41 protein-coding genes (2 of these 41 only partly in view) are annotated in these 57671 nt (G+C 71.7%); 24 read left to right on the plus strand and 17 right to left on the minus strand.

What is annotated here, in order from left to right; all coding sequences use genetic code 11:
• On the plus strand, positions 1 to 305 hold the 3' portion of the coding sequence (locus ACSRUE_RS44755) for a PAS domain S-box protein (RefSeq protein ID WP_441288905.1). 85 nt of this gene lie to the left of the window's left edge; the window shows 305 of its 390 coding nt (coding positions 86–390); its start codon lies beyond the left edge, outside the window; its stop codon occupies positions 303 to 305.
• Positions 259 to 951 carry an STAS domain-containing protein gene (locus ACSRUE_RS44760; RefSeq protein WP_441288906.1) on the plus strand — a complete coding sequence of 231 codons (693 nt, stop codon included), beginning with the start codon at positions 259 to 261 and terminating at the stop codon, positions 949 to 951. The genes ACSRUE_RS44755 and ACSRUE_RS44760 overlap by 47 nt, the downstream gene beginning before the upstream one ends.
• Positions 952 to 988: 37 nt before the next feature.
• Here ACSRUE_RS44760 and ACSRUE_RS44765 read toward each other — a convergent pair whose 3' ends face one another.
• Positions 989 to 1621: a MarC family protein gene (locus ACSRUE_RS44765; protein WP_441293195.1), complete on the minus strand. Its 633-nt coding sequence runs from the start codon at positions 1619 to 1621 to the stop codon at positions 989 to 991.
• 238 nt (positions 1622 to 1859) lie between these two features.
• Positions 1860 to 3419, minus strand: coding sequence for a dipeptidase (locus tag ACSRUE_RS44770; protein WP_441288907.1), 1560 nt, complete (start codon positions 3417 to 3419; stop codon positions 1860 to 1862).
• A gap of 294 nt (positions 3420 to 3713) precedes the next feature.
• On the opposite strand from ACSRUE_RS44770, the gene ACSRUE_RS44775 reads away from it, so the two are divergent.
• Both ACSRUE_RS44775 and ACSRUE_RS44780 read left to right on the plus strand, forming a co-directional pair.
• Entirely contained in the window at positions 3714 to 4160 is a 447-nt protein-coding gene (locus ACSRUE_RS44775; RefSeq protein WP_441288908.1) for a hypothetical protein, read from the plus strand.
• Positions 4161 to 4239: 79 nt separating this feature from the next.
• Positions 4240 to 6159, plus strand: coding sequence for a DEAD/DEAH box helicase (locus ACSRUE_RS44780; protein WP_441288909.1), 1920 nt, complete (start codon positions 4240 to 4242; stop codon positions 6157 to 6159).
• Between the two features lie 351 nt (positions 6160 to 6510).
• On the opposite strand, the gene ACSRUE_RS44785 is transcribed toward ACSRUE_RS44780, so the two are convergent.
• Together ACSRUE_RS44785 and ACSRUE_RS44790 are read right to left on the minus strand one after the other, a co-directional pair.
• Entirely contained in the window at positions 6511 to 7143 is a 633-nt protein-coding gene (locus ACSRUE_RS44785; protein WP_437755427.1) for a HupE/UreJ family protein, read from the minus strand.
• Positions 7144 to 7159: 16 nt separating this feature from the next.
• Positions 7160 to 7798 (minus strand): DUF6640 family protein, encoded by a 639-nt coding sequence (locus tag ACSRUE_RS44790; RefSeq protein ID WP_441288910.1) that lies wholly within the window; start codon positions 7796 to 7798, stop codon positions 7160 to 7162.
• Between the two features lie 84 nt (positions 7799 to 7882).
• Here ACSRUE_RS44790 and ACSRUE_RS44795 point away from each other — a divergent pair, with 84 nt between their 5' ends.
• The 3 genes from ACSRUE_RS44795 (at position 7883) to ACSRUE_RS44805 (ending at position 10968) form a co-directional block, all read left to right on the plus strand.
• Complete coding sequence (locus ACSRUE_RS44795) at positions 7883 to 8788, plus strand: LysR substrate-binding domain-containing protein (RefSeq protein ID WP_441288911.1); 906 nt, start codon at positions 7883 to 7885, stop codon at positions 8786 to 8788.
• A gap of 277 nt (positions 8789 to 9065) precedes the next feature.
• On the plus strand, positions 9066 to 10349 hold the full coding sequence (gene bioA, locus ACSRUE_RS44800) for an adenosylmethionine--8-amino-7-oxononanoate transaminase (RefSeq protein WP_441288912.1): 1284 nt from the start codon (positions 9066 to 9068) through the stop codon (positions 10347 to 10349).
• A gap of 139 nt (positions 10350 to 10488) precedes the next feature.
• Positions 10489 to 10968, plus strand: coding sequence for a GFA family protein (locus tag ACSRUE_RS44805; RefSeq protein ID WP_441288913.1), 480 nt, complete (start codon positions 10489 to 10491; stop codon positions 10966 to 10968).
• Positions 10969 to 11024: 56 nt separating this feature from the next.
• On the opposite strand, the gene ACSRUE_RS44810 is transcribed toward ACSRUE_RS44805, so the two are convergent.
• The 3 genes from ACSRUE_RS44810 to ACSRUE_RS44820 are packed head-to-tail and all read right to left on the minus strand — an operon-like array spanning position 11025 to position 13809.
• Entirely contained in the window at positions 11025 to 11450 is a 426-nt protein-coding gene (locus tag ACSRUE_RS44810) for an STAS/SEC14 domain-containing protein (protein WP_437761613.1), read from the minus strand.
• Positions 11451 to 11460: 10 nt separating this feature from the next.
• Positions 11461 to 12297 carry an acyl-CoA desaturase gene (locus ACSRUE_RS44815; RefSeq protein ID WP_441288914.1) on the minus strand — a complete coding sequence of 279 codons (837 nt, stop codon included), beginning with the start codon at positions 12295 to 12297 and terminating at the stop codon, positions 11461 to 11463.
• Between the two features lie 18 nt (positions 12298 to 12315).
• The gene (locus ACSRUE_RS44820; protein WP_441288915.1) at positions 12316 to 13809 is read right to left on the minus strand and encodes a B12-binding domain-containing radical SAM protein; all 1494 of its coding nucleotides are present in this window, start codon (positions 13807 to 13809) and stop codon (positions 12316 to 12318) included.
• A 531-nt stretch (positions 13810 to 14340) separates the two neighbouring features.
• Between ACSRUE_RS44820 and ACSRUE_RS44825 the strand changes: the two genes are divergently transcribed.
• On the plus strand, positions 14341 to 17805 hold the full coding sequence (locus ACSRUE_RS44825) for a DNRLRE domain-containing protein (RefSeq protein ID WP_441288916.1): 3465 nt from the start codon (positions 14341 to 14343) through the stop codon (positions 17803 to 17805).
• A gap of 183 nt (positions 17806 to 17988) precedes the next feature.
• On the opposite strand, the gene ACSRUE_RS44830 is transcribed toward ACSRUE_RS44825, so the two are convergent.
• A complete protein-coding gene (locus ACSRUE_RS44830) occupies positions 17989 to 18456 on the minus strand; it encodes a hypothetical protein (RefSeq protein ID WP_441293196.1) in 468 nt (155 codons plus the stop codon).
• Between the two features lie 73 nt (positions 18457 to 18529).
• On the opposite strand from ACSRUE_RS44830, the gene ACSRUE_RS44835 reads away from it, so the two are divergent.
• The 3 genes from ACSRUE_RS44835 to ACSRUE_RS44845 all read left to right on the plus strand — a co-directional run bounded on the left by ACSRUE_RS44835 (position 18530) and on the right by ACSRUE_RS44845 (position 24472).
• Positions 18530 to 22501, plus strand: a complete 3972-nt coding sequence (locus ACSRUE_RS44835; RefSeq protein WP_441288917.1) for a protein kinase domain-containing protein — start codon at positions 18530 to 18532, stop codon at positions 22499 to 22501.
• Positions 22502 to 22539: 38 nt separating this feature from the next.
• Positions 22540 to 24003, plus strand: coding sequence for a sigma 54-interacting transcriptional regulator (locus ACSRUE_RS44840; protein WP_441288918.1), 1464 nt, complete (start codon positions 22540 to 22542; stop codon positions 24001 to 24003).
• 217 nt (positions 24004 to 24220) lie between these two features.
• Complete coding sequence (locus ACSRUE_RS44845) at positions 24221 to 24472, plus strand: hypothetical protein (RefSeq protein WP_437761620.1); 252 nt, start codon at positions 24221 to 24223, stop codon at positions 24470 to 24472.
• A gap of 45 nt (positions 24473 to 24517) precedes the next feature.
• Here ACSRUE_RS44845 and ACSRUE_RS44850 read toward each other — a convergent pair whose 3' ends face one another.
• Complete coding sequence (locus ACSRUE_RS44850; RefSeq protein ID WP_441288919.1) at positions 24518 to 24817, minus strand: hypothetical protein; 300 nt, start codon at positions 24815 to 24817, stop codon at positions 24518 to 24520.
• A gap of 598 nt (positions 24818 to 25415) precedes the next feature.
• Here ACSRUE_RS44850 and ACSRUE_RS44855 point away from each other — a divergent pair.
• Entirely contained in the window at positions 25416 to 26144 is a 729-nt protein-coding gene (locus tag ACSRUE_RS44855) for a hypothetical protein (protein ID WP_441288920.1), read from the plus strand.
• Positions 26145 to 26260: 116 nt separating this feature from the next.
• Complete coding sequence (locus ACSRUE_RS44860) at positions 26261 to 26920, plus strand: hypothetical protein (RefSeq protein ID WP_441288921.1); 660 nt, start codon at positions 26261 to 26263, stop codon at positions 26918 to 26920.
• A gap of 84 nt (positions 26921 to 27004) precedes the next feature.
• Here the strand turns inward: ACSRUE_RS44860 and ACSRUE_RS44865 are convergent, their stop codons facing one another.
• Complete coding sequence (locus tag ACSRUE_RS44865) at positions 27005 to 29590, minus strand: SUMF1/EgtB/PvdO family nonheme iron enzyme (protein WP_441288922.1); 2586 nt, start codon at positions 29588 to 29590, stop codon at positions 27005 to 27007.
• 124 nt (positions 29591 to 29714) lie between these two features.
• A complete protein-coding gene (locus ACSRUE_RS44870; protein WP_441288923.1) occupies positions 29715 to 31265 on the minus strand; it encodes a hypothetical protein in 1551 nt (516 codons plus the stop codon).
• A 546-nt stretch (positions 31266 to 31811) separates the two neighbouring features.
• On the opposite strand from ACSRUE_RS44870, the gene astD reads away from it, so the two are divergent.
• Complete coding sequence (gene astD / locus ACSRUE_RS44875) at positions 31812 to 33281, plus strand: succinylglutamate-semialdehyde dehydrogenase (protein WP_441288924.1); 1470 nt, start codon at positions 31812 to 31814, stop codon at positions 33279 to 33281.
• 257 nt (positions 33282 to 33538) lie between these two features.
• Here astD and ACSRUE_RS44880 read toward each other — a convergent pair whose 3' ends face one another.
• The 4 genes from ACSRUE_RS44880 to ACSRUE_RS44895 all read right to left on the minus strand — a co-directional run bounded on the left by ACSRUE_RS44880 (position 33539) and on the right by ACSRUE_RS44895 (position 37816).
• Positions 33539 to 34828, minus strand: a complete 1290-nt coding sequence (locus ACSRUE_RS44880) for a cytochrome P450 (RefSeq protein ID WP_441288925.1) — start codon at positions 34826 to 34828, stop codon at positions 33539 to 33541.
• A 275-nt stretch (positions 34829 to 35103) separates the two neighbouring features.
• Positions 35104 to 35796 (minus strand): ROK family protein, encoded by a 693-nt coding sequence (locus ACSRUE_RS44885; RefSeq protein WP_437864695.1) that lies wholly within the window; start codon positions 35794 to 35796, stop codon positions 35104 to 35106.
• A 242-nt stretch (positions 35797 to 36038) separates the two neighbouring features.
• Entirely contained in the window at positions 36039 to 37136 is a 1098-nt protein-coding gene (locus ACSRUE_RS44890; RefSeq protein ID WP_437761629.1) for a pectin acetylesterase-family hydrolase, read from the minus strand.
• 74 nt (positions 37137 to 37210) lie between these two features.
• Positions 37211 to 37816: a hypothetical protein gene (locus tag ACSRUE_RS44895; RefSeq protein ID WP_441288926.1), complete on the minus strand. Its 606-nt coding sequence runs from the start codon at positions 37814 to 37816 to the stop codon at positions 37211 to 37213.
• Between the two features lie 357 nt (positions 37817 to 38173).
• On the opposite strand from ACSRUE_RS44895, the gene ACSRUE_RS44900 reads away from it, so the two are divergent.
• The 6 genes from ACSRUE_RS44900 (at position 38174) to ACSRUE_RS44925 (ending at position 46253) form a co-directional block, all read left to right on the plus strand.
• Entirely contained in the window at positions 38174 to 39115 is a 942-nt protein-coding gene (locus ACSRUE_RS44900; protein WP_441288927.1) for an aldo/keto reductase, read from the plus strand.
• 5 nt (positions 39116 to 39120) lie between these two features.
• Complete coding sequence (locus tag ACSRUE_RS44905) at positions 39121 to 39954, plus strand: 3'(2'),5'-bisphosphate nucleotidase CysQ family protein (protein ID WP_437761632.1); 834 nt, start codon at positions 39121 to 39123, stop codon at positions 39952 to 39954.
• A gap of 6 nt (positions 39955 to 39960) precedes the next feature.
• Positions 39961 to 41109, plus strand: coding sequence for an NAD(P)/FAD-dependent oxidoreductase (locus tag ACSRUE_RS44910; RefSeq protein ID WP_441288928.1), 1149 nt, complete (start codon positions 39961 to 39963; stop codon positions 41107 to 41109).
• A gap of 116 nt (positions 41110 to 41225) precedes the next feature.
• Positions 41226 to 42068, plus strand: a complete 843-nt coding sequence (locus ACSRUE_RS44915) for an SDR family oxidoreductase (RefSeq protein ID WP_437549504.1) — start codon at positions 41226 to 41228, stop codon at positions 42066 to 42068.
• A 220-nt stretch (positions 42069 to 42288) separates the two neighbouring features.
• Positions 42289 to 44043, plus strand: coding sequence for a hypothetical protein (locus tag ACSRUE_RS44920; protein ID WP_441288929.1), 1755 nt, complete (start codon positions 42289 to 42291; stop codon positions 44041 to 44043).
• 263 nt (positions 44044 to 44306) lie between these two features.
• Positions 44307 to 46253, plus strand: coding sequence for a sigma 54-interacting transcriptional regulator (locus tag ACSRUE_RS44925; RefSeq protein WP_437761636.1), 1947 nt, complete (start codon positions 44307 to 44309; stop codon positions 46251 to 46253).
• A gap of 371 nt (positions 46254 to 46624) precedes the next feature.
• On the opposite strand, the gene rsgA is transcribed toward ACSRUE_RS44925, so the two are convergent.
• Positions 46625 to 47617, minus strand: coding sequence for a ribosome small subunit-dependent GTPase A (gene rsgA, locus ACSRUE_RS44930; protein ID WP_441288930.1), 993 nt, complete (start codon positions 47615 to 47617; stop codon positions 46625 to 46627).
• Positions 47618 to 48290: 673 nt separating this feature from the next.
• Between rsgA and uvrB the strand changes: the two genes are divergently transcribed.
• From uvrB to ACSRUE_RS44950, 4 genes are all read left to right on the plus strand, one after another.
• Entirely contained in the window at positions 48291 to 50450 is a 2160-nt protein-coding gene (uvrB, locus tag ACSRUE_RS44935; protein ID WP_441288931.1) for an excinuclease ABC subunit UvrB, read from the plus strand.
• Between the two features lie 424 nt (positions 50451 to 50874).
• Positions 50875 to 52059: a phosphoserine phosphatase SerB gene (gene serB, locus ACSRUE_RS44940; protein ID WP_441288932.1), complete on the plus strand. Its 1185-nt coding sequence runs from the start codon at positions 50875 to 50877 to the stop codon at positions 52057 to 52059.
• Positions 52060 to 52333: 274 nt separating this feature from the next.
• Positions 52334 to 53353, plus strand: coding sequence for a LacI family DNA-binding transcriptional regulator (locus ACSRUE_RS44945; protein ID WP_441288933.1), 1020 nt, complete (start codon positions 52334 to 52336; stop codon positions 53351 to 53353).
• Positions 53354 to 53541: 188 nt separating this feature from the next.
• Positions 53542 to 55479, plus strand: coding sequence for a glycoside hydrolase 5 family protein (locus tag ACSRUE_RS44950; protein ID WP_441288934.1), 1938 nt, complete (start codon positions 53542 to 53544; stop codon positions 55477 to 55479).
• Between the two features lie 82 nt (positions 55480 to 55561).
• Here the strand turns inward: ACSRUE_RS44950 and ACSRUE_RS44955 are convergent, their stop codons facing one another.
• Positions 55562 to 57671, minus strand: partial view of an ABC transporter permease subunit/CPBP intramembrane protease gene (locus ACSRUE_RS44955; RefSeq protein WP_441288935.1) — the 3' portion only. The gene runs 86 nt beyond the window's last position; the window shows 2110 of its 2196 coding nt (coding positions 87–2196); its start codon lies off the right edge, out of view; the stop codon is at positions 55562 to 55564.

The raw sequence follows: 57671 nt of genomic DNA on the forward strand, positions 1-57671 counted from the left end.
AGCTCGAGCTCGAGCTCCTCGGTTATACGCGCGAGAAGTACATCGATCGACACGTCACCGACTTCCACATCGACAAGGACGTGATAGACCAGATCCTCTGCTCGCTCGCGGGCACCGGCGAGCTGGCCTCCTACCCGGCCCGCCTCCGCGCCAAGGACGGCAGCATGAAGCACGTGCGGATCAACTCCAACGTCTTCAAGCGGGACGGCCAGTTCGTCCGCACGCGCTGCTTCACGAGCTGGTTCTCGGAGACCGTCTATGAGCAGCTCAAGAGCGAGATGCTCCGGGGGCGTCGTGCCGGGTGAGCGGGCGCAGGCGATCCTACGCTACATCGAGCAGCTCAAGGAGGGAGACGCGGACGCAGCGCTCGCCGAGGGATCGGACCCTGGCGACGATCTCGGCGTGATCGCGGAGGCGCTGGGGGTGCTCGGGGATGCGCTGAGGGAGCGGGAGGAGCTCGTCCAGATCGCCCAGGCGGTCGCGGCGAGCAACCTGAGGCGGCTTGACGACCTCGCCCAGGAGCTCTCGCGCACGAGGGCCCTCAACGCGGAGCAGCAGGCGACGATCCGCGCGCTGTCGACGCCGATCATCCAGGTCTGGGAGGGCGTGCTGATGATGCCGGTGCTCGGCGCGGTCGATCGGTGCCGGGCGGATCAGATGATGCAGGGGCTCCTCGGCGCGGTGTCGAACACCCATTGCAGGGTGGTGCTCATCGATCTGACCGGCGTCGACTCCATCGACGCCTCGCTCGGGAACATCCTTCTGTCGCTGGTCCACGCGGTGGAGCTCCTCGGGGCGAAAGGGATCATCGTGGGCATGCGGCCCGACGTGGCGCGCGGCCTCCTCGTGGACGGCGTGGACATGTCGGGGGTATCCACCTTCGCGCGGCTCCGCGACGCGCTCGTCCTCTGCATGAAGCAGGCGCCGCAGCGGGCGGGCCAGCTCAACTGACGCGCCGGGCGACGCGCCGGGCGACGCCGGACGCGCGTCACCCGTGCCAGAGCTCCTTCACCCCGTCGGCCATGAACTGCACGGCGATGGCGGCCAGGATGAGGCCCATGACGCGCTCGAGCACGGCCATGCCGGACGCCTTGAGCGCCCGCTGTACGAGCCCCGCGCCGCGCAGCACGAAGTAGGAGGCCACGAAGGTGATGGCGACGCCGGCGAGCACAAGCCCCATGGCCACGGGGTCGTTGCCCTCGCGCGCCATCAGCACCATCACCGTGGCGAGGGCGCCCGGCCCGGCGAGGAGCGGCATGGCCAGGGGCACGAGGGCCACGTCCTCCTTCGTGATGCCCTCCTGCTCCTCGGACGGGGTGGTGCGCGTCGCCGAGGAGCGGGCGCGCAGCATGTCGAGCGCCGTGACGAGCAAGAGCAGCCCGCCCGCGACGCGGAACGCGGCCAGCGAGACGCCGAAGACCTTGAAGACGACGCCGCCGAAGAGGGCGAAGAACAGCATGAGCCCGCCGGCGACGGCGCACGCCCGCCGCGCCGTGCGCCGCACCTTCTCCGGCGGGTCGCCCGCGGTCATCGTCAGGAACAGCGGCACGATGCCGAGCGGATCCACGACGAAGAAGATCGCCGACAGCGAGACGAGGAAGACCGAGACGTAATGGGCCATGCTCATCGGATGCGTCGCGGCCCCCGCGGGCCAGGCCCATCTCCCACATCCCGGGCGGCCGCGCCAGAAATGCCAATAGCGAGGGATTTGTCAGCGTCTTCTCCTGATCTCCGCGCAGCTCAGTCGAGCGGCACAGACGAGGACGCCGAGGCGACCAGGTAATCGTGCGCGAAGGCCCCGCGCTCCTTCGCGAGGGCGAGCGGGAAACCCGGCGCGACCGCCTGTCGACGGCGAGAGGCTACCGCGTCAGCCGGAGCTCCGAATACGGAGACTCCGGCGCTCCGGCCTTCGAGGGCTGCGCTACCGGTCGTTGCGGCGACGGCGAGGGCGGCGGGACAACCCCCCGCGACATCGACCCCCACGACGGCGGGGGCGCCGGCGGCGGGGGCGCCGGCAGCAGGGGCTGCCCCGCCGGATCACCCAGCTCGGCCGCGCTGAGCTGCTGCGTGCTGCCATCCCCGGACAGCGTCGTCTCCGTCGCGGCCGCGTAGGCCTCGGCTTGCTCGAGGACCCGCACGAAGTTCCCGCCCAGCAGGCGGAGGATGTCCGCATCCGAGTAGCCGCGACGGATGAGCTCCAGCGTGATGTTCGGGGCCCCGGCGCTGCCTGCGAGCCCCTCCTTGAGCGCCTCGCTCCCCTCGAAGACGGAGCCGAGGGCGACATGCTCGATCCCCGCGATCTTCACCACGTGGTCGATATGGTCGACGATCCGCCACAGCGGCGGCGTCTTCTCCCCTTCCCGGGTCCGGAGCTTCTCGATCTCCGCGCGGAGCGCCTTCGTGTCGCCCGGGTACCTCTCGCCGAGCTCCTTGAGGTGCGCCCCGTACTTCTGCGCGAAGCGCGCCGACTGCTCGGCATACGCCTCGTCCAGGAAGAGCGCCCAGGAGTTCACCATGACGAGGCCGCCGTTCTCCGCGATCCCGCGCAGCATGTAATCGTCGAGGTTGCGGCGGCGGTGGCCGGCGGCGGGCATCGTGGAAGAGGTGATGATCGGCGCCCTGGCCACCTTCATGACGCCCTGGAACGTGCTGTCCGATGCATGCGAGACGTCGACGAGCATGCCGATCCGTTGCATCTCGCGGACCACGGCCTCGCCGAAGGGGGAGAGGCCGCGGTCGCGGACGTACCCGGGATCGAGCGCTCCTCCCGCGGAGCCCGCCCAGTCGTTCGTGGTCATGTGCGTGAGCGCCATGGTGCGGACGCCGAGGCGGTAGAACGAGCGCAGCGCGGGCAGGGAGTTCTCGATGGCGTGCCCGCCCTCGATGCCCATGAGCACGGCGATCCTGCCTTCGCGCTCGGCGCGGCGCATGTCTTTCGCGTCGCGCACGAGCAACAGCGTCTCGCGGTGGCGCTCGATCTGCCGGTGGGTCGCCTCGATGAGATCGAGCGCGCGGCGCGCGGCGCTGCCGCCGAGCCGCGAGGACGAAGGCGGCGCGGGCGCGCCGACCTGGATCGGGAAGAACGCGCCGGTGACGCCGGCCGCCTTGATCCTGGCGACCTCCTCGGCCATCAGCTCGTCGTCCGAGCTCACCTGAGCGAACGAGCCGCCGAGGAGCAGCGAGGGCACGCCGCTGTGGCCATCCACGAGGATCGCCCTGGCTTGCAGCCGCGCGGCCCGCTGCTCCGGCGCCTCGAGCCCCGGGGGGATCGCCGTGAGATCGGGCGCCGACGTGTACCAGGGCCCGACGTCGGCGGCGGACGGCGCGAAGGCATCGGGCGCCGCCGCGGGCGCAGGGGAACGAACGCAGGCCGCGAGCGACGCGGCGGCGAGCAGCGCGAGCATTGGCGAAGTGCGCATGACCGGATCGTACCATGCGAGCTCGGCGGGAAAGCCAGCCATGAAGGCGGCAGGATCGTGCGCCGGAGAGGCGAGGCAGCGCCGCCGCCGGGCGCCGACATATCGGCACAGGTGGTGGCCCGTAGGCCTCGATGGCCCCCGTCGTGAGCCACCGTGGCGCAGGGCTGGCACCGCCGGCGCGCGCCGCGGAGCCGCGATAAGAGAGTGTTCTGTTCTTGGCGTCCTTGGCGCCTCGGCGGCTCATTTCTCGCTCGATCAACGTGCTCGGCGCTCTAGACTCGAACGAAAGACCCGATGTCGCTCAGACAGCGCGATTACATCCTCCGCATGATCGAGCAGCTCGCCGAGGCCGTCGGCCGGATCGCCGGGCTCCGGCGCGCCGGCGAGCTCGACGAGGCGGAGCTGCTCGTCCGCACCACCGCCGACGGGCTCTTCGGGCCGATGCGGGACATGCTCGACCGGCTCGACGCCGCGGGCGCGGCCACCCTGCTCGGCGACCACGAGAAGATCGGCGCGTACGCGGCGCTCTGCGCCGAGCAGGCCGAGATCCTCGAGCTCCGGGGCCGGGCCGCGCAGGCGCTCGCGGAGCGCAGGCGCGCGCTCGAGCTCTACCTCGAGGCGGTGAGCCGCGCGCCCGAGGGCAGCCCCCGCGCGCAGGAGGCCGCGCGCGCGCTCCTCGGCCGGCTGGACGCCGCGCGCCTGCCGGAGCGGTACCGTGCCCTCGCCGCGAAGCTCGGCTGAGCGGGGCAGCGGGGCTCGCCTGCCGCGCGCGCCGCGCCCCGCGCTGAATGTCGGGTTGCAGCGGCGCTGGCGCGCGACCATGACATGGGGAACCCCTGTGGAGACGACCCCCTCGTCCGCCAGCTTCGCCGCGCTCGGCATCGCACCTGCTCTCCTCGCCGTGCTCGCCGAGCTCGGTTACGAGGAGCCCACGCCGATCCAGCGCGAGGCGATCCCGCACCTCCTGACCGGGCGCGACCTGCTGGGGCAGGCCGCCACCGGGACCGGGAAGACGGCCGCGTTCGCGCTGCCGCTGCTCCAGCGCCTCCAGATCGGCGGCGAGCCGCCCGGCCCCCCCCAGGCGCTCGTCCTCGTGCCGACCCGCGAGCTGGCGATGCAGGTGGCCGAGGCGATGCACCGCTACGGCCGCCGGCTCGGCGTGCAGGTGCTGTCCGTGTACGGCGGCCAGCCCTTCGGCCAGCAGCTGCGCGCGCTCCGCCGCGGGGTCCACGTCGTCGTGGCCACGCCGGGCCGGACGCTCGACCACATCGGGCGCGGCACGCTCGCGCTCGACGGCATCCGCACCGTCGTGCTCGACGAGGCCGACGAGATGCTCGACATGGGCTTCGCCGAGGCGCTGGAGGAGATCCTCTCGGCCACGCCGGCCGCGCGGCAGACCGTGCTCTTCTCCGCGACGCTGCCCCCGCGGATCGCCGCGATCGCCGGCCGGCACCTGCGCGAGCCGGTGCGGGTCAAGATCGCGGGCGAGAAGGCGGCCCCCGGCGAGCTCCCCCGCGTCCGCCAGACGGCGTACATCGTGCCGCGGGCGCACAAGTCCGCCGCGCTGACCCGGGTGCTCGACATGGAGGACCCGTCGTCGGCCATCCTCTTCTGCCGCACCCGCAACGAGGTCGACGAGCTGACCGAGGCGCTGCGCGCCCGCGGCTACGATGCCCAGGCGCTCCACGGCGGGTTCTCGCAGGAGCACCGCGATCGCGTGATGGCCCGCTTCCGCGCCGGCACGGCCGAGCTGCTCGTCGCCACCGACGTGGCGGCGCGGGGGCTCGACATCGAGCATGTCTCGCACGTCATCAACTACGACGTCCCCTGCTCCCCCGAGGTGTACGTCCACCGCATCGGCCGCACGGGGCGCGCCGGCCGCGAGGGCGCGGCGATCACGCTGGTCGAGCCGCGCGAGCACTACCTGATCCGCAACGTCGAGCGGCTCACCGGGCAGCGCATCGAGGCCGCCACCCTCCCGACCGTGGCCGACCTGCGCGCGCGGCGCCTGGAGCTGACGCGCGCCTCGCTGCGGGAGGCGCTGATCGAGGGCGGCGCCGAGCGCTTCCGGGTCGTGGTCGAGGGGCTCGCCGACGAGTTCGACGTGATGGACATCGCGGCGGCGGCGGTGAAGCTCGCCCACGACGCGACGGAGGGGGACCGGGAGGAGGACGAGGCGGAGATCCCGTCGTTCCGGCCGCCTCCGCGCGGGCCGGATCGCGCCCGCGACGACCGCGCGCCGCGCGGGCCCGCGGGGCCGCGAGGGCGCCCGGGCGAGGCGCAGGCGCGGCCGCGGCGCGAGGGGCGGGAAGCGCGGGAGACCGACGGCAACGTCGCCCGGCTGTACGTCAGCGCGGGGCGCAACGCGGGCATCCGGCCGGCCGATCTGGTCGGCGCCATCGCGAACGAGGCGTCGCTGAGCTCCCGCGACATCGGCGCCATCGAGATCGCCGACGGCTTCTCCACGGTGGAGGTCCCGGCCGACGCGGCCGACGCCGTCATCGAGGCGCTGCGCGCCACGCGGCTGAAGGGCCGCAAGGTCCAGGTCCGCCGGGACGACGCGGGGTCCCGCGAGGCGCGAGGCGGGGCGGCCGAGGCCCGCGGCGGCGTGCCTGGGGCCCGCGGCGGCGTGGCTGAGGCTCGCGGCGAGGCGGCCGAGGCCGCGCCGCGCGCCGGCTCGGCCGAGACCCGGAACGGCGCGGCGGGCATGGCGCCCCCGCGGCGTCGCCCTCGGGCCTGAGCTCCACGGAGGCGTCGGCCACGATCCCTGTGGGATCCCCCCACACGCACGCTCGGCGTGCCGTGGGAACCGCCAGGGACAGGCCAAGGCGCGCCGGGGTGCCCCTCGGCCTTCCCCTCGTGTCCTTGGAGGCGGCTTCAGAGTCCCTGAGGAGACGACCCCTGTCCCCGTCATCCGGCGCCGTGTCCCTGGCGGCAATTCCGCAGTCGCCCTCGATGATTTCAAGAGCACCTCCGGGCTCTGCTCCGTCGAGGGAGAGAAGGAGCTCGACGCCTTGCTCGGAGAGACGCCGGCGCACGTCGGCGACGCGGAGTCGCGCGCCGTCAATCCGTCGCGGCGAGCCGCTTCCAGTCAGATGCCGGCCCCGCGCACCAGAAGGACCATCCCCGTCCCCATCACGGCGGCGCCGGCATAGCGCAGCCCCCGCGACAGGGACTCTCGACCGGCGGCGAGCTCGCCGAGGACGAGACCGCAGAGATGAAGCACGGTCGTGCTCAGCAGAAAGCCCATGGCATACAGCGCCGGGCTGACCGCATGAGGCATCTCCAGGCCGTGGGCATGTCCATGAAAGACACCGAACATCGCCACGCATCCGGAGAGCAGGAACGGTGAGGAGCCACGGGTCGTGGTGACGATGCCGAGACCGAGCGCCGCGACCGACGCCGCGATGCAAAGCTCGCCCAGGGGCATGGGCCATTGCGCCATTCCCAGGAGGCCGCCGACCAGCATCGCGGCGACGAACGTGGCGGGGATCCGGAGGAGGTGCTTTCCGCCGAGCTGCGAGCTGACGACACCGACGCTCACCATCGCGAGCAGGTGGTCCGCGCCGAACACCGGATGGAAGAGGCCCTTCAGAAATCCCGCATCGGCCCCGCCCGGGTGCGCCCAGCTCACGGAGGGCCACGAGACGAGCGTGGCGACGAGCAGGGCGCGCGCGCCGGGACATGAAGCCCATCCCATCGTCTTTTGGATCGTGGATTTCATGAGGCGCCTCTCCTCGTCAGGCGTTCGCCACGCGCGCTGCCGTCGATGCAGGATCGCTGTGGAAGAGCTTGTAGGCGAGCGCCGCGAGCAAGAGCTCGGTACCTGCGATGAGCACGTTCGGGTAGAGCGGGACGCCCGCGACGACCGGGAGCGGCACGTCGGGTCCCGCGAGCAGGCTGGTCCCCGGGATGAGCCACGTAATGTAGAAGAAGGGCGTCCAGATGATGACGACGATCCAGGCCGCCACGTTGAACCCGACCTGCGGCTCCATGGACCGCCGCCACATCATCCACAATCCGACGATCGTCACGCCACACAGGATGAGCAGCATGAGGGCGTCATGAAAGCGCGCATGCTCATGCCATGCAGGGTTGAACAGGTGGGTTTTATTCCAGTCCACGCCGACAGCGACGATGGCGCCGCTCGCCAGAACGAACGTGAGAACGACTCTTCCCAGGGTACTTCGGTTCATGGTGATAGGCTCCTGACTCTCGCTGGTTGAATAGCCCGCTTCCCTCATCAGCGCGGCCACCTTGCGCCGAAATTCATCGTAGCGGCGGAACGCGGCCGCGGCGCTGGCCGGGACAGTATCGAGAATTGCTGCGCCAGGCTCTCCCGCGGGGCCCGTGTCGTCTCGGCGACGTAGACGAGACATAGCCGCTCATTCACAAAAATAAAAATATATTGATCCAATCGATCGATTGGATCTTCTGATTGATCCATGGTACGGTCAAATGTCGTGGACCTACGACACCTTCGCTATTTCCTGGCCGTCGCCGAGGAACGCCATTTTGGCCGCGCCGCGCAGCGACTGCACATCGTTCAGCCGGCGCTGAGCATGCAGATTCGGGCGCTCGAAAACGAGATCGGCGGCGCGCTGTTCGTGCGGACGAGTCGGCGCGTGGAGCTGACCGAAGCCGGCGCATTGCTGGTCGTCGAGGCGCAGCGGGCGGTCGCGCAGGCGGAGCGGGCCAAGGCGATCGTCCAGCAATCGCTGCGCGGCGACATCGGCAAAGTTCGCATCGGTTACGCGGGCAACGCGATTCTCACTGGCAAGATGACGGACCACCTGCGAGCGTTCCGCAAAGCCCATCCTGCCGCGGAGATCGAGCTGCGCGAGATGCCACCTTCGAGGCAGACGGAAGCCGTGTTGACCGGCGAGGTTGACGTCGGCTACTGCCCGGCGTTCGCGCTCAAGGTAGATCCGCGGTTGAGCGTCCAACCGATCGGCGCTTGGCCGCTGGTGGTCGCGATGGCAGAGGAGCACACGCTCGCGGCGCACAGGCGCGTGACGCCGAAGATGCTCGCCGGAGAGCCGCTCATCATGTTCCCATCGGAAGAGGCCGGTGGCGACGAGCTGAAGAGATTGATTCTCGTGCTAGGACGCGAGCCGCGCCGGGTCCACCGCGCCGACACCACCTTGAGCATGCTGTCGTTGGCCGGCGCAGGCCTGGGCGTGGCGCTGGCTCCAAGACCGCTGATTCAGGTGAAGGTTCCCCGCATCGTCTATCGTCCGTTCGTCGCGCCGAAGAACGTCTTCGCCGAGCTGCTCCTGATCGGCCGCGCGGACGAGACCGCCGGCGCTGTACGCGCCTTCGTGAAGCTAGCATCCGGCTGCTCGGATCGGGCCACCTCACGGTCGTAAGCTCCCTTTCGTCGATGTCGTCATGCACGCACAGAATGGATTCGATATCCAGCATATCCCGCGAGCGATGGGCCACCGCCAACCTACGGCGACGGCGCGGACCTCGCGAGGATGGGGTCTACCGTACGGATACGAATCGTCCGGAGGGGGCCGGGGCCGCGTCCCGCCGACGGGACGGCGCGGGGCGCGGAGGCGCGGCGACCACCAGCGCGCCCGGCGGGCCTGGTGGCGATGGGCGTTCTGGGCTAGACGCGTCGCCATGCCATCGGAGAGCGCCATGCCTGGCGGAGACGATCTCGTCGCGCGCGACCGCCGCTGCGTGATGCACCCTTACGCCGCGCCCATCTCGAGCGCGCCGCTCTTCGCGGTCGAGCGCGCCGAGGGCGTTCGCCTCACCCTGACCGACGGCCGCGAGCTCATCGACGGCATGTCGTCCTGGTGGGCCGCCATCCACGGCTACGCGCACCCGGCGCTGACGGCGGCGATCAGCGCCCAGCTCGGGCGGATGAGCCACGTGATGTTCGGGGGGCTCACCCACGCGCCCGCGGTCGAGCTGTGCGAGGCGCTGGTGGCGCTCACGCCCGAGCCGCTGACGCGCGTCTTCCTCGCCGACTCCGGATCCGTGTCGGTCGAGGTGGCCATCAAGCTCGCTCTCCAGTTCTTCATTGCGCAGGGGCAGCCCGAGAAGCGCCGCCTGATCAGCGCGCTCGCCGGCTACCACGGCGACACGTTCGGCGCGATGGCGGTCACCGATCCCGTCAATGGCATGCACCACCTCTTCCGCGGCGCGCTCGCGCAGCACCTGTTCGCGGAAGCGCCCGGGCCCGCGTTCGACGCGCCCTGGTCGCCGGACGCCCTGAGCAGCATGGCCGCGCTGCTCGAGCGGCACGCGCACGAGGTGGCCGCCGTGATCCTCGAGCCGATCGCGCAGAACGCCGGCGGGATGCGCTTCTACCACCCGCAGTACCTGCGCGAGCTGCGCGCGCTCTGCGACCGCCACGGCGTGCTGCTCATCTTCGACGAGATCGCGACCAACTTCGGCCGCACCGGGGAGCTGTTCGCGTGCCACCATGCGGGCGTCGCACCGGACATCATGTGCCTCGGCAAGGCCCTCACCGGCGGCACGATGACCCTGGCCGCCGCGCTCTGCACGGAGCGCGTGGCCGCGACGATCGCCGGCAACGAGCCGCGCGTGTTCATGCACGGCCCGACGTACATGGGCAATCCGCTCGCCTGCAGCGCCGCGCTGGCCAGCATCCGGCTCCTGCTCGGCTCGCCGTGGCGCGCGCGCGTCTCGGCCATCGAGGCGCAGCTCCGCCGCGAGCTCGCCCCTTGCCGCGCGCTCGACGCGGTGGCCGACGTGCGCGTGCTCGGCGCCATCGGCGTGGTCGAGCTCAAGCAGCCCGTCGACACGGCGCGCGTGCAGCCGGCGTTCGTGGAGCGCGGCGTCTGGTTACGGCCTTTCGGGAAGCTGGTCTATACCATGCCTCCTTACGTCATCGAGCCAGCCGACCTATCGCGTGTCAGCGAGGCGATCGTGGGTGTGCTGTCGGGGGTCTGAGCCGCTGGACGCGCCGTGGGTGAAGGGCGCCTTTGAATCGAATCTCGACGCGCGCCTGGACACCTCGCCATGCTAGCGTGCACGCCCAGGTCATCGCTCCGGCGCACACGGAGCGCGCACGACCACGGGAGATACGAACATGACCAAGGGCGCATGTCTTTGCGGAACGGTCCGCTTCGAGATCGACGGTCCGTTCCAGACCATGCTGAACTGTCACTGCTCGATGTGCCGCAAGTTCAACGGCACGGCGTTCACCACGGCCGTTGTCGCGCCGCTGCCCGGCTTTCGCTGGCTCGCCGGCGAGGACGCCATCCGCCCGTCCTGCGCGAGCGACCGTCGCTCCTTCTGCGCCACCTGCGGCTGGGTCCGCGGTGACGCGCTGATCGCGAGCTACAAGGTGCCCGACGCGCGGTTCTTCACCGTCGCGTTCTGCGCGCGCTGCGGCGGCGCGGCCCCGCGCCAGTCACCCGAGCGCGGCTTCGCCGTGGTGCCCGCGGGCACGCTCGACACCGATCCCGGCATCCGCCCCGCAGCCCACATCTTCGTCGACTCCAAGGCGAGCTGGTTCCCGATCACGGACGACCTGCCGCGGTTCGCCGAGTACCCGCCCCAGGCCTGACGACAGCATCACGCGATCTGCCACGGCACCGTCACCGAACGGGCACGCGCGGTCACTCAGGTACCCGGGCGCCGCACGGCCCGCAACGCGTCTCGCCGAGCGAGCAGCCATGCGCGCGCCTCGCCCTCCGTGTCGAAGAACTGCTGCGGGTAGTGCCGTCCCGTGAGCATCTGCACGCCCTTCGCGAGGAGGGTCATGACGACGCGCAGGGAATAGCTCGCTCCGATGATCGCGACAGCATCGATGCGCGCTGCCCGCACTTCTTCCGTCACCACCTTGCGCGCCGCCGCCGAGAGGGGGCCCGTGTGGCGCGTGTCGGCGAGCACCAGGACGTCGCAGCCGCTCTCCGCCACGCGCCGGACCGCGCCGAGGACAGCGCGCGCTCGGTCTTCCGTGACCTCGCCGTGGATCGCCACCCGCAGGATGCCGTCGGGCTCGTCACGAACGTCGGGGCTCGCGTCGTTGAGGCCGAGATCGCTCATGCCGACCATGCTAGCGCCCCGACGGCGCGGCGGGGTGCGTACTCTCACGGCCCGCCGGGCTCGGCTGGATGTCCGAAGCGAGCCCGACCGCCGCGAGCGCGCGGATGAACAGGAAGGCGAGGTCGTGCTGCCCGGGCGCCATCGCTTGCCGGGCGGCGCGCGGGAAGGCGTGGTGGTTGTTGTGCCAGCCCTCGCCGAAGGTCAGGACCGCCACCCAGCCCACGTTGCGGCTCCCGTCGCGGGTATCGAACGCGCGGCTGCCGAAGCGGGCCGCGTGGCAGACGGAGTTCACCAGGTAGGTCGCGTGCATCCAGCACACGAACGGCACGAAGAACACGAAGGGCACCGCGGCCCAGCCGAGGGCGAGCCCCGCGAGCAGCAACGCCGCGATCTGCGGGGCGAAGCGCCAGCGGAGCAGCCACCGGTAGTAGGGATCGCCGACCAGATCGCGGCAGTATTTCTCCGGATCGCGTGGATCGGTGGAGGCATCGTCGAGGATCCACCCGAGATGGGCGTACCAGAGGCCGCGGCGCGGCGAGTGGACGTCGCCTTCGCGATCGGTGTGGGCGTGGTGCCGCCGGTGGGTCGCCACCCACGCGATGGGGCTGCCCTGGCCGCTGATCATCGCCACCGACACGAGCGCGTATTCGACCCATTTCGGGCAGCGGAACGCGCGGTGCGAGAGCAGCCGGTGCAGGCCGACCACGGTGGAGAGCTGGAGCGACGCGTACAGCGCCGCGGCGAGGGCGATGAAGCTCGCCCGGATCGGCAGGAACAGCCCGAGGACGGCGGCGGCGTGCACCAGGGCGAAGTAGGCGATCGCGACGAGGCGTGTGCGGCCCTTCATGGTGGATCTCCCGTGGCCTCACGCGGCCGCGCTGGAGCGGCCCGCCCGGCGGGGCCGGATCCGCGCGAGGCCGCGCGGATCGGCTCTGCAGGACGACGCCTCGATGCGCTGCGGCTCGAGGCCGAGCTCCCGCATCTTCTCCGTGTCCCAGGCCTCGATCGGATCGCGCCCCGCGATATAGCTGCGTGATCCGTTGGCGAGCGGCGCGCGCAGGCTCATCACCTCGGGCGCCGACATGACGACGCACGCCTTGTAACGGGGCAGATCGCTCGTCATCAGCCGATTCCACACGTGGCGGCCCACGTTGTGGAGGCTCCCCAGCGCGCGGCTCAGGCGCTGGAAATGGTCGATCACCTCCGAGGGGTGCAGCCGTGGCGGGCGGTGGCAGAGGGTGTATCCATCGAGGTCCCGGCTGATCACCCCGGGAAGGAGCCGGCCCTCGGCCGCCACCTGCGCGAAGAAGGGCGTCTCCGGGTACGGGCAGACGATCCCCAGGAAGGTCGGGCAGTGATCGCCGAGGTCGTGGAGGTACTCGGGCACCCGCTCGAGGTAGTCGTTGGTGTCCCCGTCCGCGCCCACCAGGAGCCCGAAGGAGAGGACGATCCCGCTCGCGAAGGCCCGCTGGATGACCTCCCGGACCTCGCTCAGCTTGTTCTGGCCCTTGTTCATCGAGCTGATCGACTCGGGGTTCAGCGACTCGAGCCCGGTGTAGACGTAGCGGCACCCTGCCCGCCCCATGAGGCGGACGAGCTCCGGGTCGCGCAGCACGTTGAACGTGAGCGCGCAGCCCCAGATCTTCTTGAGGGGCATCAGCGCCTCGCAGAGCTCGCGCAGGTAGCGGGGCGAGCCCCCCAGGTTGTTGTCGAGGAAGCTGAACACGTTGTTGGTCACCCCGGGAATGCGCTGGTTGAAGATCATCCGGTCGCGGATGTCCCGGATCACGTGGTCGATGGGGCGATAGCGATACTGTTCGTGCCCGGTCAAGACGCAGAAGTTGCAGGAGAACGGGCAGCCGCGCGACGCCTCGATGCCCGGCAGCCGGACGAGGTTGTTCCGGTAATCGACAAGGTCATAGCGGTAGGTGGGGATCTGCTCCGGGGGCACCGGCGGGAGCGCATAGACGGGCTGGAGCTCGCCCCGCTGGAAGTCGGCGATGAGGGCCGGGAGGTTGGCCTCCGGGTCCTCCGCGACCACGGCGTCGAAGTACTGCAGCGCGTCCGCGCGGAAATGGCTCGCGTGCCGCCCGCCGGCCACGGTGGTCATGCCTTGCCGCCGGAACAGCGTGGAGAGGACCTTGGTGTGCTCGTAATAGGCGTGCAGGTACGAGAAGAACACCAGGTCCCAGTGGCGATCGAGCGGGATGTCCGTTTCCTTCTCGTTGTAGAGCTCGATCTCGGCGTCGGGCGGGCACAGGGCCGCGAGCAGCTCGGGCACGGACGATTGCATGATCGAGCGCTCCTTGCGGAGCAGACGGCTCGGGTGCGTATAGGTCGAGATGATCGCGATGCGCATTGAGGACACTCCTGTTCAGCTCAGGACGTATCACACCCTCGCGGCAAGCAGGACGGAGACAGACGAGGGGGCGCGCTGGAGCACAACGAATGCGCCATGGGGTGGGCAGGGGTCAGCTCTGGGAGCACTCCACGCGACACGAGGACACAGGAGCCACTCGGCCGGGTCGACGGCGCCACCGCCGCCGTCCCAACCTCGGCGAACGCGACGGCGAACCGCACGATGACGTGTCGTCTCTGTTGCGATTCCCCGACAAACTTATCCTCGAATCGAAACATCTCCTCGCGCAGCATCCCGGGCTCCGGGGGTCGGCCGGACTGGCCAGTTGCGATTTCATGGAGACGTGACATTCACAATGCGCGTTCCGGCGTAGCGTGAAAGGGGCCGCTGCTGTCTGCTTCGGCCATTCCTTGCAATCGTCATCGAAGGCCAACAGGTGTCATCGTGCTAAAGTCATCCTTGTTCCCGCGCGCCCTCTCGCGCGCGGGGTATTCTCTTCTTCGGCGTGACCGCGTTCGATGGACGGCGGCCATGGCGCTCGCGACCGTCTGGGGCTGCGGCGGCTCGCCGGAGCCCGGTGAGCTCGGGACCGCCGAGCAGCCCGGCGATCTCGGGACCGCCGAGCTCGCCGCCTCCCTCCCGAGCGGGCGCGTGGTCATCAGCCAGGTGTACGGCGGCGGGGGCAACGCGGGGGCCGTCTACACGCACGACTTCGTCGAGCTGTTCAATCGGTCGAACAGCCCGGTGTCGCTCGCGGGGTGGTCCATCCAGTACGCGAGCGCCAGCGGCACGGGCGCCCTCGGGGCCACGACGGCGCAGCTCACGGAGCTGCCCGCGATCACCCTGCAGCCCGGCCAGTACTTCCTCGTGCAGGAGGCCGGGGGCTCGGGCAGCGGCGCGCCGCTCCCCGCGGCCGACCTCGTCGATGCGACCCCCATCAACATGAGCGGCACGGCCGGCAAGGTCGTCCTCGTCCGGCAGGCCACGGGCCTCGGCTGCAACGGCGGCACCGCGCCCTGCTCGGCGGCCCAGGAAGCGCTGATCGAGGATCTGGTCGGCTTCGGCGGGGCGAGCTACTTCGAGGGCGCCGCGCCGGCGCCGGCGACCGCCAACGCGACGGCGTCGCTCCGGCAGGGCGCTGGCTGCCAGGACACGGGCAGCAACATCGACGACCTCTCGACCGGGACCCCTACCCCCCGCAACACCTCGACCGCCGCGCTCGAATGCGGCGGCGACACCCCGCCGGTGGTGACCTCGACGGCGCCCAGAGACGGCGCGACGGGCGCCGACCCGACCGCGCGCCTGAGCGTGACGTTCAGCGAGGCGGTGGCCGTCGCGGAGGCCTTCGAGCTCTCCTGCGAGGGCGGCGCGCGCCCGATCGCGGTCAGCGGCGGCCCCCTCGCCTTCACGCTCACGCCGGCCGAGCCGCTCCCCCCGAGCGCCGCGTGCCTCCTCGTCGTGCGGGCGAGCGGCGTGCAGGAGCAGGACCCGGGGAGCAACGGGACGATCGACCCCCTGCCCGCCGACGTGTCGGTCTCGTTCACCACGGCGCAGGCGGCGCAGGCGCTCGCGATCCACGACATCCAGGGGCGCGCGCACCTGTCGCCCCATTCGGGCGCGGTCGTGAAGACGACAGGCCTCGTGGCGACCCTGCGCAGCAACGGCTTCACCGTGGAGTCGCCGGCGCCGGACGGCGATCCGGCCACCTCCGAGGGGCTGCTCGTCTTCACCGGCGCCGCGCCGTCGGTGAGGGTCGGCGACCTTGTCGAGCTCACCGGCGAGGTCACGGAGTACCGCGCCGGCTGCGCGGACCCGTGCACGCCCTCCCGCGGCAGCGCGTACCACAACCTGACGGTCACCGAGCTCGCCCGCCCGCAGATCGCCGTCCTCTCGAGCGGCCATGCGCTGCCGGCCCCTGTCTCGATCGGCTTCGCGCCCGGCGCGCGCCGCCCCCCGACGCAGATCATCGAGGACGACGCCGGCGGCAGCGTCGAGGCCGCGAACGGCTTCGACCCCGAGGCCGACGGCATCGATTTCTGGGAGAGCCTCGAGGGCATGCGGGTGAGCGTCAACGCCCCGGCCGTCGTGGGCCCCACCCGCGAGTTCCCGAGTTCCGGGACCGCGGAGATCGCGCTGGTCCCGGGCGACCGCGACGCGGCCACGGGCGACGCGGCCGGCCTGCGCAGCGCGCGCGGGGCCGTCGTCATCAGCCCCGGCGACTTCAACCCGGAGCGGATCCTGCTCCAGGTCCCGCTGCGCGCCTCGGCGCCCGCGCTGGACGTCGGCGCCACGTTCGCCGGGCCCATCGTGGGCACGGTCGACTACAACTTCGCCAACTACAAGCTCCTGCCGGTCGACGAGGCGCTCCCCGCGGCGACCTCGACGCTCTCGCGCGAGGTCACGTCGCTCGGACCGCGGACCGCCGACGACCTCGACGTGGCCGCGTTCAACGTCGAGAACCTCGATCCGGGCGACCCGCAGGACAAGTTCGATCGCCTCGCGCGGATCCTCGTCGAGAACCTCGGCAGCCCCGACCTCGTCGCGCTCGAAGAGGTCCAGGACAACAGCGGCCCGACCAACAATGGAGTGGTGGACGCCTCGACCACGTTCGCGCGGCTCATCGCCGCGATCGCGGCCGTGCCGGGCGGGCCCAGCACCTATCAATTCCGCAGCATCGATCCGACCGACGGCACGGACGGCGGGGAGCCCGGCGGCAACATCCGCGTGGGCTTCCTGTTCCGGACCGACCGCGGGCTCGAGTTCGTCGATCGCCCGGGCGCCGGCGCCCTGACGCCGAACGAGGTGATCGGCGGCGCGGGCGGCGTGTCGCTGCGCTACAGCCCCGGCCGCATCGACCCGGGCAATCCGGCCTTCGCCAGCAGCCGCAAGCCGCTGGCAGGCGAGTTCCGCTGGAACGGCCAGCCGCTGTTCGTGGTGGCCAACCACTGGAACTCCAAGGGCGGCGACGAGCCGCTCTACGGGCGCTTCCAGCCCCCGACCCTCTCGAGCGAGGCCCAGCGGCGACAGCAGGCCACCGTGGTGGCCGGCTTCGTGCGGCAGATCCTCGACAGCGATCCTTCCGCCAACGTCGTGGTCCTGGGCGACCTGAACGACTTCCAGTTCTCGGCGCCGCTCGGGATCCTCAAGGACGCCGGGCTGACGACGCTCATCGAGACGCTCCCGCCGGAGGAGCGCTACACGTACGTGTTCGACGGCAATGGCCAGTCGCTCGACCACGTGCTGGTCAGCGCCAACCTGGCCGGGCCGAAGCTCGTGGGCTTCGACGTCGTCCATGTCAATGCGGAGTTCGCCGACCAGGCCAGCGACCACGACCCCGGCGTCGCGCGCTTCCGCGTCACGCCCGCGCCGGACATGGATGGCGACGGCGTCCCCGACGCGAGCGACAACTGCCCGGCCGAGCCCAACGCCGCTCAAGGCGACTCGGACGGCGACGGCCTCGGCAACGCCTGCGACCTCGAGTGCGTCAGCGTTCGTCGCGGCGCGTTCGGCGCCGTGCAGGACACCTTCGTCGAGGGCCCCACGACGGGCTGGGCGTACGGCGCGTATCCCTACCTCATCACCAGCGCGAGCGCGGTCCAGCCGGCGACGGCGGTCCTCGCCTACGATCTGTCGTTCATCCCGGAGGGCTCCAGCGTGACCTCGGCGACGCTATCGCTGTCCTATGCCTGGAAGCCCGCGGGCAGCGTCGTGACGGTGCACCGCGTGAACGGCGCCTGGGAGGAATCGACGCTCCATGGCGGCGGGTTCAGCGGAACCAGCCCGGCGGTCGAGGCCTCCCTCACCACGCTGGCGCAGACCGACGCGTTCATCACCGCCGATCTGACGTCCCTCGTGCAGGGCTGGGTCGATGGCGCGCAGCCGAACCACGGCGTCGCGCTGGTCGACGCGAACAACAGGACCGACTTCCGCGCGAGCGAGTATCCCGACATCGCGCGCAGGCCCAAGCTCGACGTCTGCTATCACGCGGCCGAGTAGCCCGCCGGATCGACAGCGCGTGCCGCGATCGACGCCTACGCGCCCACCGTCGGCGCGACGCGCGCGTCCACGGCCGGGTCCCGCGGATCGCAGCCGGGCGATCCAGCGAAGGCGGCGCGCGCGGGACATTCCCACGCTGAATCAGAGCGCTTCAGGCTGGCGCCCTCGCCTCGGGCCAGCGCATCACTTCGCGCCGGCGCGCCGCAGCACCTCGGCGCGCTCGGCGTCGGTCGGCTCGCGCTGGCAGTCCTTCCCGGCGCTCTGCAGGACATCGAGCTGCCGGACGAGATCCTGGGGATCCACGCTCAGGCATCCTTCCTCGAACTCGGAGCACTCGGCGACCGAGAGCGCGGTCCCCGCGACATAGCGGCAATCGGGATCCCCGGGTGGGTACCTCAGGAAGGTGGAGGCGTTCGTGAGGAGACACGCCGCGTCCGACGGCGTGTTCGCCTTCTTGCAGCGGGAGGCGGCGATGCGCGCCATCCGGTCCAGCTCGGCCGCCGGATACATGGGGACCCGGGGGCGGGCGGGCTCGGCGCTCGCGGCGCCGGCGGTCCGCGGGCCCGCGGCGGGCTGCGGCGCTCCGGAGCACGCGCTCGCGAGGAGCGCGCACGCGCCGGCGAGGACGAGCAAGGACCCCCCAGTCATCATCACGCGAGACGTACCATATCGGCCTCATCACCCGCAATCGAGCCGCCCCGGACCGGAGGCTCGCTGGCCCGACGTGGATCGGGTCGCCGCCCTTGCGGCGGCGGCGAGCGAGGAGGCAAGCTCCTCCTCGATGCTCCCGGACAGCGTGATCGACGGCCGCTTCGAGGTGAACGCGCTGGCCGGCGCCGGAGGGATGGGGACGGTCTACCGGGCCCGCGACCGGGCGAGCGGCGCGACCGTGGCGCTCAAGCTGCTGCGCGAGGCCGACGCGCACTCGGCGGCGCGCTTCGTCCACGAGGCGCACGTGCTCTCGGGCCTCGAGCACCCGCACATCGTGCGCTACGTGACCCACGGGACGACGCCGTCGGGCCAGCCGTACCTCGTGATGGAGTGGCTCGCGGGGGAGACGCTCTCGGAGCGCCTTCTGCGCGGAGCGCTACGCCTCGAGGAGGCGCTCGCCGTCGTGCGCGCCGCGGCCGGAGCGCTCGGGACGGCGCACGCGCGCGGGATCGTCCACCGCGACGTCAAGCCGAGCAACCTGTTCCTCGTGGATGGCTCGATCGAGCGCGTGAAGGTGCTCGATTTCGGGATCGCGCGCCTGCACGCGGCGGCGACGCGGCTGACGCAGACGGGCAACGTGCTCGGCACGCCCGGGTACATGGCGCCGGAGCAGGCGCGGGGGGACCACGCGCGGCTCGACGCGCGCGCCGACGTCTTCTCGCTCGGCTGCGTGCTGTTCGAGTGCCTGACCGGGCTGCCGGCGTTCCACGGGCAGCACGTGATGGCGCTGCTCGCCAAGCTGCTGATGGAGGAGCCGCCGCGCCTGCGGGAGCTGCGGCCCGAGATGCCCGCGGAGCTCGATCACCTGGTGGCGCGGATGCTGGCCAAGGAGCCGGCCGCGCGGCCGGGCGAGGGCGCCGCCGTGGCGCAGCTCCTCGACGGGATCAGGGACGCGAGCGGCGGCGCGACCCCGGCGGATCGGAGCGTCGCGCCGATCACCGGGGACGAGAAGCGGCTGATCTCGATCGTGGCGATCCAGCCGGTCCGCGAGCGGCCGAGCCCCTTGCAGGAGACCGTGCCGCTCAGCGCGGTGTCCCTCGACGCGCTCGCGCAGGTGCGGTGCGTCGCGGCCCCGCTGGGCGCGCGGGTGGAGCAGCTCTGCGACGGGACGGTGGTGGCGACGGTGACCGGCGCGGGCAGCGCGACCGACGTGGCCTCGCTCGCGGCCCGCTGCGCGCTGCGGATCCACGCGACCCTGCCGACGGGCGCGTGGAACGTCGCGCTGGTGACGGGCCGGGCCGAGGACACGGGGCGCATACCGCTCGGCGAGGTGCTGGAGCGGGCGGCCTCGCTGTTCGAGGCGCCCTCGCGGGCCGGCCGCGCGGACGGGCGCGAGGAGCGCCACGAGGGCGTCCAGATCGACGCGATCACGATGGCGTTGCTCGACATGCGCTTCGACGTGCTGGAGCAAGGGGGAGCGCTCTGGCTGCTGGCGGAGCGCGAGGTCGGCGAGGCGGCGCGCAAGCTGCTCGGCAGGCCGAGCCCCTACGTGGGCCGCGACCGCGAGCTGCGCGGCCTCCTCCAGACCGTCGAGGGGAGCTTCGAGGATCGGCAGGCCGCGGTGGCGCTGGTGACGGCGGCGGCGGGGATGGGCAAGTCGCGCCTGCGCCACGAGCTCCTGGAGCTGCTGAAGCGGCGCTACCCCGCGCTGGACCTCGGCGTGAGCCGCGGCGACTCCATCGGCGCGGGCTCGGCGTTCGCGATGCTGGCCGGGGCGCTGCGCAACGCGCTCGGGATCGCGGCGGGCGAGGCCGCCCCGGCGGGCCGCGAGAAGCTCGAGCGAGCCGCGTGCCGCCTCCTCGCCGAGGCCGATCGCTCACGGGTGGCGGCGTTCCTCGGAGAGCTGATCGGCGCGCCGTTCCCGGACGATGACCGGCCGCTCCTGCGAGCGGCGCGTCAGAGCCCGGCGCTCATGGCGGAGCGCGTCGAGCAGGCGTACATCGATCACGCCCGCGCGGTGACGGACGCGCAGCCCATGCTGGTGGTGCTGGAGGATCTGCACTGGGGGGACGCGCCTTCGGTGCGGATCTTCGATCGGGCGCTGCGCGAGCTCTGCGATCGGCCGTTCGTGGTCATCGCCTTCGCGCGGCCCGAGGTCCACGACCTCTTCCCCCGGCTCTGGATGGAGCGGGGGCGCTCGGAGATCCAGCTGCGCCCGCTGCCCGCCCGGGCCGCCGAGCACCTCGTCCAGAGCGCGCTCGGCGAGGCGATCGAGGCGCAGACCGTCGCCGCCATCGTGGCGCAGGCCGACGGGAACGCGTTCTACCTCGAGGAGCTGATCCGGGCGGTCGCCGAGGGGCGGGCCGGCGCGTTGCCGGAGACCGTGCTCGGGATGGTGGAGGCGCGGCTCGCGACGCTGGGATCGGAGGAGCGGCGGCTGCTCCGGGCCGCGAGCGTCTTCGGCGAGGTGTGCTGGACCGAGGGCGTGCGTGCGCTCTCGGGCGCCCCGACGCCCGGCGCGCGGGAGGAGGAGGCCTGGGCCGAGCTCTTCGAGCGCGAGATCCTCGAGCGCCGCCCGACGCCGTGCTTCGCGGGCCAGGAGACGATCGCGTTCCGTCACGCGCTCGTGCGGGAGGGCGCCTATGCGATGCTCACCGATCGCGACAGGCGCCTCGGGCACAGGCTCGCGGGGGAATGGCTCCGCCAGGCGGGCGAGCAGGATCCGATGGTGCTGGCCGAGCATTTCGAGCGCGGCGGGGAGACGGCGCGGGCGGCGGAGTTCTACCTGCAGGCGGCCGTTAAGGCGCGGCTCGCGGCCGATGTGCCGGCGGTGCTCGCGCGCGCCCGGCGGGGTATCGCCTGCGAGCCCGCGGGGGAGGTGCTGGCCGAGCTCCATATCCTGCTGTCGGAGCTGCTGTTCCACCTCGACGACCTGGCGCAGTCCTTCGCGCACGCGCTCGCTGCGCTGGCGAGCTTGTCGCCAGGCAGCGAGCACCACGGGAACGCCCTGGCGATCGCGCTCCTCGGCGCGGTCTACGCGGGTGACCGGCAGGCCGCCCGCGACCTGCTCCAGCGCGCGCCCCCCGCGGATCTCCCCGTCGATCCCCGGCGGGTGCTGGTCACCTGGACCCCCATCACCTTCCACGCCGTGCTCTGGGAGGGGATGCCCGACCTGGCCCGGCGCTACCTGCACAGGATCGAGCAGGACGCCGCGCCGATCGCGGGGGATGATCACATCGCCTGGGCCGCGATCGACATGGTGCGGGCGTGGTGGTGCGCCCACGCCGAGCGAGATGCATGGGAAGCGCTCCAGCGGTGCCGCACCGCGCAGGAGCACATCGAGGCCCTCGGCGATCGCTTCCACGTCATGATGGTGCGGCTGTATGCGGCCCAGAACGAGCTGAGCCTCGGCGCTTTCGAGCTCGCCGAGCAGGCCTTCGACGCGTTGCTCGCGGTGGAGCACGCGCCGGCCTACCTCGCGCTGACGGCGCTCTCGTTCCGGATCATGGGGCTGCTGGAGCAGCGGCGGGTCACGGAAGCGCAGGAGCAGGCCGGCACGATGCTCCGCAGAGCCTCGGCCTCCAGCGGGTTCTCTTACACGACGCAGGCGCGCCTGCTCCTCTCGGAATGCCGCCTGGTGCGAGGGGATCTCGCCGGGGCGGAGGAGGAGGTGCGCGCCGTCGGGGATGCCGCCAGGCTGGTGCCCTGCTTTCAGTCCGTGCGCCTCTCGCTGCTCGCCGAGATCCGGCTCCGGCAGGGGCGGGCGGCGGAGGCCGCCGCGCTGGCCCGCGAGGCGTTCGCCCTGGAGCGGTCGACCGCGTGTCTCTTCGTGCTCCGGCAGGAGGTGGTCCCCGCGCTGCTGGCCGAAGCGCTCCACGAGAGCGGCGAGGTCGAGGCGGCCCGTGAGGTCCTCCGCGAGGCGCGCGCCGAGCTGCTCGCCCGCGCCGACAAGATCGCGGATCCCGCCTACCGGCGGAGTTTTCTGGAGGACATCGACGCGCACGTACGCACGCTGGCGCTCGCGCGCGCGTGGCTCGAGACGTGAGCAGACGGGGGCGGCGCGACGAGGTAGAACCAGGCGGAGTGAACAGGGAGAGAACCGTGGCCGCCGCGAAGTCCACCCGGAACGATGTACAGGGCGCCCTGGAGCTCGCGGTGTTCGCCGGGGGCCGCGTGACGCGGCACCCGCTGCCTGCCGAGGGCCGGGTGTCGCTCGGCCGGTCGCCGGAGAACGACGTCCCGATCGACGACAGCTCCGTCTCGCGCCGGCACGCGATCATCCACCTCGGCCCGCCCATCGCGATCGAGGATCTCGGGAGCGCGAACGGGACCCGCCTCCGCCGCGAGCGCAGCGCCGGGCCGACGACCAAGCTCCTCGAGCTCCAGCCCGAGCAGGGCAAGACGATGGAGCTCTCGGTCGGAGACGCGGTGAACCTCGGCTCGACGCTGATCGTGATCCTGCCGCGCGAGGGCGCCGCGAGCGCGGCGCCGGGCCAGGGGCAGGGCCAGCCCATCGTGCTCGACCCGGTCATGGAGCGGCTCTACGCGCTGGCCGAGCGCGTGGCCGGCGCGCCGATCACCGTGCTCCTGCTCGGCGAGACGGGCGCCGGCAAGGAGGTGCTGGCCGAGCACATCCACCGGCGCTCGCCGCGCGCGCAGGGGCCCTTCGTGCGGCTCAACTGCGCAGCGCTCTCGGAGACGCTCCTCGAGAGCGAGCTGTTCGGCCACGAGCGGGGCGCGTTCACGAGCGCGGTCCAGGCGAAGCCGGGCCTCCTGGAGACGGCCGAGAAGGGCACGGTGCTGCTCGACGAGGTGGGCGAGCTGCCGCCCAGCATCCAGGTGAAGCTCCTGCGCGTGCTCGAGGAGCGGAAGGTGATGCGCGTCGGGGGGCTGAGCCCGCGGCCCATCGACGTGCGCTTCCTCTCGGCGACGAACCGCGATCTGGCCGCCGAGGTGAAGCGGGGCGCTTTCCGGGAGGATCTGTTCTTCCGGCTGAACGGCATCGCGCTGACGATCCCGCCGCTCCGGGCGCGCATCGCCGAGATCGCGCCGCTCGCGCGCGCGATCGCCGACCGGACCGCGAGCGCCGTCGGGCGCCCGGCGCCGGCGTTCGCCCCCGAGACGCTCGCCGCGCTGGAGGCGCACCGCTGGCCCGGCAACATCCGCGAGCTGCGCAACGTCATCGAGCGCGCGGTCGTGCTCTCCGGCGGGGACACGCTGCTCCCGGAGCACCTCCTGCTCGACGCCGCCGCGGCGCTACCGCCCTCCGAGACGCGCCCCGCGGCGGCGCCTGCCGAGACGCGCCCCGCGGCGGCGCCTGCCGAGGTCGCTCTGCCGGCCGTCGCTCTCCCTACGGCCGACGTCGCGGGCGGCTTACGGAGCGAGCTCGACGCGATCGAGCGGCGGCGGATCGTCGACGCGCTGGAGCAGTGCGCCGGGAACCAGACGCAGGCAGCGGCGCTCCTCGGCATGCCCCGCCGCACCTTCGTGGCCCGGCTGAGCGCCTACGGCATCCCGCGGCCGCGCAAGGGCAAGGCCACGCGCTGACGCGGCGGCTGTTGTCGGCCAGAGCGCTCCGACGTCCAGGCCGGTTGGGCGGCGACCACGCGAATTGAGCGAGCTTCGCTCAAGTGGCGCCAAGAGGGCCCGACTGACCTCGGATATCCCGCGCGATTGCCTGTGGTTCCGGTGGCACGCGCGCTGCTGTGTGGGCCGACGAGAGCCGGGCTCGATGTCCCGGCGTCAAGAACGAAAGGATATTGCCATGAAGAACCTTCTTCTCGCGCTCACCGTCTCCCTCTTCGCGTCGTTCACCGCCGCATGCGTCGCGACATCGACAGAGGATGCCGAGGTCGAGCCGGATCAGGAGACGATCGTGGAGAGCTCTCAGGAGCTCGTCGTATGCCCCGGGGCCGGCACGTGCGAGAGGGCCGACAGGTATTGTCAGGATCCCCAGAGCACCCCCAACTGGTGCGATATCCTGACGCGTTGCCTCGAGTGCGGCTCCGACCCCTGATCGAGCGCGAGGCGGCGCGCCCCTAGCGCTCTGCTGGACAGCGCCTCACTTCGCGCCGAGGAGCTTCAGAAGCTCTGCCCGCTCGAGGTCGGTCGGCTCGCGATTGCAGTCCTTGCCGGCGTTCTGCAGGGCCGCGATCTGGTGGTCGAGATCCTTCGCGTCGACGGTCTGGCAGCCCTCCTCGAAATCGGAGCACTCGGCGACGGACAGCGCGGTCCCCGACACGTAACGGCAATCCGGGTCCTCGGGCCGATATTTGAGGAATGGTGTGGCCTCGGTGAGGAGGCACGTCGAGTCCGAGGGCGCATTTGCCTTCTTGCAGCGCGCGGACGCGACGCGAGCCACCCTGCGCAGCTCTTCTACAGGATAGCGACGGCTTCGGGGACCGGCAGGGCTCGCCGCGGCGGCTCCGCCAGCCGGGGCCGCGGGCTCAGCGACGGCCACCCCTGAGGCACCACCCCCCCGACTCTCCGGCGTCGAAGGCGAAGGCGGCGAAGAGGAAGCGCACCCACAGGCGAGAAGCGCAGCAACTGTGATGAGATGAGTTCCCCCAACCTTCATGGGCTACCTGTATCACACCTCGTCTCGCCCCGGCAATGCAGAGCTCACCCGCCGAGCGCCATTCCAGCACGTCGAACATTACAGCAAAATTGAATATTTTCAGCGAGAACGCCCCATCCAGGGACGGGGGCGGTCGGTGCTCCGGGGCTGTCGTCGCGTGCGCGCCCGCGCGACGCTCGCGCAAGCGCCGCTCGCGCAGGTCTTGCTCAAGTCGAGCGAGGGTGACCCGACCTGCGGCGCCGGAACGCGAGGGCTCCTCGGATCCTGCGCGGATCCCCGTGTCCTCGCGGTGGCATGACGCCTGCTAAAAGGCCAATCGCCGCGCGCAGCGCCGCTATCTCGGCAGGAGAGCGCGCAGGCAACCCCCGAAGGGAGCTCTATCATGATGCGTGCATTGTTCGCCGCGTTGTCCGTCTCGTTGCTCGCTGGTTGCGCGGCGTCGTCCGATGGAGAGTCATCCGCGGAAGACCTCGTCCCCGAGGACATGGTCGCGCACTCAGACCAGGCGACGCTGAGCTCAGCGCGGTTCGAATGTCCTCCGGAGAAATGTGACAAGGCCATTCCCTCCAAGGAGCCCTGGTGGGCCATCAAGCGCCGTCCCGTTCAGGACCATCGTTATCTGGCGGCGCCCGGCGCGGGCGTCGACGACGCCGCAGAAGTGACGGACAGCGACGCGATCGCCCTCTCCTCGGCGGTGACGTTTCATTCGGAGACGCCGTTCTACGTCCCGCCGCGCGTCGGCGGCGACGCCGACTTCGGCGGGCACGGGCCGCGCACCTCTCTGGAAGTGGAGCTCCACGTCTTCAATGGCAACGAGGTCTGGGCGTCCGTCCATATCGACGCCATCGAGACGAAGAGCGACTGGACGCGCGCCGAGGGGACCGGCTGGTTCCACCTCTACACCGCGCCCAGCGACATCGCCGAGATCCTCAGCCCCACGTACTTCGAGCACGAGTACCTCGACACGAACCACGCCCACGACCTCTTCTCGTTCTCGACGGGCAGCCTGGTCTCGCTGCTCGACTATGTCGGCGACACGAAGGGCAACGAGGCGGGGACCAGGACCGGCGTCCAGGTCTTCTTCCAGCCCATCACCGTGGGTCTCCTGTGAACCCCCGGCGCGAGCGCGCGCCCGGCGAGGTCCGCCCCGCCGGAGGTCGCGCTCGCGCCGGACAAGTCGGCCAACATTCCAAGGTTCCACACACGAGACGAGGAGTTCATCAAGCCATGAGCATTGGATTGAGCACGGGCGAGCTGGGTGTCACGAGGGGAGACATCTTGCCCAAAGGGACGGATCCGCCGTACAAAACGCAGATTCCCATCGACTCGAAGCTCCGCTTCTTCGAGACGATCACCGGGGACTCGCTCCTCCAAGTGGCCGTGGCGGGCTTGACGCCCCCAGGCGGGTACACCGCGAAGACCGAGTACTGGTCGAGGCTCGCCCCCTTCAAGTCGACGGCGATCACCCTGGTCTCGTCCGGGTTCACGAGCGACCGGGGGACGTCGAAGTACGCCGAGGAGTTCCGGGAGTGGCTCGCCGGGGGCAGCGTCCTCTCGACGAGCCAGGAGGCGTCGGAGCAGCAGTGGACTCAGGGCACCTACCAGCCGGCCTCTCCGGCCAGCGCGCTCTACTGGGCCGTCGATCCGGACGAGCCTATCGGGCGCCGGATCGGCCTCCTCGTGGAGCTCGGCAGCGCCGGCGAGCTGCGCAACGCGATCTGGTACAAGATGGATGAGCCGCCCCAGGACGGCCTCATCTTCCAGAACCGCCCGAGCAAGCTGAAGTTCAAGCAGGTGTTCGCGGGGGATACGCCTTCGAGCGACCCGCACGACATCGCCCCTCAGCACACCTGGTACTACTACCATGGCGTGATGAGGCCCGCGTGAGCGGCCAGCGCGCCTGACGCCTCGCCCAGGGGCGCCGCCCCAGGCGCGCCCGGGCAGGCCTAAAGCGCTGGGCGGCGGAGCCGCTCACCCCGGCGCCGGGCGCGCCAGCCGGAACCCGATCCCCCCGAAGCGATCCCCGGGCTTGCCCGCGAAGCGCCCCGCCGCCCGGCAGAGGTTCGGCGACGTCGACCACGCGCCGCCCCGCGCCGCGCGGAAATCCGCGTCGCCGTCGTCGGCCGGATCGAGCAGCACGATCCCCGCTTCGGTCCGGGCCCCCTCGCGCTTCCACGCGTTGATGCACCAGTCGCGCACGTTGCCCGCCGCGCCGCGCAGGCCATAAGGGCTCTCGTCCTGCGGGAAGTCGTCGACGGGCCGCCGGCCGGCGACGCCCTCGTGGCTGCCCAGCATGCAACCCCAGGTCGGCTCCAGGAAATCACCCCAGGGCATGCACCGGCCGTCGACGCCCCGCGCCGCCTTCTCCCATTCGAGCTCGTTCAGGAGGCGCCACGGCGCGCCCGTCCCGGCGGCGTACCACGCGGCATAACGCATCGCCGCCCGCCAGTGGACGAACGCGACGGGCATCCTCGGCTCCTCCTGGACATCGGTCTGGATGCACCCGAGCCGGAAGCGGCCGTCGTCTCCCCGCTCGAACCGGAGCGAGTCCGGGCTCGATCCCGAGGCGGCGCGGCCGAGCGAGAGGCGCGGGCAGCACTCGAGGGCCTCGGCTTCCCGCCCGCTCGCGACGAGCGCGTTGAGGAAGGCGAGGTACTCGGCGTTCGTGACCGGGTGCCTCCGGACGATGAAGCCGTCGCACCAGAGCCGCGTCCGCGGGAGGCTGTCCCCCGCGTCCGGATCGCCCCCGGCGAGGAACCAGCCGGCCGGCACGTAGAGATCGTCCTCGCCGAGCTCGCCGAGGCGAAGCAGGCGCACCGGGTGGGCCCCCTCCCCGCCTGGCCGGACGCCGTCCCAGCGCCGCCCGCGCTCGATGAGCACGGGATACCACGCGTCGTGGTACCCCGGCGCGCGCAGCGTGAGGAGGTAGCTGCCGCGCGGGAGCGCCACATCGAGCAGGGGCGTCGGGCCGAGCTCGCGCGCGAGCTCGGGCACGAGCCTCCGGTCGCGCTCGACGTAGCGGTGGAGGGAGACCTGCGCCCCCGCCGGCGCGGTCGCCAGCGTGAGCGCCCCGTCGCCGGCGAGCAGCACCGCGTGGCGCCCGCGGTCGTGCTGCCGGAGGAGCGCCTCGGCGCGCGCCGCGCCCCGCGGATCCCGCGCCTCCTCGGCCTGGACGAGCTCCTCGGCGTAGTGGTCGGCCAGCGCCTCGTGCGCCTCGCGGAGATCCGGCGCCTCGTTCAGCGCCGAGCGGAGGACCTGCATCCACTCGACCTGGCCGAGCGACGCCTCCCGCTCCAGGCGCTCCGCCTCGTCCTCGAGCCGCCACCCGCGCGCCTTCTGCTCGGCCGGATCGAACGAGCTCAGGCCGTCGAGGATCGCCCGCGCCTCGTCGCGCAGCGCCCGGGCGCGCGCCCGCGTCGCCTCGATCTCCGGCCGGATCGCGCGGGCATGGTCCACGATCGCGAGCGCGCGCTCGCGCCGCCGCGCGCCGTCGAGCCAGCTCCGGAGATCTTCGGCGAGCGCGCCCGCGTCCGGGGTGCGAGCCTCCGGGGCGAGCGCCATCGCGCGGGCGCAGATCGCCGCGAGCTCCGCGGGCACCTCGTGGGGGGCGCTCGCGTCGACCGGCCTGAGCGCGCCCGTGAGGAGCGCGCCCCAGACCGCCGCGGGCTGGCCGCCGTAAGGGTGGCGCCCGGCGAGGATCTCGTAGAGAACGACGCCGAGCGCGTAGACGTCGCTCGCCGCGCCGAGGCGATCGCCCTCGCCTCGCGCCTGCTCCGGGGCCATGTAGAGCAGCGTGCCCAGCACCTCGCCGGGCTGCGTGAGCGGAGCCGCCTCGATCACGTCCGCCGCGCCCGCGGCCCCGGGCGAGGCGCGCAGCGGCGCGGAGGGCCGCGCGAGGCCCCAGTCCATCACCAGGACCTCGCCGAACTCGCCGATCATCACGTTGGCGGGCTTGAGGTCGCGGTGCATCACGCCGCGGCTGTGCGCGTACGCCACGGCCTCGCAGACGCGGAGGAACGTGTCGACCGCCCGCCGCAGCGCGACGGGCGAGAGGCTCCCGCCGCCGGCCGCGTACGCCTCGGCGATCACCTCGCCGAACGTGCGCCCGCGGACCTCCTTCATCGTGAACCACAGCCGCCCGTCGGCGAGCTCGCCGCACTCGTGCACCGGCACGATCCCCGGGTGCTGGAGCGCCGCGGTCAGGCGCGCCTCGGCGAGGAAGCGGGCGCGATCGGGCGTCGCGTCGCGCGTCTCGGACGACTGGATCTTCATCGCGAGCACGCGCCCCAGGATGCGATCGCGCACGCGGCGCACCTCGCCCATGCCCCCGCGCCCGATGCAGCCGAGGTCCTCGTAGCGCTCCTCCGCGGACAGGCGCTCGGGGGCCGTGACGGAGATGGGCGGCGGCTCGGGGGCCGTGGCGCCCGGGGTCTCGCGCAGCCTGAACGTGACGTCCGACGCCGCGCCGGCCGGCGGCGCGCTTCCCGACGCGGTCGAGGCGGGCGCGCCGCCTGCGGGCTGCGTCAGCGCCATCCGCTCGCGCTCGCTGAGGCTCATGCGTCGTCCACTCCGCGGATCGCGCCGGGGAGCTCCCCAGGGCCGAGGTCCGCGCCGACTCTATCGTCGGGGCGCGCTCGGCTCAACCCGACAGGCGCTGTACGACCCGATGAGCGCCGGCAGCCTAGCTGCGCAGCGCGGCCGTCGCCTGGGGCCGGAGCGCGGGGCGCGGACGCAGCGCCGGGCGCGGGCGCTTGGCCACCTCGGCCTTCCTCGGCACGGACGGCCTCGCGTCGGCTCTCCAGGGCTGGAACCGCTCGTCCTTCCACATCACGAGGCCGCCCGACAGGGGCGCCTCGGGACCCGCGTCGTCCTCGGACCGCAACCAGACGAGCGGGCGCGCCTCGAAGACGGGCTGCGTGCACGCGATGTCCTCGAACGCCGCGGACCAGGAGCCGGTGTTCCCGAAGAACACCCCGCCTTCCCAGCTCCCCTCCGGGTTGTGGGTGTGCCCGAAGATCACGGCCTTGGCGCCGTGCGCCCTGGCCACGGACCGCGCCGCCCGGTTCACGCCCTGCCAGACCGCGTCGAGCGTCGGCTTCGGCACGGCGCACTCGTACGCGACGAGGAGCGTCGGCGCGAGCAACGCCGCCGCCGCGAGCCCCCCCGGCATCCAGCACAGGCACGCGAGCGCCGCGAGGATCCCGAGCGCCGCGAGCCCGAGGCGATCCAGCCAGAGCTCGCGCGCCACGCGGCCGAGGCAGTCCTCGGCCGGCCGCGCGAACAGCCGCGCGTGCTTGACCACGGCGGGGAAAGGCGCGCCCGTCTCGCGGGCGGCCGCGGCGAGGTCCGCACGCCGGAGCGCCCGGCGGCTCGGGTCGCGCCGGCGCACGAGCTCGATCATCGTGCGCAGCGCGCCCACGCCGAAGGCGAACACGAGGGAGCGGCCAGAGAACAGGTAGTACCGCGTCCAGTGAGAGAGATAACCGAAGCCGGAGAGCATGAACGACGAGTCGACGTGCGGGTTGAAGTACCCCATGCGCGACACGAGCAGGCGGCTCACCAGCGAGCCCATCGTCGGCTGGATCTCCCCCGGATTCCGGCCGAACGGCGCCATCGGGTAGCGATAACAGCAGTACGAGTCGTACTGATTGCCGTGCTCGACGATGACGCCGTCGTGCGTGCGGTGGAACCAGGCGCGGAAGGCCACCCGCGCCGCGAGCGCCGCGCGGAGCTCCTCGGTCGATCCCGCCGGAGGGCCGCCGTCCCGGATCGCGAGCTCGTGCATGGCCGCGTCCACGACGCTCCGCTGCACCGCCTCGCGCACCTCGGGCAGCGTGAGCTGGATGTCGTGGTTACCCGCCACGAAGACCGCGGTGTGCCCGTCCGCGACGATCCGGCCGACGGCCGCGACGAACACCGGGTGATCGCGCAGGATGGCCTCCATCGCCGGCACGGCGTGCTCGGCGGTGCGCGGCAGGTCGTGGACCACGCTCTCGTTGCCGATCACCCGAGGCGCATCCAGGTCGAAGATGTCGCCGTTCAGGACCAGCGTCAGCGCGTCGCGCTCCGCGCCGAGCCCCCCGGAGCCGCCCGCCCCCTTCCGGACCTCTCCCCGGAGCGCGTCGAGCATCGCCGCGATCTCCCCGTCCGGGGAGTACGGCGCCTGCCGATAGCGCATCCAGAGACCGTCGGTCGGCTCGAGCTCACATAGATGGATGTCTGAGATAGCCACCGTGTGGTGCATCGGCGGGAAAACTGACATGAGCACGTCTCCACGCCAGCCACAGGACCGTCAAGACTTGGTGTCACCGGGCGTCGAGAGCGCCCTGCTGCAGTGCGCCCGGAGCGTGTTCCGGCGCGCAATCACGCTCAGCACACCTGTTCGCCACGGTGCATCCCCGTGACTGTCGCGCGCCCGCCACGAGCGAACTCGGAACGATCGAGCACGAAGCGCATTGAGATCTCGGCTCCTGGATTCTCACCAAGAGAGCAACTGACCGAGCGGCCCCCTCTGGTTGGGGCTCGGTCGCCCCGGAACACATGATGTGGTGGCCGCTCCGGACGCGGCGAAGCCCTGGCGAGCGCGACGAGCGGCCCCATCTTTCCTGGGCGGTCGCCGGCGCGATGTTCCGTCCGGGGGCGTGCGGGCCCTGGGGGGCGCCGGCCTCTGGTACGATGCACACTGGCGGAGCGAGGTGGACGCAAACCATACTGGGTGGACGGCCTGTTGAGCCCGTGTGGCGTTCCGCGGGGGGAGCTCCGCGACAGAGAGGTGACCATGTCGACCCATTTCATCGACGGCAGCTGGGTGATCGGCGCGGGCGAGCCGTTCGCGAGCCGGAACCCCGTGACGCAGGCGGTCGTCTTCGAGGGGCGCGCCGCGGGCGAGGAGCAGGTCGACGCGGCCGTGACGGCGGCGCGCGGCGCGTTCGCTGCGTGGCGCGATCGCGGCCTGGAGGGGCGGGCGGCGCTGGTGAAGCGGTTCGCCGGCCTCCTGGGCGAGCACAAGGCGCGGCTCGCGGACGTGATCGGGCTGGAGACGGGCAAGCCGCGCTGGGAGGCGCTCACCGAGGTCCAGACGATGATCGGCAAGATCGACGTGTCGCTGATGGCCTGGCGCGAGCGGACGGGCGAGCGTCAGGCCGAGGCGGGCGACGCGATGGCCGTGGTGCGCCACCGGCCGCACGGCGTGGTCGCTGTGCTCGGGCCCTACAACTTCCCGGGTCACCTGCCGAACGGCCACATCGTCCCGGCCCTGATCGCGGGCAATTGCGTGGTGTTCAAGCCCTCGGAGCTCACGCCGAGGGTCGCGGAGGAGACCGCGCGACTCTGGCAGGAGGCGGGCATCCCGGCCGGGGTGCTCAACCTGGTCCAGGGAGGGAGGCGCACAGGCGCCGCGCTCGCCGGTCACCCGGGCATCGACGGCCTCTTCTTTACAGGCAGCTCCGGCACGGGCAACGCGCTGCACCGGCAGCTGGCGGGCCAGCCGGAGAAGATCCTCGCCCTGGAGATGGGCGGCAACAACCCGCTCATCGTCCAGGACGTCGCGAACACCGAGGCGGCGAACCACCATATCCTTCAGTCGTCCTTCATCTCGGCGGGCCAGCGGTGTACATGCGCGCGGCGGCTGCTCGTGCCGGCGACGCCGGAGGGCGACGCGCTGGTGGCGCGCCTCGTCGACGCGGCGTCCCGGCTCAAGGTGGGCAGGTACGACGACGCAGAGCAGCCGTTCATGGGCGCGGTGATCTCGCTCGCGGCGGCGGATCGGCTGCTCGCGGCGCAGGCACGGCTGGTCTCGCTCGGCGGCGAGGTGCTGCTGGAGATGCGCCGGCTCGAGGAGGGGACCGCGCTGCTCTCGCCCGGCATCCTCGATGTGTCGGCGATCAAGGAGCTACCGGACGAGGAGCATTTCGGGCCGCTCCTGCAGGTGCAGCGGTATGGGAGCTTCGATGAGGCGCTCTCGCTGGCCAACCGCACGCGTTATGGGCTCGCGGCCGGGTTGATCTCGGATCGCAGGGAGCTCTATGAGCGGTTCTGGCGGGAATCCCGGGCGGGGATCGTCAACTGGAACAAACCGCTCACGGGGGCGTCGAGCGCCGCGCCGTTCGGTGGGGTCGGGAGCAGCGGGAACCACCGGCCAAGCGCGTATTACGCGGCGGACTACTGCGCGTATCCGGTCGCGGGGCTGGAGGCGGCGGCGGTGGCGCTGCCTGGGCAGCTGGCGCCGGGGATGCGGCTCAACAGCTAGAACCAGGACCAGGCGCAACGGCCGCCGGGGAGAGGGGAGGGGGCGCGCGGGGGCGAGGGGGGCCCTTCCCGCGGACTCGCGCCTTGTGGTGGCTATGGCCGGCTGTGCGGGAGAGGAAGATCCGGGAGGACTGGCTGCGGAGCGGGCCGGCGCTCGGATCCGCGGGGCCCTTCCCCCTCGCCCCCGCGCGCCCCCTCCCCTCTCCCCGGCGGATCCATATTGGAACGGTGGGTGGGGGGACGAGGGGTCGGAGTTGGTCAGGAGGCGGAGCTCTGCGGGCCTAGATCTATCGGGATGGCGGTGAGGCCGCGCATGCCGGGGTTCATGCGCCAGGTCAGCGGCCCAGGGGAGAGCTCGGCGTCGGGGAAACGACGCAGGAACGTGGAGATGGCAGCCTGGGCCTCCACCCGGGCGAGCGCGGAGCCGGCACAGTAATGGACGCCCAGGCCGAGCGAGATGTGACGGATGTCCGTGCGGCGGAAGTCGAGCTTGTCGGGGTCGGGGAACTGCGCGGGATCGCGGTTCGCCGCGCCGAGCACCAGGAAAGCGCGATCGCCCTTCGGGATCCGCACGCCGTCGAGCTCGATGTCGTCGAGCGCGACGCGGCTCATCCACTGCACCGGAGAGTCGTATCGGAGCAGCTCCTCCACCGCCGGGCCGATCAGCGACGGGGTGCCGCGCAGCGCTTCGCGCTCGGAACGGTGGAGGAGGAGCGCGAGCAGGCCATTGCCGATGAGGTTCTTCGTCGTCTCGTGGCCGCCGAAGAGCAACATGCAGCACGTCGAGAGCAGCTCCTGCTCGCCGAGGATCGCGCCCTGCTCCTCCGCGAGGATGAGCTGGCTGAGCAGGTCGTTGCCGGGGCTCTGCCGCCGGGCCGCGATCACGCCGCGGAAATAGTCCTCCAGCTCGGCCACGGCGCTCAGCGCGCCCCCCGCGATCTCCAGCGTCGGCCGGCCGGCGCCGAGGAAGCCGCCGAGCGCGTTGGACCAGCCCTTCAGCCGGTGCCGGTCCTCGACGGGTACACCGAGCACCTCGCCGATCACGAGCAGCGGCAAGAGGTCGCCGAGATCGCGGAGGACGTCCATCCGGCCCGCCGGGGCGACCGCGTCGAGCAGCTCGTTGACCAGCGTCTCCACCCGGGAACGCAACCCCTCGACGAGCCGCGGCACGAACGCCTTGTTGATCAGCGAGCGGATGCGCGTGTGCTCCGGCGGATCGAGCAGCAAGGCCCACGACGCCAGGTTGCGGCGCAAGGGCTCCAGCCGCTGCCGCACCTCGTCAGGCAGCTTCGTCACGAAGGCGCTGGAGCGCTTCGCCGACAGGCGCGGGTCACGAAAGCCCGCCGCGACCTGGTCGTAGCGGGTGATGAGCCAGCCGTTGTAAGCCGCGCTGAAGTACACGGGCGCTTCCTGGCGCAACCTGGCGTACACGGGGTACGGGTTCGCGAGCGTCTCCGGCGACTGGAGGCGAAACGGATCGAGATCAGCGTCCGCCGCTGGATTGGCCGCGGGCGGTGCGTCGGGCTTCGGTGCGTCGGGCGAGTTCATCGAAGCAGGGTACGACGGCCACGCCCGCTTGGGAACCGGCGCGGCCCACGCCCGCGCAGGCCCGCCCCAGGCCGGCCTCCCCGCCAGCGCACGGGCGCGCGGCCGCCCTTGGCTACAACGGCTTCCGCCCACCTCTGCACCATGCCGATCAGAGCGGCGGTCTCCCGCACAGGAGACGGGCCCAGATCGGCGTTTTCGGCGCGCAAGCGCACTCCGGTGCGCTGAGCACCGAAAACGTCGAGGTGGGCCCGTATCCGAAGCGGGTGACCGTCGCTCTAGGCCCAGAGCTTGATTCCGCCGAGCAGGCCAGCGACGTTGTCCACCACGACGACGTTCTCGGGCAGCCGCGAGGCGTCGAGCAGGCGCGCGTTGCCGCCGCCGAGGTAGAGCTTGCGGTAATTGAAGATCGGCTCGACCTGCTCGATCATCTTGCGCACGCGCTTGTTCCAGCGCTTCGGGCCGATGCGCTTGCACTCGGCGTCGAACACGCGGTCCTCGTACTTCAGGTCCCTCTTTCCGTACGGATGGTGCCCGAGCTCGAGGTTCGGCACGTAACGGCCGTCGATGTACAGCGCGCAGCCGAGCCCCGTGCCGAAGGTGAGCACCATCTCGAGCCCCTTGCCCTCGATGACGGCGAGCCCCTGGATGCCCGCGTCGTTGGCGACGCGGACAGGCTTGCCGAGGCGGCGCTCGACGGCCTCGCCGAGCGGGTAGCCCTTCCACTTCTCGTTGTCGAGGTGCGGCGCCGTCTTGGTCACGTTCTCCATCACCACCCCGGGGAAGCCGATCGAGACGCGGTCGAACTCCCCCTGCGCCCGGGCGATCTCCTCGATGAGGTCGAGGATGGGGTCCGGCGAGGCCGGCTGGGGCGTCGACACGCGCACGGGATCCGTCATCGGAGTCCCCTGCTCGTCGAGGATGGTGGCCTTGATCCCCGTTCCGCCGATATCGATACAAAGCGTGCGCATGGATCCCTCTGTACTCCCCCCGGAGCTCTTCCTCCGGGGCCGCCGCGGATGCACCCACGCACCCGCGTTCGCGGCGGACATAATCTAGAGCTCTGGCTGCGCGTCAACCGGCGCCGCAACAGCGCACGCCTGAGCGGGCGACCACGCCCCCTGCGCCCGCCCTCCCGCGCACGCTCCGCCCGGCGCCGACCAGCGCGCCCCCCGGTGCCCCGGCCCCCGCGCCGCCCGCCCCCGGGCGACGCTCAAGGCGAGCCGCAAGCGTCGCACGCGACGCTCGGCGGCGGCGCACCGTTTGCGAGCCCGTCGAGCCATTGCACGAGGCGCGCTCCGCGCGACTCGAGGGTGTAAAATTCCGGCCGCCAGAGGATGCAGTGCGCGGAGCCGGCGGCAAGGAACGACCTGAAGTTCGGCGTCGACGCCTCGATTTCGGCGATCTCTGCCCTCATGGCGTCTGACCACGCCTGGGCGTCGCCGCCGCCCATCGCGTTGAAGAAGAAGACCTGGTCCTCATCATAGGCGGTGTTGTACTGCGACAGGCGCATGTCGGGGTAATGGGCGCCGATCTTCTCGTAGAGCACCGACAGCCGCGCGAGCTGGGCCGGGTCGAGGCCAGGTATCCATGTGGGATAAGCGCCCTCGGGCTTCCAGGAAGGAAGGCTGTCCCTGAAGAACGTCTCCGTGATGATCCCTGCCCCGCTGTCGGCGAACTCGATGACCGACGCGCTCTTGTAGTGCTCTCTCAGGTGCGCGGACCAGAGGATGGCGCCGTACGCGCCCGCGCTGCAGCCCGTCACGAAGATCTTCTCCGGCGCGGGGACGTTCTCGTAGACCCAGCCGAGCGCCGCGCGGACGTTGACGGCGCCCTTGTGCTGGATGGTGACGGCCTGGCTCCCCTCCCCATACGTGGCCACGTTGTCGCCCCAGTGGACGTCCCCGGTGCAATAGGGGATGTACACATGGTGCCAGTCCTTGAAGGGGTTGTCCGGGTTCTCATGATCGTAGATCCCGGTCGCCAGGGCGTCCTCGCCGACCGTCTCCTGGAAGAGCGCCCCCGCGAACGAGCACGTGGTTGCGTCCCAGCAGGCGCCGCCGCCCCGGAACTCGACGATGAGGCGATTGACGGTGCCCGGACGGACGAAGTACTTGAAAGGATCACCGCGCGAGCACGTCGTCTCGCCGCCCGGCGCGATGGAGCTCCAGCCGGACGGCAGGCTCAGGATCCCGCCCCGCGGCTCGCTGCTCGGGTCTTCGTGCTCGGCGGACGCGCCGTCACAACCGAGGACGGCGAGCGGGCAGAGCAGGAGTTGAACCGCGAGGGGCGGAACGATCTTGAATCGCATGGAGGGCGGAGAATACCACTCCATGACGCGCGGGCATCACCGCCGGTGACGGCCCGCCCGGCGGTGCCGTCGCGTCATGGCACAGGGGCGTGCTCTGCCCACAGCTGCGCCGCGGCCTCGCCGACCGCGCGGCGGATCGACCCCTCGTCGAGGCGGGCGCGGTCGCGCGGCGCGAGGGCGGCGCAGACGCCGAGCGCGACGAGGTAGAGGGCGCCGAGGAGGCCGATCCAGCGCAGGCCGGACGCACCCAGGCGTGAGATGATCTCGATGGGCACGATCTGCGCGCGGATCTGGACGGCCCCGATCACGATCACGGCACGGTCTCCTTCCTGGAGCTCGATGTCGGCCGGGCCCGTCAACAGGCGCGCGAGCCCGTCGGCCCCATGGAGGCGCGCCCGCGTCCGCCGCGGGACGTGCAGCACGTAGCGGGCGCCGATCACCTCCGCGATGACCGGGGCCGCTCTATCGAGCTCCGCCGACGGCACGCGCACGATGGACGCGGGCGTGTCTCCGATGTGCGCGCGCCCCTCCGCGAGCACATGGCGGACGCCGAGCACGTCTTTGCCTCGGACGGCGACGAGCTCCAGCGCGCGCCGCGCAGAGGCGCTCGCCGCGGGCGGCCGCGACCTCCGGTCGCTGATGGGTTCGGCCGCCGCTGCCTCATTAGGCCCTTTCGCCATACTCTCCAGCCCCCTTCGTCGGCCACCGGCAGGGCTCGACTCGACATGTCACCTGAAGACCCTGCCCCCGGCGGTGCCGCCCCGCGCGCTTCCGCATCAATCCCCTTCCCTGGCTCCTGGCACGGAGCGTTCCGTGGCAGAGCGCGCAGGTACGTGGCGGCCCGACGGCCCGCGCCTGCGCGTGAGGCCCCGGAGGACGCGCCCCGCGACCGCGCGCCGAGGCGCGACGGGGACGCCCGCCCCGGGGGCAACGCCGCCGCTCCGGGCACGGCGCGCGGCGCGCGACGCGGCGCGCCGTGCCCGGAGCTCCGCCCCTATTTCGTGGCGCCCTCCCGGCGCTGGTGTAGATCGCCGCCCGTGAGGAAGCGCCCCCTCGGCAAGACGACCCTTCAGGTCTCGGAGCTCGCCCTAGGCACCTGGGGACTCTCCGGCGACGGCTACGGTCCCATCGCCGACGTCGAGATCGATCGCGTCATCGATCGCGCGCTCGCGGTCGGCATCGACCTCTTCGACACCGCCGACGTCTACTGCCGCGGCGAGATGGAGCGCTGCCTCGGCAGGCGGCTCAAGGACGCCGGCACGACGTTCGTCGTCACGAAGATCGGCACCGTTCGCGACGGCGATCCTCCGACGAAGCGGTTCGACCCGGCCCACCTCCGCACCGCGTTCGAGCGGTCGCAGGAGCGCCTCGCCCGCGAGGTGGTCGACGTCGTCCTGCTCCACAACCCCACCGTGGCCGCGATGCAATCGAAGGAGGCCCTCGCCTTCCTGAAGGACCTCAAGCAGGCCGGGAAGATCCGCGCCTACGGCGTGAGCGCCGGCTCCGCGGACGTCGCCCGCTCCGCGCTGCGCGACGAGGTCGACGTCATCGAGATCGCCTACAACGCCTTCTTCCCCGGCGACCTCCACGACGTCGCCGGCGACGTCTCCGAGTCCGGCGCGGGCGTCCTCGCCCGATCGGTGCTCGCGCACGGGCTGCTCGCCGGCCAGTGGAGCCCCGATCGCGAGTTCTACCTCGACGATCACCGCCACCAGCGGTGGACCCGCGACGAGCTCAGGACCCGCATCCGCCAGCTCGACGCGCTCCGGCCGCTGGTCACGGGCGCCGTCACGTCGCTCCGCTCGGCGGCCCTGCGCTTCGTCCTCGCGAACCGCGTCGTCTCGTCCGCCGTGCTCGGCCCCCGCTCGGTCGCCCAGCTCGACCAGCTCGTCCGCGAGGCCGGCATGCCGCCCTACCTCCAGGACACGGCGCTCACGGAGCTCTCCGCGCGCCTCAGGCAGGCCGGGATCGAGGTGTGAGCAGGATGGACCAGAACGACAGGGAGCTCGACGAGATCGTCCGCATCGCGCGCGCCGCGGCGGCGATCGTGATGGACGTGTACGCGACGCCGTTCGCCGTCGAGATGAAGGGCCCCGGCGACCCGGTGACCCGCGCCGACCGCGAGGCGAACGCGCTCATCTGCAGCGCGCTCGAGGCCGCCTTCCCCGGCGAGGCGATCCTCGCCGAGGAGAGCGTCCCGAGCGGCGACGAGCTCGCCTCGCGCCTGGGGAAGGAGCGGGTGTTCTTCGTCGACCCGCTCGACGGCACGCGGGAGTTCGCGGACAGGAACGGCGAGTTCGCCGTGATGATCGGGCTCGCGGATCGCGGCCGCGCGGCGCTGGGCGTCGTGGTGATGCCCACGACGGGCGAGGCGCTGGCCGGCCGCGCCGGCGAGGGCGGCGCCGCCTTCCTCGAGGCGAGGGACGGCAGCCGCAGGCCGCTCCGGGTCTCGGCGGTGAGCGCTCCGGCCGACGCGACGCTCATCGTCTCGCGCTCGCACCGGCCGAAGGAGATCGAGCCGCTCCTCGCGCGGCTCGGCATCTCGAAGGTCGTCCCCTGCGGCTCGGTCGGCGTGAAGATCGCCCGGATCGCGACCGGCGAGGTCGACCTCTACGTGCACGGCGGCGGCGGCGCCAAGCTCTGGGACAGCTGCGCGCCCGAAGCCGTGCTCCTCGGGGCGGGCGGCAGCTTCACCGACCTCTCGGGCGCGCCCATCGACTACAACGGCCCCGGGCTCAAGCTCGGCCGCGGCATCATCGCCTCGAACGGCGCCCTCCAGGCCGCCGTCGTCGCCGCGGCGAGGTCGGAGCTCGGCTGAGGCGCGATGCGGGGGCAGGCCGAGATCGTCATCGTCGGCGCGGGGATCATGGGCCTCGCGATCGCGTACAACCTCGCGCGGCACCACGGCATCACCGACATCGTCGTCGTCGACCGGAGCTACCTCTGCGGCGGCGCCAGCGGGCGCAACGGCGGCGGGGTCCGTGCGCAGTTCTCGAGCGAGGGCAACATCCGGCTCATGCAGGAGAGCATCCGCATCTGCCGGGATTTCGCCCGCGAGATGAAGATCAACATCTGGTTCCGGCAGGGCGGCTACCTCTTCCTCGTGCGCAGCGAGGCCGGCCGCCGGACGCTCGAGAAGAGCGTCGCCGTGCAGAACGCGTGCGGCCTCGGGACGCGGATGCTCACCGCCAACGAGGCGCGCGCGATCGTGCCGCAGCTCTCGACCGACGGCGTCGTGGCGGCGAGCTACAACCCCGACGACGGCGTCGTGTTCCCCTGGCCGTTCGTCTGGGGCTACGCCGAGCGCGCGCAGAAGCTCGGCGTCGACATCGCCACCTTCACGAACGTCCTCGGCTTCCGCACGCAGGGCGCGCGGATCGACGCCGTGGTCACCGATCGCGGCGAGATCCGGACGAGCAAGGTCGTCAACGCGGCCGGCGCGTGGAGCCCCGAGGTCGCGCGCATGCTCGGCGTGGAGCTGCCGAACCACCCGCACCGCCACGAGATCTGCTCGACCGAGCCGCTCAAGCCCTGGCTCGGCCCGCTCGTCGCGGATCTCTCGAACGGCCTCTATTTTTCCCAGTCGATGCGCGGCGAGATCGTGGGCGGCATCTCCAACGAGGACGTCCCTGACGGCCTCGACATGGGGTCGAGCCACAAGTTCCTCTCCCTGTACGCGCGGGCGCTCGTCACCGCGTGCCCCCTCCTCGGCAGCGTGAAGGTGCTGCGGCAGTGGGCCGGCTGTTACGATCTCACCCCGGATCAGAACCCGATCGTGGGCGGGGTCGACGAGGTCGAGCACTTCTACCAGGCCTCCGGGTTCATGGGGCACGGCTTCATGATCGCGCCCGTCATGGGCAAGCTCCTCGCGCAGCACATCGCCGAGGGCGCCTCTCTCCCCCTGTTCGACCGCTGGAACCTGCGGCGCTTCAGGGAGGGCCGGCTCCTCAGCGAGGCGATGATCATCGGCTGAGCGCCCGCCCCGGCGGCGCGGCGGCGGCGTTTCGACGCGGCGCGCGCGCCGCACATGCCGCGCGCCCCGCGCTCCCCCGCCGTCCTGCGCTTCGCCTATACTCGCGCCCCTTCGCCATGGGTCACCTCGTCCTCGTCACCGGCTCCTCGAGCGGCATCGGCCTCGCGACCGCGGTCGCGTGCGCGGCCGCGGGCCACCGGGTCATCGCCACGATGCGCCGCCCCGAGAAGGCCGGCGCGCTCCTCGCCGCCGCCGGCGCGCGGGGCGTCACGCTCGAGATCGAGCAGCTCGACGTCGCCGCGGCGAGCGCGCCCGACAGGGTCCGGGAGATCCTCCGGAAGCACGGCCCCGCCTACGCCCTCGTCAACAACGCCGGCATCGCGGTCGGCGGCGCCTTCGAGGAGCAGGCGGACGGCGACGTCCGGGCGCAGTTCGAGACCAACGTCTTCGGGCTGATGGCCGTGACGCGCGCGGTGCTCCCGGCGATGCGCGGCGCGGGGCGCGGCCGCATCGTCAACGTCTCGAGCCTCTCCGGGCTCGTCGGCCTCCCCGGCGTGAGCGCCTACGCGGCCACGAAGCACGCCGTCGAGGGCTTCAGCGAGGCGCTGCGCTGGGAGGTCGCCCCGTTCGGCGTCCACGTCTGCCTCGTCGAGCCCGGGACCTTCAAGACCGAAATTTTCTACGAGAACCAGCGGCGCGGCGCCCACGTCTCGCTCGACGGCCCTTACGGCGCGATGACCAGGGCGATCGAGCAGATCGTCCTGAAGGACGCCGCCAAGGCGCCGCCGCCCGCCCCGGTCGCGGCCGCGATCCTCCGCCTCATCGACGACGCATCACCGCCTTTCAGGACCCTCGTCGGCCGGGACGCACGGGCGCTCGTCGCGCTGCGCCGTGTCATCCCCGACCGGCTCTTCGCCACGGGGATCCGTCGGCTCGTCTCGGCGCCGCGCTCGCGTTGACACGTTCTCTGACGGCGAATAGCGTCGGCTTCGCCGTTTCCATGGCGGAGCGGCGCCACGTCGTGGCCGAAGGGGGGCCGCGCCCCCTGCCGCGCGCTGTTTTTGTCCGCTTTCGTCCCCTCAGGCTAACGAAGGCTAGCCGCTGACCGCCTCTCCTGAAGCGCACCGTGCGACGGCGAGGTCAGGCCGGCAGCATCACCGAGGTCCCGGAGGAAACACCATGTCCCGCTCAGCACGCAGCATCCTGCCGCTCCTTCGCTCGCTCCTCCTGGGGGCCGCCACCGCGTCGTCGATGGCGCTCTCCGCAGGGGTCATCGTCGGATGCGGCGACGAGAACGACCCCGAGACGCACGTCAAGCGGCTCGACGACCCGGCCACGCTCACCGCCTCCGTCAACCGGCTCGTCCAGTTCTTCGAAGACGCGATGACGCGTGACAACAAGGACCGGAACGGCCCGACCGTGAAGCCGCTCCTCGACAAGATCATCGAGCCGATGACGCAGAAGTGCGTGACCGGCGATCTCGACGAGCGCACGAACTCGAAGCTCATCAAGTTCATCTCCGACACGAGGGACCCGCGCGGCGAGGCCTGCCTCATCAAGGCGCTCAAGGACTACAAGCCCGAGTCCACCGAGGAGGACGTCCGCTGGGCCGTGCGCGGCCTCGGCGCGATGAAGTCGGAGAAGGCCGCCGAGCCGCTCATGGCCGTCTTCTCGAAGCTCCAGCACGGCAAGCCCAAGGGCTCGACGATCTCGCGCGACGTGCACGACGCGATGGTCGACATCAACAGCAAGGCCTGGGAAGACGGGCTCATCACGATGATCGGGCGCCCGATCAACGACCCGAAGGACGTCGGCACGATGCGGAACGAGCTGTTCTGGCAGATCACCGCCGCGGAGCTGCTCGGGTGGCAGCGCAGCGAGAAGGCGGTCGTGCCGCTGCTCAAGGTGGTGCTGTCGCCGTTCAAGGCGGACGCGGCCACGACGGCCATCCTGGCGCTCACGAAGATCGGCAAGCCCGCGATCGAGCCGACGATCGCGCTGCTCCAGGGCGACCAGAAGGAGCTCGTCGAGTACTCGAAGGTCGAGAACCTGAAGGGCGCCGGCGACAAGGCGAGCGCGGAGCAGAAGAAGGCCGCGGAGACCGCCCACGTCGCGGCGGCCGCGCTCGTCCTGGCGACGATCGGCCGGCAGGAGTCGTCGCAGCCGCTGCTCGCCGCGCTCGGGAAGGCCGAGGACGTGCCGCGCGCCATCATCGCGCGCGAGCTGACCAAGGTGCCGAGGACGCCGGAGACCCTCGCGGCCTTCCAGGCGGCCTACGAGAAGACGCCCGCGGGGCTCGAGATGCCGCCGGCCGGCATCAACGCGCGGGTGATGCTCGCCGAGGCGGCGAGCAACTTCTTCGACGCGAGCCTCGTGCCGTGGCTCGTGAAGACCGGCCTCGAGGCGCGCGGCGAGGAGGACGACGTCGCGCAGATCCGCGACGTCTCGCTGCAGACGGCGCTCAAGCTGATGAAGCCCGACCAGATCGCCGACGTCGACCGGCTCGCGGGCACCCGCACGAGCGGCGGCGGCACGGTCGGCAAGTCGATGGAGAAGGAGATCAAGATCGCGAAGGAGCTGCTCGGGGCCTGCGGCACCAAGCTCGAGTGTTACGTCGGCAAGCTCGGCGAGCCGGCGTCGCAGGTGAAGGAGACGCAGTTCCAGGGGATCAAGTCCGCCTACATGGTGGGCGTGCTCGGCACCCCCGAGGTCCGGCAGCAGATCATCGACGCGATGCCGAAGGTCTCGAACGCGGCCGTCCGCTTCGTCTCGGTCTCGGTCATCGACGCCCTCTCGCCGAAGGGCGACGCCGAGGTCGCGACCAAGCTGCAGAAGATCGTCGACGACGGCGAGGCCTCGAAGGATCCCGAGAAGATCGCCGGCAACGCGCCCTTCAAGACGGTCATCTACCGCCTCACCGCCCGCGCGCAGTGATCGCCGCAGCGCCGTGCGCCCCGTCCGCGGTCGGGGCGCACGGGGCGCATGAAGCGCGCAGGTAGGCACATCACCTGGCTCCAGATTTTCCTTGATTGGCGCCACCCGGGCGCGATGCTTGCCTGAAGCTCGCATGAAGCTCGCATGACGCTCGCACGACGCTTCACGGACGCGCCCGGCGCCTGATTTTTCCTGGCGCCTCCGCCGTCTTGACGGTTTACTCCGGCCCTTGTCACGGGGTCTTCCCCGCTGAAGAACGAACCATGATCGTGCTCGAGGTAACCCAGGGTCTCGCTGCCGGGCGCACCTTCGAGCTCCAGGGCGAGCTGATCACGCTCGGGCGCTCGTCGGACAACCGCGTCGTCCTCGACGATCGCCACGTCTCCGGGGCGCACGCGCGCATCGTGAGCGGCGCCGACGGGGTGATCCTCGAGGATCTGCGCTCGACGAACGGCACGAGCGTGACGCGGCGGGGCGAGCGGCTGGAGCTCGGCGCGGGGCGCAGCGCGCTCGCCCTCCAGACGGGGGACGTCATCGAGCTCGGCTCCGGGGACGCGGTCACCCGGATGGTGGTGAAAATCCCGGAGGAGGCCGACGACGCGCGGGTCGTCTCGATCCGCCGCCTCGACGAGATCGAGCCTGCCGAGGCGAAGATCGAGCGCGACCCGAGCGCGCTGTCGGCGATGTACGCGGCGCAGAAGCGCATCGGCGCGGCGACCGATCTCGACGAGGTGCTCGCCGAGATCGCCGACGCGGTGCTCGCGCTGGTGCCGAGCTCGACCCACGTCACGGTGGTGCTGCGCGACGACGACCAGGAGCCGGGCGCGGCGCCGGCGGCGTTCGTGCCGGTGCTGACGCGGGTCCGGTCCGCGTCGGGCAAAGGGGGGCCGCCTGCAGGGCCGGTCCCGATCACGCGCAGCGTGTACCGGAAGGTGATCAAGGAGCGGGCGGCCGTGCTCGCCGCCGACGCGCCGATCGAGGTCGGGCAGTCCGAGTCGCTGATGGGCGCGTCGATCCGCAGCACGCTCGCCGTCCCGCTCTGGAAGGGCGAGGAGATCATCGGCGTGCTCCAGGCCGACAACCGGAGCGTGCCCGGGATGCTGAACGCCGGCGACCTGGAGACGCTCCTCGTGCTGGCCGCCAACGCCTCGCTCGCGGTGGCGAACGCCCGGCTCATCAAGCGGCTCGTGCTCGCGGAGGAGCGGCTCCAGAAGGAGAACAGCTTCCTCAAGGGGCGCGAGGAGCGCCGCCGGGGCGGCGGCGGGGGCGCGGTCGACATCATCGGCAACAGCGACGCGATGCGCAAGGTGATCGGGCAGCTCGACAAGGTGGTCGACACCCGCGTCACGGTGCTGATCGAAGGCGAGACGGGCACGGGCAAGGAGCTCATCGCCGCCGCCGTCCACTACCGCTCCCGCCGCCGCGACAAGCTGTTCGTCGCGCAGAACTGCGCGGCGCTGGCCGAGAGCCTCCTGGAGAGCGAGCTGTTCGGGCACAAGAAGGGGTCGTTCACGGGCGCCACCGAGGAGAAGAAGGGGCTGTTCGAGATCGCCGACGGGGGCACGCTCTTCCTCGACGAGATCACCGAGACGCCGCTGTCGCTGCAATCGAAGCTCCTCCGGGCGCTCCAGGAGGGCGAGATCCGCCCCGTGGGCGCGACGAGCCCGAAGCACGTCAACGTGCGCATCGTCGCCGCGACGAACCGGAACCTCGAGGACGAGGTGGCCAAGGGGCGGTTCCGCGAGGACCTCTACTACCGCCTCAAGGTCTTCCCGATCCGCCTGCCGCCGCTGCGAGAGCGGCGCGACGACATCTCGCTGCTCGCGACGCACTTCCTGGAGCGCTACGCGGACGAGATCGGCAAGCCCTGCGGCGGGTTCAGCCAGCAGGCGATGGAGCTCATGGTCGCGTACGACTGGCCGGGCAACGTCCGGGAGCTCCAGAACGAGGTGCAGCGGATCGTCATCCAGCTGGAGCCGGGGGCGTTCGGGACGCCGGAGCTGCTCTCGCCGAGGATCCGGCAGGTCGAGGGGCTCATCGCGCGGGCGGGGACGCCGAAGGGGTCGCTCAAGGAGATGATGGACGCGGTCGAGAAGTTCTTCCTCCTGGAAGCGCTGCGCGGGCACAACAACAACAAGACCAACGCGGCCAAGTCGCTCGGGATCACGCGCGAGGGGCTCCACAAGAAGCTCCGGCAATACGGGATCTGACGGGACCACGGGACGGAGAGGGCTCTTCAGGAGGCGGGGGAGCCCTCGGGAGGGGGTGTCGCGCGCGGGGCCGGCGGGGGGCCCTTCCCACGAACTCGCGCCTTGTGGTGGCTATGGCCGGCTGAACGGGAGAGGGAGAACCAGGGGCGAGTGGCTTCGATGCGGGCCGGCGCTCGGGTTCGTGGGGCCCTTCCCCCGCCAGCCCCGCGCGCGACACCCCCTCCCGAGGGCTCTCTCCAAGGGATGGGAAGAGCGGTTTCGAGGGGGCGCGCGGGCGGGCGGGGGGAGGAGGCGGGGGATTTGCTGGGGGTGTCTACGCGGCCTGGCCGGGACGCTGGGGTCTGGCCGCGGGGGCGGGAGGGCGGCTCTGCTTATCGCTTCGGATTGGCGCGCATCTGCTTCGAGATCTGCTTCCAGCGCCGCTTCTCCTCGATCCTCGCGCGCACGTCCTGCTGCCCGGCGAGGTGGCGTCGCTCGGCAGCCAGCTTGAGGTAGCCGCCGAGACGCTCGGGATCGAGGTCGCCGTTCTTGATGGCGCGGAGCACGGCGCAACCGGGCTCGCCGTCGTGCGCGCAGTCCCGGAAGCGGCAGGCCGCGGCGTGGGCCTCGACGTCGTCGAAGCCGGCCGGGGCGCTGCCGCCCGCGGACCAGAGGCCGAGCTCCCGTATGCCCGGCGTGTCGATGAGGAGACCACCGCCAGGGATCAGGAACAGCTCCCGGTGAGCCGTCGTGTGACGGCCGCGCTCGTCCGACGCCCGGATCGCGCCCTCGAGCTGGACCTCCGCGCCGAGCAGGCGATTGCTGAGCGCGGACTTCCCCACGCCGGACGAGCCGACGAGGGCGATGGTCTCCCCTGCCCCGATCTCGGCGCGGAGCGCGTCGAGGCCGGCGCCGGAGAGCGCGCTGACGAGCGCGATCGGCGCGGCAGGGGCAACGTCCCGCGCCGCGTCGATGTACCGCGCCGGATCCGGGCAGACATCGGCCTTGTTGAGCACGAGGACCGGACGAGCACCGCTGTCGAGGACGGCATCGATGTAGCGCTCGAGGCGGCGCAGGTTGAAGTCGGCGTTCAGCGACGTGACGATGAACACCTTGTCGATGTTGGCCGCGAGCACCTGGGCCTCCACCGTGGGCCCAGCGGCCTTGCGGCGCAGGCACGTGCTCCGCGCGAACGTGTGCACGATGTACGAAGGCCCGGCGCCGTCGCCAGGCCTGAGCCCCACCCAGTCACCGACGGTGGGGAGCGCCGCGCGATCCGCGGCCTCGTGCGCGAGGCGACCGCTGACCACCGCGAGGCGCGGGCCATCCGCGGTCTGAACGTGGTGCCTGGACGCAGAGGCGAGGACGACGCGCGCAGGCTGCACGGCATCCTTGAGACAGGCGAGCTGGCTCGCGAAGAAGGGAGTCCATCCAAGCCCGACCAGATCAGGCTGCGTTTCGTGCTGCGAAGACGGATCAACGAGAGAATCGAGGTGAGTTTGCATGACGGACGAGCGCTCCATGGCGTTCGGCCGCGCCCGAGCTCGGCGCGCGGCGATCGACGGACAGGGCGCGGCGGCGCACAAGCGCGCACGCGCCGGCCATTCCACGCGCGGGGCCGCCGCGGAGCGGAGCTCGTCGATCGATCAGGACGTCACGCCGGAAGGCACGCCCGGCCAGGGCAGATCCCTGCGAGGGGCACGCGCTCAGGGCACACACGCGCCCCTCAGGGCACGCGGGCGACGTCGCGGAGACGTGGAGACGAGCTCAGCCGGCCGCGGCGGAAACGACGGCGGCGGCGCAATGGGTGTGCGATGTGTTGGCACTCATGACCTGACCTCCGCGTTCGGCTCACGTCACCACGACGCGACAGCACCCAGAATCCTATGGCCCCGCGCCGACGTCAAGCGCTCTCGGCTCGGCCCGGCCGTATGGACAGCGAGCACAGCGCGCGCGTGCCGAGCGCGCTTCATGCCACGAGCGCGCGGAGCCCGCTCCGGGGGTTGACGGCCGCGGAGGTTGCGAGGAGCGCCTCGCCGCACTAGGGTCCTCCGCTCCATGCCCACACACTTCGAGCTCGTCTCCGAATTCAAGCCGTGCGGTGACCAGCCTCGCGCGCTCCAGGAGATCTGCTCCGCTTTCGAGCAGGGCGAGGCCTTCCAGGTCCTCCTCGGCGTCACGGGCAGCGGCAAGACGTTCACCGCCGCCAAGGTGATCGAAAAGCTGCAAAAGCCGACCCTCATCATGGCGCCGAACAAGACGCTGGCGGCCCAGCTCTACGGCGAGATGCGGGAGCTCTTCCCCAACAACGCCGTCCACTACTTCGTCAGCTACTACGACTACTACCAGCCCGAAGCCTACGTCCCGACGAGCGACACGTACATCGAGAAGGACGCGATCATCAACGACGCGATCGACCGCATGCGCCACGCGGCGACGCACGCGCTGCTCTCGCGGCCGGACGTGATCATCGTCGCCTCCGTGAGCTGCATCTATGGCATCGGCTCGGCCGAGAGCTACCACGGGCTCCTGATCAAGCTCGAGCGCGGCACCGAGATCCGCCGCGACGAGCTCCTGCGGCGGCTCGTCGACATCCAGTACACGCGGAACGACGTCGATTTCCACCGCGGGACGTTCCGCGTCCGCGGCGATGTCGTCGAGATCTTCCCGGCCTACGAGGAGGCGCTCGCGATCCGGGTCGAGTTCTTCGGCGACGAGATCGAGGCCATCAAGGAGGTCGACCCGGTCCGCGGCAAGGTGGTGGGCCAGCTCGATCGCTACGCGGTCTTCCCCGGCTCCCACTACGTCACCGAGCAGCAGCAGCTCAGGCTCGCGATCCACGCGATCCGCGAGGAGCTGCGCGAGCGCATCGACTTCTACGACAGGGCCGTGCGCTTCCTGGAGAAGCAGCGTATCGAGCAGCGCACGATGTACGATCTCGAGATGCTGGAGCAGATGGGGTTCTGCAACGGCATCGAGAACTACTCGCGCCACCTCTCGGGCCGGAAGGCCGGCGAGCCCCCGCCGACGCTGATCGACTATTTCCCGAAGGACTTCCTCCTCATCATCGACGAGTCGCACCAGACCGTCCCGCAGGTCGGGGCGATGTTCCGGGGCGACCGGGCGCGGAAGGAGACGCTCGTCGAGTACGGGTTCCGGCTCCCCAGCGCGCTCGACAACCGGCCGCTCAAGTTCGAGGAGTTCGAGCAACACTACGCGCAGGTCCTCTTCGTGAGCGCGACGCCCGGCGACTACGAGCTGCAGAAGTCGGCCGGCTCGGTCGTGGAGCAGATCATCCGGCCGACCGGGCTCATCGATCCGCAGATCCACATCCGCCCGGTGTCCGGTCAGGTCGACGACCTGCTCGCGCGCATCCGGGAGCGGGTCGGCCGCGGCGATCGCGTGCTCGTCACGACGCTGACCAAGCGGATGGCCGAGGATCTGACCGAGTACTACACGGAGCTCGGCATCCGGGTCCGCTACCTCCACTCGGACGTCGACACGCTCCAGCGCGTGGAGATCCTGCGCGATCTCCGGCGCGGCGAGTTCGACGTGCTGGTCGGCATCAACCTGCTGCGCGAGGGGCTCGATCTGCCCGAGGTGTCGCTGGTCGCCATCCTCGACGCCGACAAGGAGGGCTTCCTCCGGAGCCCTCGCTCGCTCATCCAGACGATCGGCCGCGCCGCCCGCAACGTGAACGGCGAGGTCGTGATGTACGCCGATCGCATCACCGAAGCGATGAAGCGCGCCATGGACGAGACGAACCGGCGGCGCGCGATCCAGGAGGCGTACAACAAGGAGCACGGCATCACGCCGGCCACGGTGAAGAAGGCGATCCTGGACCTGTCGCCCACCTCGGGCACGCGCGACTACTACGCCGTCCCGAAGGGCCCGGCGAAGCCCGCGGCCGAGGCGGCGCGCGCCGAGATGGATCTGGTCGACCAGATCGACGCGCTCCGGCAGGAGATGTTCGCGGCGGCGGAGAATCTCGAGTTCGAGAAGGCGGCGCGGCTGCGCGATCAGCTCCGGCAGCTCAAGGCACAGCAGGGGGACGGGGACGCCGGCACGGCGCGCGAGGCGGCCGAGGAGAAGCCGGCGCGGGCCGGGCGGCCGGCGAGCCGGCGCGGCGCGGGCGGCAAGGGGGGCGGGCGGCCGGCGGCGGGCGGCAAGGGGGGCGGGCGGGCGGCGGCGGGGCGAGGGGGCGGGCGCTACCGATAGCGACGGAGCCCGCGGGGGAGGAGGCTGCGCGCGCGGGGGGGTGGTGGGCCCTCCCACGAACTCGGGCCTTTTGGGTGGCTGGTGCCGGCTGGACGGGTGGGGGAGACCGCGCGGATGTGGCTGCGCTGCGGGCCGGCCCTCGGGTTCGTGGGGCCCGCCCACCACCCCCCCGCACGCGCAGCCTCCTCCCCCGCGGGCTCTTTGTGGGGGGATGGGGGATGGGGGGATGGGGGGATGGGGGGGACGGGAGGCTGCAGGCGCGCAGGCGCGGCGGGCCATGCGGAGAAGGAGGTCGCTGGGGCTTGGAGCGCGAAGGGGGGAGAGGTGGGGCGGCAAACGCTCTTCCGGGGAAGCATCGTTTTGCTTCGTGCAGGGAGCTATCGGCGTCGACCCTGCCGCGCGGCGCTGTTAAGGGGGCTCCGGCATGGCAGTCTCGCCCGATCCGATACTCGTCACCGTCACCGGCAAGGACCACCCTGGCATCACCGCTCGGCTCACGGGCATCCTCAGCGATATCGGCGCCACGCTGCTCGATATCGAGCAGGTGGTGGTCCACGGAAACCTGAACCTCGCGCTCCTCGCGCTCTTCCCCGAGACACGCAGCGGACTCAAGGAGCTGCTGTTCGCCGCGAAAGAGCTCGGCGTGACGCTCGACTTCAAGCCGCTCGACGGCGGCGCGCCGCGGCGCGCGCCCGGGAGCCGCTACGTGGTGACAGCCATCGGCCGCGAGCTCGGCGCGAAGCCGCTGCACGACGTGGCCTCCACACTCGCAGCCCACGGCGCGAACATCGAGAAGATCGCGCGGCTGTCGGTCGAACGCCTCTCGTCGGTGGAGATCCAGGTGCTGCTCCAGCGCGAAGAGGAGGCCGACGCCCTCAAGCAGGCCCTCCTCGCGCTCGCGACGCAGAACAGCTTCGATCTCGCGCTGCAACGCGAGGGCCTCTTCCGCCGGAGCAAGCGGCTCGTCGTGATGGACATGGACTCGACGCTCATCCGGATCGAGGTGATCGACGAGCTGGCGCGCGCCAAGGGCGTCGCGGAGCAGGTGGCGAAGATCACCGAGCGCGCGATGCAAGGGGAGATGGATTATGACGAGTCGCTCCGCCAGCGGCTCTCGCTGCTCCGCGGCCTCGACGTCGGCGTGCTGCGGAAGCTCGCCGCAGAGCTCCCCATCACCGAGGGCGCAGAGACGCTCATCCGGGTGCTGAAGCGGCTCGGCTACCGGACGGCGGTGATCTCCGGCGGCTTCTCGATCGCAGCGGAGGCGCTGAAAGCGCGGCTCGGGATCGACTACGCCTACTCGAACGCGCTCGAGGTCGTGAACGGACAGCTGACCGGCCGGGTCACAGGGCCGATCGTCAACGCGCAACGCAAGGCCGAGCTGCTCGAGACCATCGCCCAGGCAGAAGGCGTGTTGCTCGATCAAACCATCGCCGTGGGCGACGGCGCCAACGACCTCCTGATGCTGCAAAGGGCCGGCCTCGGCGTCGCGTTCCGCGCAAAGCCCAAGCTGCGAGAGGCCGCCGACACGTCCCTCTCCGCAAGCGGCCTCGACGCCATCCTCTTCCTGCTCGGCATCACCGAACGCGAGCTCCTCGAGGTGGCGTGAGCCGCGCGACACGGCCCGTCCGCCCAGCAGCGGAGTCCCACGGGACGCAGCGCCGCGCTTGACAGCGGCGCGCTGACCAGACCCCCGCGGCCGTCCGGCGCGGCGCCTCGCTCGCCTGGCCAGGCGACGGTGTGGGAGGGGCTGCGCCGGGCTCGGCGCTCGGCCCTGCGCGGCGTTCGGCTCGCCAGCGGGCCGCCGTGCTATCCACCGGGGCCATGCGGCGGAGCGGGTTCACACGGCAGGCGCGCTCCGTCGCCTGGAGCGGAGGTGATGCGTGAAGCGTCCGACGATCACGGACATCGCGTGGCGGGCGGGGGTATCCAAAGGAGCGGTGTCGTATGCGCTGAACGGCAGGCCCGGCGTGTCGGAGCCGACGCGCGAGCGGATCCTGGCCATCGCGGCGGAGCTGGGCTGGCAGCCGAGCAACGCGGCGCGGGCGCTCTCCGACGGCCGCGCCGGCGCCGTCGGCCTGGTCATCGATCGGCCCGCGCACATGCTCGGCATCGAGCCGTTCTTCATGCAGCTCATCTCCGGCATCGAGGCGGAGCTGTCCGAGAAGGCCGAGGCGCTGCTGCTCAAGGTCACGGAGGATCGCGTGGCCGAGGTGGAGACCTACCGCCGCTGGTGGGCCGAGCGGCGGGTCGACGGGGTGATCCTCGTCGACCTCTGCGACGACGATCCGCGCGTGAAGCTGATCGAGGAGCTGAAGCTCCCGGCGGTGGTGATCGGCGGGCCGGCGGGCAAGGGGCAGCTGCCCGCGGTGTGGAGCGACGACGCGAGCGCCATGCGGGCCGTCGTCGACTACCTGGCCGCGCTGGGCCACCGGTCGATCGCGCGGGTCGCCGGCCCGGCCGAGTTCGTGCACACCGCGGTCCGGACCAAGGCGTTCACCGCGGCCGCGCGCCAGCGGCGCCTGGATCGGGCGCAGACGGTCCACGCCGACTACACGGGCGAGGCAGGCGGCCAGGCGACACGGCGGCTGCTGGCCGAGGCCTCGCCGCCGACGGCCATCGTGTTCGACAACGACGTGATGGCCGTGGCAGCGCTCGCGGTCGCCCACGAGATGCGCGTCCCCGTGCCGGAGCGCCTCTCGATCGTGGCCTGGGACGACTCGGCGCTGTGCCAGCTCGTCCACCCCGCCCTGACCGCGGTGCGCCGCAACATCGCCGAGCACGGCTCCCGCGCCGCCGCGCTGCTCCTCCGCCTCGTCGCCGGAGAGCCGGTCACCGACGACGAGTGCAGCGCGCCGACGCTCGCGACGCGGGGCAGCACCGCCCCGCCCCCCCGCGCATGAGCCGGCCCGGCCCGAGCGAGGGCGCGGCCCCCCGCTCGGACGCGTAGACTGAACCGATTAAGTGATATAAACTGAACCGATTAAGTTTCCTGCCCGCCGCTCGCGCCTCGATCGCGCGGTCCGCGCCGCGAGCAGGGGGACGGACGGTGTTCGAGAGCGCCGCTCTGCATGACCAGGACGTGAGGACTATGCACCGCAATTTCGCCAAAGTCGCAGTTCGTCAACAGGCGGTCGCCTGGCTGGGGGCCAATTTCTGGTCGCGGCGCGGCGGCCCGCTCATGTGGCAGAGCTATGATCCGTTCGTCGTCCGCGAGGAGCTCCGGGTGCTCGCCGATCACGGCCTGACCATGACCCGGTCGTTCTTCTACTGGCCGCACTTCATGCCGGAGCCGGACCGGATCGACGAGGACTGCGTCGCGCGTTATGCCGATTTCCTCGAGGCGCACGTCGAGGCGGGCCTCACGACGATCCCGACCCTCCTCGTCGGCCACATGTCCGGCGAGAACTGGGACCCGGCCTGGCGGCGCGGGCGGGACCTCTACGGCGACGTGTGGATGGTGGCCCGGCAGGCCTGGTTCGCCGAGCAGATGGCGCGGCGCTTCGCGGGGCACCAGGCCGTGACGGGCTGGCTCGTCTCCAACGAGATGCCGATCTACGGCGAGCGCGAGCGCTCGATCCGCGAGAACGTCACGAGCTGGGCGAGCCTGGTCGTGCAGGCGCTGCGGGCCGGCGGGGCGAGCCAGCCGATCTCGATCGGCGACGGCGCGTGGGGCATCGAGGTCACGGGGAACGACAATGGGTTCTCCGTCCGCGATCTCGGCGCGCTCGTCGACTTCCTCGGCCCGCACGTGTACCGGATGGAGAACGACCTGACGCGCCAGCACTACGGCGCGGCGTTCGTCTGCGAGCTCACGGGCTTCCTCGGCAAGCCCGTCGTGCTGGAGGAGTTCGGCGTGTCGTCGGCCTTCGCGTCCGACGAGAGCGCCGCGCACTACTACCGGCAGGTCCTCCACAACACGCTGCTCGCCGGCGCCACCGGGTGGATCGGCTGGAACAACACCGATTTCGATCTCATCCACCAGGATCCCTACAGGCACCACCCCTTCGAGCTCCACTTCGGGCTGACGACCGTCGAGGGCCGCCCCAAGCCGCAGCTCGAGGAGATGGCCCGCTTCGCCAAGGTGCTCTCCGACATCGACGTCCTCGGCTGTGAGCGCGAGCCGGCCGAGGCGGCGATCATCGTCCCATCGTACCTGGAAGGCGCGTTCCCGTTCACGGAGGCCGAGGACCGCAGCTACCTGTTCACGATGCTGCGGCAGGCCTACATCGCGGCGAAGGAGGCGGACCTGCCGGTCGGGCTGACGCGGGAGCGGGACGGGATCGCCGAGGACTGCCGGCTTTACCTGCTGCCGTCGGCCAAGCAGCTGACCGCGCCCACATGGCACCTCCTGGAGCGGCTTTCGTCCGCCGGCGCGGTCGTCTACGCGTCGTACTGCCACGGCACGCACGGGTCGCAGCGCGGGCCGTGGTACGCGCACCTCAACGCGATGTTCGGCGTCGAGCACCAGCTGCGCTACGGGATGATCGATCCGATCGAGGACGATCGCGCGAAGCTCACCTTCGAATGCCAGTTCGGCACGATCGCGGCGGGCACGACGCTCACGTTCCCGGTCTCCGGCACCGAGCACAGCCGCGCTTACCTGCCCGTGCGCCCGAGGGGCGCGGAGGTCGTCGCGGTCGACCAGCGCGGCCGGCCGGCGCTGCTGCGGCGCAAGATCGGGAGCGGCAGCGTCGTGCTCTGCACGTATCCGATCGAGCACTTCGCCGCGGCGACCCCGCGGATCAACCCGGAGCCGACCTACACGATCTACGACGCGCTCGCCGAGCTCGCCGGCGTGAAGCGACCGGTGACGGTGGACGACCCGCGCGTCGCGGCCGACACGCTGCGCCACCGCGACGGCCGCCGCTTCGTGTTCCTTGTCAGCCAGGCGGATCAGCCGCTCTCGGTGAAGCCCGCCGCGGCCTCGGGGCACCTGACCGAGCTGGGCGGCAAGTCCCCGGTCCACGCCGTGGAGCTCGCGCCGTACGACGCGCGGATCCTCGAGCTGCGGCCGGGGCCGCGGTGAGCGCAGGCGTAGCTCCCCAGGGTGTTGGTGCGCGATTCCCCTCCTCGCGCACTCGCACCCACCACCACCGTATTCGCCAGCTTCAGTCCTGTCCCCCACCGCCTCCGGAAGCGTCGGCGTCGTGGCGATCGCGCGCTGCCATCGTCGCCTTCTCGTCCGGCTCCGCTTCCGGCGCGCTCGGCGCCGAGAACCGGAGCAGGAGCAGCCCGGCCAGCGAGACGACCATCCCCGCGAACGTCACGCTCCAGGGCAGGATCTCTCCTTCGAGGAGGCCTTGCGCCCATGACGGCTTGAAATAGAGGAGCGACACCGCGAGCCCGTTGTTCAGGGCGTGAAGCAGCGCTCCGGGCAGCACGGAGCCGGTGCGGTGGCGCGCGTAGCCGAGCGCCAGCCCGAGCGAGAAGGTCGGCAAGAGCCGGTACACCGACCCGTGCGCGAGCCCGAAGAGGAGCGCCGATACGCCGATCGCCACCGCGGGCCCGGCGCGGCGCAGGCCTGCATAGACGAGGCCGCGGAACAGGAGCTCCTCGCAGACGGCCGGCGTGACGGCGACGAGCAGCAGGACGACCGGGTACGGCTGCCCGCCGAGCAGCACGAGCTCGCCCAGCTCACGGGCGAAGGGCTCCGGCGCGGGGAACCACCGGAGGACAGTGCCGCCGATCGCGGCCCACGCCGCGACCCCGAGGAGCAGCGCCCCGGCGAGGCCCCGGACCGAGGCCGGCCTGAGGCCGAGCGTCGCCCGCGGCGAGTAGCCGAAGCCGGCGACCAGCGCGAGGGTCGGGACCAGGAAGAAGCCGACCTGCGAGACCGCGAGCTGGACCGCCACGCTGGTGCGGGCGATGAGCAGGCTGCCATAGAAGAAGAGCACCTGGACGCCCGCGAACGCCGCCAGCGAGAAGCCCGCCGAGGGCGCCCCGCCGGCCCGGCGCCCCAGGCCGAGCACGGCGCGCGCCGACTCGTGCCCCCCGAGGAGCACGCTCTCGCGCTCGAAGACGCGCGCGGCGAACAGGAGCGCGAGGCAGGCATAGAGCGCCGAGGAGACGAGCGCCGTGAAGAGGAGATCGGCCGGCGCCTCTCCGACGAACAGCGCCTTGATCAGCACCGCGATGTTGAGGACCGGGGCGTAGGCCGTCCACGGGTTGAGCTCGACCACCGGCAGGGCCGTGATGCCGGCGAGCAGCGAGAGCGGCAGGTACGCCGGCATGAGCGCGTTCTGACCGTCCTTGAAGTCCTTCGCGAACACGGCGAGCGCGAGGAACAGCGCCGAGAACAGGAGCGTGACCGGCACGAGGAGCACGAACGTCAGCGCGAAGGTGCCGGGGCCGACGACCATCGCGTCGGGCAGCAGCCGGCTCACCGTGAGCGACATGCTCACCACGTTGCCGAGCGCCGTGAGCAGCGAGATGACCCACACGGCCAGGAACTTGCCCGAGATGATCTCGATGGGCCGCACGGGCGCGCACAGCAGCGTCTGCATCGTGCCGCGCTCCTTCTCGCCCGCCGTCAGATCGATCGCCGGGAGGAAACTGCCGAGGAGCGACATCAGGATCAGCAGCATCGGCATCATCGCGCCGAGGATCTGGCCGACCTTGCGGCTGTCCGCCGCGACGTCGCGCGGCACGACGTCGAACGCGCGCGAGAACCCCTCGGGCAGGCCGCGCTCCGCCTCTCGATCCGCGACGATGGCCGTGCGGGCGCGCTGCAGCGCGCCCTCGAGGCGCGCCTCCGCCGTGGCCGAGTCGGCGCGGACCGAGTCGAAGTAGATCGCGACGGCGCCCTTCCCGCCACGCCCGAGCTCGGCCCCCATCGACGGCCACGGGACGAGCACCGCGTCGACCTTGCGCTCGCTCACCGCGGCGCGCGCCGCGGCGAGCACCGGGTTCTCCGGCTCGATCCACCTCGCCGGCTCGGCCTCGGCCTCGGGGGGCGCCGCCTCGCCGTCGCTCGGCGCGGGCTCTGGCCCCGCCGGCGGCGCGAGCGCCCCGGAGAGGAGCCCCTCGCGCACGTCGGGGGGCGCGCCGGCCCACGGCGCGAGCTCGATCTTGCCCGCCGCGGAGAGCCTCGCCTGCAGGCCCTCGGCGAGCTCCCCCCAGACCGCGATCCTGGACGGGCGCGCCTCGCGCGCGGCCGCCTCGAAGCCGACGAGCTTGCTCATCGCGAGCGCGAAGAGCGGATAGAGGAGGAGCGGGACC

The organism is Sorangium sp. KYC3313, assembly GCF_052075895.1.
Taxonomy (GTDB): domain Bacteria; phylum Myxococcota_A; class Polyangia; order Polyangiales; family Polyangiaceae; genus Sorangium; species Sorangium cellulosum_B.

Excerpts from the sequence above, each read along its gene's own strand:
- ACSRUE_RS44760 (WP_441288906.1), top strand. The coding sequence starts at position 259 with ATGAGCAGCTCAAGAGCGAGATGCTCCGGGGGCGTCGTGCCGGGTGAG.
- ACSRUE_RS44765 (WP_441293195.1), bottom strand. The coding sequence starts at position 1,621 with ATGGCCCATTACGTCTCGGTCTTCCTCGTCTCGCTGTCGGCGATCTTC.
- ACSRUE_RS44770 (WP_441288907.1), bottom strand. The coding sequence starts at position 3,419 with ATGCGCACTTCGCCAATGCTCGCGCTGCTCGCCGCCGCGTCGCTCGCG.
- ACSRUE_RS44775 (WP_441288908.1), top strand. The coding sequence starts at position 3,714 with ATGTCGCTCAGACAGCGCGATTACATCCTCCGCATGATCGAGCAGCTC.
- ACSRUE_RS44780 (WP_441288909.1), top strand. The coding sequence starts at position 4,240 with ATGACATGGGGAACCCCTGTGGAGACGACCCCCTCGTCCGCCAGCTTC.
- ACSRUE_RS44785 (WP_437755427.1), bottom strand. The coding sequence starts at position 7,143 with ATGAAATCCACGATCCAAAAGACGATGGGATGGGCTTCATGTCCCGGC.
- ACSRUE_RS44790 (WP_441288910.1), bottom strand. The coding sequence starts at position 7,798 with ATGTCTCGTCTACGTCGCCGAGACGACACGGGCCCCGCGGGAGAGCCT.
- bioA (WP_441288912.1), top strand. The coding sequence starts at position 9,066 with ATGCCTGGCGGAGACGATCTCGTCGCGCGCGACCGCCGCTGCGTGATG.
- ACSRUE_RS44805 (WP_441288913.1), top strand. The coding sequence starts at position 10,489 with ATGACCAAGGGCGCATGTCTTTGCGGAACGGTCCGCTTCGAGATCGAC.
- ACSRUE_RS44810 (WP_437761613.1), bottom strand. The coding sequence starts at position 11,450 with ATGAGCGATCTCGGCCTCAACGACGCGAGCCCCGACGTTCGTGACGAG.
- ACSRUE_RS44815 (WP_441288914.1), bottom strand. The coding sequence starts at position 12,297 with ATGAAGGGCCGCACACGCCTCGTCGCGATCGCCTACTTCGCCCTGGTG.
- ACSRUE_RS44820 (WP_441288915.1), bottom strand. The coding sequence starts at position 13,809 with ATGCGCATCGCGATCATCTCGACCTATACGCACCCGAGCCGTCTGCTC.
- ACSRUE_RS44825 (WP_441288916.1), top strand. The coding sequence starts at position 14,341 with ATGGCGCTCGCGACCGTCTGGGGCTGCGGCGGCTCGCCGGAGCCCGGT.
- ACSRUE_RS44830 (WP_441293196.1), bottom strand. The coding sequence starts at position 18,456 with ATGATGACTGGGGGGTCCTTGCTCGTCCTCGCCGGCGCGTGCGCGCTC.
- ACSRUE_RS44845 (WP_437761620.1), top strand. The coding sequence starts at position 24,221 with ATGAAGAACCTTCTTCTCGCGCTCACCGTCTCCCTCTTCGCGTCGTTC.
- ACSRUE_RS44855 (WP_441288920.1), top strand. The coding sequence starts at position 25,416 with ATGATGCGTGCATTGTTCGCCGCGTTGTCCGTCTCGTTGCTCGCTGGT.
- ACSRUE_RS44860 (WP_441288921.1), top strand. The coding sequence starts at position 26,261 with ATGAGCATTGGATTGAGCACGGGCGAGCTGGGTGTCACGAGGGGAGAC.
- ACSRUE_RS44865 (WP_441288922.1), bottom strand. The coding sequence starts at position 29,590 with ATGAGCCTCAGCGAGCGCGAGCGGATGGCGCTGACGCAGCCCGCAGGC.
- astD (WP_441288924.1), top strand. The coding sequence starts at position 31,812 with ATGTCGACCCATTTCATCGACGGCAGCTGGGTGATCGGCGCGGGCGAG.
- ACSRUE_RS44880 (WP_441288925.1), bottom strand. The coding sequence starts at position 34,828 with ATGAACTCGCCCGACGCACCGAAGCCCGACGCACCGCCCGCGGCCAAT.
- ACSRUE_RS44885 (WP_437864695.1), bottom strand. The coding sequence starts at position 35,796 with ATGCGCACGCTTTGTATCGATATCGGCGGAACGGGGATCAAGGCCACC.
- ACSRUE_RS44890 (WP_437761629.1), bottom strand. The coding sequence starts at position 37,136 with ATGCGATTCAAGATCGTTCCGCCCCTCGCGGTTCAACTCCTGCTCTGC.
- ACSRUE_RS44895 (WP_441288926.1), bottom strand. The coding sequence starts at position 37,816 with ATGGCGAAAGGGCCTAATGAGGCAGCGGCGGCCGAACCCATCAGCGAC.
- ACSRUE_RS44905 (WP_437761632.1), top strand. The coding sequence starts at position 39,121 with ATGGACCAGAACGACAGGGAGCTCGACGAGATCGTCCGCATCGCGCGC.
- ACSRUE_RS44910 (WP_441288928.1), top strand. The coding sequence starts at position 39,961 with ATGCGGGGGCAGGCCGAGATCGTCATCGTCGGCGCGGGGATCATGGGC.
- ACSRUE_RS44915 (WP_437549504.1), top strand. The coding sequence starts at position 41,226 with ATGGGTCACCTCGTCCTCGTCACCGGCTCCTCGAGCGGCATCGGCCTC.
- ACSRUE_RS44920 (WP_441288929.1), top strand. The coding sequence starts at position 42,289 with ATGTCCCGCTCAGCACGCAGCATCCTGCCGCTCCTTCGCTCGCTCCTC.
- ACSRUE_RS44925 (WP_437761636.1), top strand. The coding sequence starts at position 44,307 with ATGATCGTGCTCGAGGTAACCCAGGGTCTCGCTGCCGGGCGCACCTTC.
- uvrB (WP_441288931.1), top strand. The coding sequence starts at position 48,291 with ATGCCCACACACTTCGAGCTCGTCTCCGAATTCAAGCCGTGCGGTGAC.
- serB (WP_441288932.1), top strand. The coding sequence starts at position 50,875 with ATGGCAGTCTCGCCCGATCCGATACTCGTCACCGTCACCGGCAAGGAC.
- ACSRUE_RS44950 (WP_441288934.1), top strand. The coding sequence starts at position 53,542 with ATGCACCGCAATTTCGCCAAAGTCGCAGTTCGTCAACAGGCGGTCGCC.